The following is a 55,773-nucleotide window of genomic DNA, read 5'->3' on the forward strand; positions in this document are numbered from 1 at the left end:
CAGGTTCGGGATGTAGCCCAGCTCCTGCATCGCCGCCTCGACCCGTTTCCGGGTGTGGGGTTTGACGAGGCCCGGCAGGCGGACGACGCGGCTGACCGTGATGGGGGAGACACCGGCCAGCGCCGCCACCTGGGTCAGGGTCGGCGCGGCGGGGCGCGGCGATTCGGGGCGGCGGTCGGACGGCATCGGACGCCCAGCCTAGTTCATTTTCGCGGCAAGTGGCCGGGGAGGGCGCTGATTCCATTTGCGCCCGGCGTATGACAGCGCAATCATGACAGCGCTATCATTTGTCGGCGAGCCTCGGAAACAGGGTTTCCGGGCTGGGGAGAGGGAGGAACGCGAATGATCTCGGATGACCTAGTGCGGGCCTATAAGCGGGACGGCGTGATCGTCGTGCCCGAGGTGCTCGGATCGGAGACCCTGTCGCAGATGCGCCAAGTGGTGGCCGAGCTGGTCGCCGCGTCATCGGCGACCACCACCCACACCGATGTCTACGACCTGGAGCCCGGCCACACGCCGGAAAACCCACGCGTGCGCCGGATCAAGACGCCGCACAGGGTGCACCGCCTCTTCGACGACATCGTGCGCAGCGAGGCGGTGCTCTCCATCCTCAGGCGGCTGATCGGGCCCGACCTCCGGCTGCACGGCTCCAAGCTCAACATGAAGTCGGCGCATTACGGCTCGCCGGTGGAATGGCACCAGGACTGGGCCTTCTACCCGCACACCAATGACGACGTGCTGGCGATCGGCGTGCTGCTGGACGACACGGATCTCTCCAACGGGCCGATGCTGGTGACGCCCGGCACCCATGTCGGGCCGCTCTGGAGCCATCATGGGGAGGATGGCCGCTTCGCCGGGCTGATCGACCCCGACCTCATCCGCGCCGAGATCGACCGTGCCGTGCCCTGCATGGGGCCTGCCGGCAGCATGTCCTTCCACCATGTGCGGGCGCTGCACGGCTCTGCGCTCAACACCTCCGACCGCCCGCGCAACCTGCTGCTCTATGAGGTGGCGGCGAGCGACGCCTGGCCGCTGATGGGCGTGAAGGATTTCGACGAATTCGACAGCCGCCTGCTGTCCGGCCCGTCCGTGGTGGCGCCGCGCATGGCGGCGGTTCCGGTGCGGATCCCGCTGCCGCCGCCCGCCCGCCAGGGTTCGATCTACGAGACCCAGTCGGCAGCGAAGAAATCCTACTTCACCAAGGCCGCCTGACACCCCGAACCAGCCGCGCCTCGACGCGCGGCTGGCCCGACCAAGAACGAAGAAATGGGAGGAATGAATGACTGGTCCCGCAACCGGTAGCGCCGGACGCGCGCCGCTCCGCGTGATCGCGGCCGCCTGCATCGGCTCCGCGCTCGAATGGTACGACTTCTTCCTCTTCGGCACCGCCGCCGCCCTGGTGTTCGGCGAGCTCTTCTTCCCGCGCAGCGATCCCTTGGTCGGCACCCTGCTGGCCTTCCTGACCTTCGGCGTCGGCTTCGTGGTGCGCCCGCTCGGCGGCATCCTGTTCGGCATTATGGGGGATCGCTACGGCCGCAAGCCGGTGCTGGTCATCACGCTGCTGATGATCGGCATCGGCACCACGCTGATCGGCGTGCTGCCGACCTATGCGACCGCCGGCTACTGGGCGCCGGTGATGCTGGTGGCGCTCCGCGTCGTGCAGGGGCTCGGCGCCGGCGCGGAATACGGCGGCGCGGTGATCTACCTCGTGGAGAACGCGCCCGCCAAGCATCGCGGCTTCTGGGGCGGCTTCGCGCCACTCGGCGTTTCCGTCGGCAACCTGCTCGCGGCCGGCGCCTTTGCGCTCGTCACCATGCTGCCGCGGGAAGAGATGATGGCCTGGGGCTGGCGGATCCCCTTCCTGGCGAGCTTCCTGCTGATCCTGGTCGGCCTCTATGTGCGGCTGAAGCTGACGGAGACGCCGGTGTTCACCCAGGCCGTCATCGAGCGCGGCAAGGTGGAGAGCAACCCGGCGATGTCGGCGCTTCGCAAGCACCCGCGGAACTTCCTGGTCGTGCTCGGTGCCCGCATGGCGGAGAACGGGCTCGGCTACCTCTTCCCGGTGTTCGGGCTCAGCTACGTCACCATCACGCTCGGGGTGCCGAGGGCGGATGCGCTCAGCGCCCTGATGCTGGCCTTCGTGGTCGAGCTCTTCACGATCCTCGGCTTCGCGGCGCTGTCGGACCGCATCGGCCGGCGTCCCGTCTACATGTTCGGCGCGCTCGCCGGCGTGGCGCTGGCCTTTCCCTTCTTCTGGCTGGTCGGCACCAGGGAATGGATCTGGATCGCAGTGGCCTTCATCCTGGCCCGCGCGGTCGTCACCGCGGCGATGTTCGGCCCGCAGGCCGCCTATTTCGCGGAGCTGTTCCCGCCGCAGCGGCGCTTCGCGGGCTTCGCCTTCGCCCGCGAGCTGGGCTCGCTGCTGGCCGGCGGTCCCGCGCCGTTCCTGGCGACGGCGCTGGTCGCCTGGGCATCGGGCAGTTGGTGGCCGGTCGCCTGCTACGCGGCGCTGCTCTCCGCCATCACCGCGATAGCGGTCTGGTACGGGCCGGAGACCTATGAGGAGAGCATCACGACCGACAACACCGTCCCGGCCGAGGCGCCCAACGCCCTCCCGGCGCGGAGTTGATCGCATGGCGCAGCGGCTGCTCATCCTGCAATCGCTCTGGGCCATGGAGCGGCGGCTGGCGGACCAGCCGGAATGGCCGCTGCTGACGCAGCTCACGATGATCCGCGATGCCGGCTTCGACGGGGCGGGGGTCCGCTTCGTCGATCCGGGTTTCGCGACGGAGGCCACCGGCTTCCTGCGCGACCACGGCCTGACCTGGCAGGCGCAGTGCTATCCAAGGACGGTCGATGACCTGAAGCCGGTGCTGGACCTCGTGGCCCGGCTTGGCGCCGACCACGTCAACCTTCAGCCGGACGTGCGGCCGCACCGGCTGGAAGAATGCATCCCCTTCCTGGAAGGCTGGCGGCGCCTCGCTGACCAGGCAGGGGTTCCGGTCCATGTCGAAACGCATCGCGACCGCATGACGACGGACCTGTTCTTCACGTTGCGGCTGCTGGACTGTTTCCCGGACCTGCGCCTGACGGCCGACCTCTCCCACTACTTGCTCGGCCGGGAATTCGCCTGGCCGGTGGACGACGCCAACCACGCGCTGATCCACCGCATCCTGGACCATGCCTGGGGCATCCATGGCCGCATCGCCAGCCGGGAGCAGATCCAGGTCTCGCTCCGCTTCCCGCAGCACCAGGGCTGGGTCGGCCTGTTCATGGGCTGGTGGGACCATGCCATCCGGTCCTGGCGCCGGCGGGCCGGGCCGGACGCGGTGCTGACCTTCCTCTGCGAGCTCGGGCCGCCGCCCTACGCGATCACCGGGCCGGACGGCGCCGAGCTTTCGGACCGTTGGCAGGAGGCGCTGCTGATGAAGGACACGGTCCGGGAGCTGTGGCGCCGGATCGAGGCGGAGGACGGCCGGCTGACGTGAATCGCCGGCCGGCGCAAGCCGGGCCTTCGGGGACTTGCCGGGAATATCCGGCGATGCGCTCGGCGCCCAGGCTCCTCGCCCGTTCCTGAGCGACCAAGAGCGGGCTAATGCTGCTCTTTGGTGCTTTTCATCGACAACTCCGGGATACGTCGCATCGACCAGCGCTGTTCTGGCTGCAATCCTGCATGCCGAAGTGATAGACTGCGGCTATTCGATCGGGAACTGCCGGTCCACTTTGATAGGACGGAGGTAACACCACTTTGCACCTGCGCCGGGACTTGGGCGATCAGCGAGGGCGGCAATTCGCGGCACTTCCCCTGCGGGGGAAGGGCAAGGATCTGGAGGTCATGCTCGTCACCAGCCGGGACACCGGCCGATGGGTGCTGCCCAAGGGTTGGGCGGAGGAAGGCCTCACCGGCTCCAAGCTGGCCGCGAAGGAAGCCTTCGAGGAGGCCGGCCTCGTCGGCACCGTCGCCGCGGTTCCGATCGGCGCCTACGGGTATGAGAAGCGCCTGTCGGGGGACCGGACCAGGCCCTGCGAAGTCGCGGTCTTCACCATGCGGGTGGCGCGCGAGCTCGAGGATTGGCCGGAGCGCCACCAGCGCCGGCGCCAGTGGTTCAGGCTTTCGGAGGCAGCCCAGCTCGTCCAGGAGCAGGACCTCGCGGATCTGCTGCAACGGCTCGCCGCGCGATCGGCCGCTTGATCCGGATCAGCGCCGCCGCAGCGCAAGGCTGGCACCCGTGAGCAGCGCAGCGGCCCCGCCCCACAGCACCAGGGCTGGCAGCAGCGGCAGCAGCACACCGGCCAGCAACGGCCCGGTGCCGGCGCCGATGTCGCGCCAGGTCGCCTGGCGGGCGAGCGCCGGCACCCGCGCGGGACCTGGGTTCTCCTCGGCCGCCACGGGACCGGGCAGGGGCTGCAGCAGCGCGCGGATCAGCACGGTCGCGACCGCCGCCGGCCAGAGCAGCAGCCCGCCCCAGCCGAGCAGCGCCAGGCCTCCGGCGGCAGCGATCGACAGCCCGACCAGCAGCGGCTTCGCGCCGACGCGATGCGCCAGCGCCCCGCCCGCCGGCGAGAGCAGGATCTCCGCGGCATAGCGCAGCGCCAGCGCGGCGCCGGCGGCGAGGCCCGCGCCGGTCGGCAAGGCCTCGGCCGCGAGCAGGGACAGGCCAATGACGAAGAGCCCGTCGAGCGTCAGCCCGAAGCAGAAAGACCAGACATCGAGCGCCGCCGGCAGGGCGAAGCGCGGGCCGGAGGCCAGCTTGCCCTCGGGCTCGCTCGGCAGGCGCAGCGCCGCCGGGATCGCCAGGAGGGCGATCACGCCGAGGACCATGAAGACCGGCCGTGGTCCCGCGACCTCGGCCAGCGCCGCGCCGGCCAGCAGCCCGACCATCGGCCCCACCGCGACGATCGATCGCGCCCGCCCGCTGCGCCGGGCCGCACCCTCGGGCAGCGCCGTGGGCAGGGCCTGGTTCGCGATGTTCATGGCGGCGAAGGCAAGCCCCCAGAGCAGCCGTGCGATCAGCAGCGCCCAGACACCGGAGAGCGTCGCATAGCCGAGCGTCGCCAGGGCGGCGGCGATGGCGGCGAAGCAGCAGGCGGTGCGCGGTCCGCGCCGTGTGTAGAGGCCGGCGACCTGGCCGTAGCCGAGGATTCGCACCAGCCGGTTCGCAGCCAGGAGGATCCCCGCCTCCGCCAGGGTGACGCCGAATTCGGCGGCATGCAGCGGCAGGAGCAGATAGAGCACCGTATCGCCCGGCAAGGTCAGGGCGAGGGTGAGGGCGGCGGAGCGTGAATGCCGATCGGCCTCGGCGGCGGTCGGCCCGCTCACGTGCGCATTCCTGGCAAGCTGGCCCCGTGCGAGTGAAGAGTAATAAGAGCGATGTAACGAAGAATGGGCATGGGCGTCGCCGCCCTGCCTCTCCCGCCTGATGGCCAGACTGTCAAGGCACTGTCATGGAAATGGCATGGTATTGTAAAATAACGCGCTGATTGATCGGCGACGAATACGCGACTTGCTGGCCATCCGCGCCGCCGGTCAGGCATCCGCCCGCCGGGTGGCGTCCGGACGGCGTGGCATTGCCGCCGCGGTCGCTGGGAGGGGCAGCCTCCGATTGCGCGAACTGCGCAGCTTCCCCTGACATCCTGCCGGCACGCTTGCTTCGACCCCGTGCCAAGGCGTCTCTGCATATTGACAGCGCCGCCGGGGCGGATCATGAGGCGATGCGGCATGCGCATTTAGCGCAGATTTTATTCAGAAATGCGCGAATTGCGCATTGGCGGCGGAGGACCCATGCAAATCCCGATTAAGCGCGCCATCGAGCGGGTTCCTGGCGGCATGATGGTCGTGCCCCTGGCGCTCGGGGCGCTGATCGCGACCTTCGCGCCGGACACCCCGAAATTCTTCGGCTCCTTCACCGGCGCCCTGTTCAGCTCCGGCGCCCTTACGATCCTGGCGGTGTTCTACGTCTGTATGGGCGCCAGCATCGACTTCAAGGCGACCCCCTACATCCTGAAGAAGGGCGGTACGCTGTTCGGCGTGAAGATCGGCGTCGCCGTCATCCTCGGCGTCGTCTTCGGGCAGTTCCTGGGCGAGGCGCCGGTCACCGCCGGCGTCTTCACCGGCCTCTCCACGCTCGCCGTCGTCGCCGCGATGAATGACACCAATGGCGGCCTCTACATGGCGCTGATGGGCCAATACGGGGAGCCGCGCGACGTCGGCGCCTATACCGTCATGACCCTGGAATCCGGCCCCTTCCTGACCATGGTCACGCTCGGCGTCGCCGGTCTCTCGGCCTTCCCCTGGCCGACACTCGTCGGTTCCGTCCTGCCGCTCCTGGTCGGCATGCTGATCGGCAATCTCGACCGCGACATGCGGGACTTCCTGAGCCGCGCCATCCCGGTGATGATCCCCTTCTTCGCCTTCGCGCTGGGCAGCGGGCTCGATCTCGGCAAGGTCTGGCAGGCGGGGCTGCTCGGCCTTGGCCTCGGCCTCGCCGTGGTGGTGGTCACGGGCATCCCGCTCTTCCTCGCCGACCGCGCGATCGGCGGCACCGGCGTTGCGGGCGTCGCCGCCGCCTCCACCGCGGGGAACGCCGCGGCCGTGCCGGCGATCGTCGCCGCCGCCAACCCGGCCTATGCCGAGGCGGCCGCGCATGCGACCATTCTGGTCGCCGCGGCTGTCATCGTGACCACGGTGCTGGTGCCGCCGCTGACCGCCTGGACGGCGCGCCGCGTCGGCGTGCAGGCACCGCCGCCGCCCGCGGCGCATTGAGGCGCACGCCGATGTCGCCGCGCTGGCTGATCCTCGCCGACGACTTGACCGGCGCCGCCGATTGCGCGATCGCCTTCGCGCGGCGCGGCCTCTCCGCCTCCGTCGGCTGGAGCGATGCTGCCATCGGCGAGGATCCGGTGTGCGCCATCGACGCCGACAGCCGGCGGCTGTCGCCGGCCGATGCGGCGGCGCGGCATCGCGCCCTGCTGGAAGCGCATCACGGCCCGGGCGTCGGGCTGATCAAGAAGATCGATTCGACGCTCCGCGGCCAGCCGGCCGCGGAGCTGGCCGCGACCATCGCGCTCCTGAAGGCTGAGGGCCGTGGCGCCATGGCGATCGTGGCGCCCGCCTTCCCGGCGACCGGACGCACCACCGAAGCCGGCCGTGTCCGGCTGAACGGCGCGGCCCTGGAAGCGACGCCGCTCTGGGCGCGCGACCACAGCTATCCGGATGCCGACCTCGCCAGGATCCTGGGCGATGCGGGCCTCCGCACCCGGCTCCTGGATCTGCGGGCGGTGCGGCGCGGGCGGGAGGACCTCTCCGAGGCGCTGCGCGCGGCAGTGGCGGAGGGGATCGACGCGGCGATCTGCGATGCCGTCGCGCCGGAGGATCTGGCCGCGATCGCGGAGGCCAGCCTGCCATTGGCGGGGCGCGTGTTCTGGACCGGCTCCGGCGGGATCGCCGTCGCCCTGGCCGGCGCGGGCGCCAAGGCCGAAGTCGCGGCACCCGCGCTCGATCTGCCGCGCCGCGCAGGTGGCATGCTGGTCGTGGTCGGCAGCGTCGCGGAGGCGTCGCGCACCGCCGCTTCCCGCCTCGTGGCGACGGGGGCCGCGCGGCCCTTCAGCGTCCCGGTGGCGACCCTGCTGGCCGGGCCTGCGGATGCGGCGTGGCAGGCCGCCGCGACTGGCATCGTCGCCGCCCTCGATGCCGGGCAGACCGCGCTGGTCGAGATCGCCGCCGATCCGGCGGCCGATCTGTCGCGCGGTGCCACGCTCGCCGAGCGGCTCGCGGCGCTGCTGACGCCGGCGGCCCCGCGCACGCGCGGCCTCTTCGTCACCGGCGGCGAGACCGCCTGCGCGCTGCTGACCCATCTCGGCGTGCATGGCATCCGGCTGCTGGACGAGCTGGAGCCGGGCGTGCCGCTCGGGGTGACGCTCGGCGCGCATGCCATCCCGGTGATGACCAAGGCCGGCGCCTTCGGCGATGCCGAGACCATCGGGCGGAGCCTCGCCCGCCTGCATTCCCTTCTCGAACGGTGAGGACAGACCATGACCGAGGCCACTGACAGCCGCCCGATCGTCGCGATCACCATGGGCGACGCCTCCGGCATCGGCCCCGAGATCATCATGAAGGCGCTGGCCCGCGCTGACGTCTACGCGATGTGTCGCCCGCTGGTGATCGGCGATGCGATCCGGCTCCGCGAAGCCGGCGCGATCGCCAAGGCGGGGCTGGAGGTCGCGGCGCTGCTCGGGCCGGAGGGCGCACGCTATGGCCAGGGCACGGTCGACTGCATCGATCTCGGCCTGATCCCGGCGGGCCATCCCTTCGGCCAGCTCTCCCCGCTCTCCGGCGAGGCCGCCTACCGCTATATCGAGCGCGCGACGCGGCTCGTCCAGGCCGGCGCCGCGGACGCGATCTGCACCGCACCGCTCAGCAAGGAGGCGCTGCACGCCGCTGGCCACAAATATCCCGGCCATACCGAGCTGCTCGCGCATCTGACCGGCACGCCGGAAGTGTCGATGATGCTGGTGGCGCCGAAGCTCCGCGTCATCCACGTCACCACCCATATCGGCCTGATCGACGCCATCCGGAAGATCGAGCCCGGGCTGGTGGAGCGCGTCATCGCGCGCGGCCGCGACACGCTGCAAAAATCCGGCATCGCGGAGCCGCGCATCGGCGTCTGCGGCATCAACCCGCATGCCGGCGAGAACGGCCTCTTTGGCCAAGGCGAGGAGGAGGAGAAGATCATCCCCGCTGTCGCCGCCTGCCGGGCGAAGGGCTGGAAGGTCGATGGCCCGTTGCCGGCTGACACGCTGTTCTTCCGCGCAGCGCGCGGCGATTTCGACCTGGTGGTCGCGATGTATCACGACCAGGGCCATGGGCCGGTGAAGGTGATGGGGCTGGAGGCCGGGGTGAACATCACCATCGGCCTGCCGGTGGTGCGTACCTCCGTCGATCACGGCACGGCCTTCGACATCGCGGGGAAGGGCATCGCCGACGAAGGCAGCCTGGTGGAGGCGCTGCGCCAGGCGGTCGATCTCGCACCCAAGCGGGGCTGATCCCGCGGTTCCTCCCGGAAGGGCAATCGTCTAGGCTGCGGCAACCATGCGCCAGAGCACGACGCGCCGCGACCAGATCCTGGATGCGCTCGCCGGCGGCGAAGCGGATGTGGATCGCCTCGCCGAGCGCTTCGGCGTCTCCGCCTCTACCATCCGGCGCGACCTGCAGCGCCTGTCGGAGCGGCGTGCCATCGCGCGCACCTATGGCGGCGCGATCCTGGCCCCGGGCGCCGAGGAGCAGAGCCTGCGCAAGCGGGAAGGGCTGCACCGCGAGGCCAAGGACGCGATCGCCGAGGCGGCGCTCGCGCTGGTGCGGGACGGCGAGACGCTGATCCTCGATGGCGGCTCGACGGTGCAGGCCTTCGGCCGGCGGCTGCGCGGGCGGCGCCATCGCATCATCACCAACAACCTCACGCTGATCCCGCTGCTGGCGGATGCGCCGGAGATCGAGCTTATCGTGCTGGGCGGCGCGGTGCGGCCGATCAGCATGGGCACCACCGGCCCGCTTGCGGAGGCGGCGCTGCGCCGCATGACCGCCGACCGCATCTTCGCCAGCGCCGATGGCGTGGTGGCCGGGCGCGGCCTTTGCGAGGCGACGCTCGAGCAGGTCTCGCTCAAATCCCTGATGATGGCGCAGGCGGCGGAGACCGTGGTGCTCGCGGATGCATCGAAGCTTGGGCGGGCCGGCCAGCCCTGCTGGGCGCCCCTGCCTGCCGCCTGGACGCTGATCACCGACGCGAGTGCCGCCTGCTGCGCGCCTTTCACCGAGGCGGGCGCGCGGGTGATCCAGGCGGTGCCGGAGCTTCCCGACTGAGGAGAAGGCGATGCTGTTCGACAGGATCATGGAGGCCCATGCCGCGATCCGGCCGCAGGTGCCGGTGACGCCGCTCGAGCACAGCGCCGGACTTTCGGCCGAGCTCGGCTGCGACCTGCGGCTCAAATGCGAACATCTGCAGCCGACCGGCTCCTTCAAGCTGCGCGGCGCCACCAACAAGCTCCGCCTGCTCGGCACGGAAGCGCGGCACACCGGCGTGATCGCCGCCTCGACCGGCAATCACGGCCAGGCGGTGGCGCATGCGGGTGCGCTCGCCGGCGTGCCGGTCCTGGTCCATGTCGCGGCCGGGACGGCCAGGCCGAAGATGGCGGCGATCCGGGCCCTCGGCGCGGAGCTGGTCGTGGTCGACGGCTCGCCGATCGCGGCGGAGCTGCGGGCGCGCCGCTACGCGAGGGAGCAGGGCGTGCCCTATATCTCGCCCTACAACGACCTCGATGTGGTGGCGGGCCAGGGCACGCTCGGCGTGGAGCTCGCCGAGCAGGCCCCGGACCTCGATGCGGTCTTCGTCGCGGTCGGCGGCGGCGGGCTGATCGGCGGCACCGGCACGGCGCTCCGGGGGCTGCGGCCGGCGACGCGCGTCGTCGGCGTCTGGCCGGAGAACTCGCCCTGCATGCTGCGGGCGATCGAGGCCGGCCGCATCCTCGATGTGGAGGAGCGCCCGACTCTTTCGGACGGCACCGCCGGCGCGGTCGAGCCGGGGGCCGTGACCTTCCCGATCTGCCGCTCGGTGATCCACGAGACGGTGACGGTCACCGAAGCCGAAATCGCGGACGCCATGCGCCGGCTCGCCGCGGCGGAGCACTGGATTGTCGAAGGCGCCGCCGGGGTCGCGCTGGCGGGGCTGGTGAAGACGGCCGCCGCCTGGCGGGGACGCAGGGTCGCGGTCGTGCTCTGCGGCCGGAACATCGCCCTCGACACCTTCCTGGCGGCGGTTCGTCCCACCCGGACCCGGCGGGCCGCGCGCGCGGCCTGAAATTTGCTCGGCTCCGGCCCTGAGAGACCTTTTGGGAAGGCGGCGGCGGAGGAATGGCGAGGGATTTTTCGTCCCTGGGGTGCTGGCTGACGCAGCCGATGCTGGTGGCATCGGCGAGGAAGCTGGCACCCCAGGGGCGGAAAAGACCCGCCAGACCGACCCGCAGCCTTTCCCAAAAGGTCTCTGAGCCGCGCCGCGCCCGAACCCGTGGCGCCAGGGATCGGGAGACACGGACATGATGAGCCTGTTCAGCATTCCGAACATGGTGGGCGCGCATCTCGGTGCCTGGCGCCATCCGGAGGCCTATGCCAACCCGGTGATGAACCTCGACTACAACATCGAGACCGCCAAGCTCGCGGAGCGCGGCAAGTTCGACGGGCTGTTCCTCGCCGACGGCAATGCGGTCAGGGACATGGACAAGCCGGCGCTCTTCGCCGCCAATTCGCCGGTGGCGCGCCCCGCGGTCTATGACCCGGTCATCCTGCTGACCGCGCTGGCGATGTCGACCAGCCGCATCGGCGTGGTCTCGACCGCGACCGCGAGCTTCGACCAGCCCTATTTCATCGCCCGCCGCTTCGCCTCGCTCGACCATGTCAGCAAGGGGCGCGCCGGGTGGAACCTGGTAACCAATTCCTATGCGGGCGATGCGCTGAACTTCAACCGCAGCGAGCCGGTCAGCCGCGAGGAACGCTACGAGCGCGCCGAGGAATTCATCGAGGTGGTGAAGGGCCTCTGGGACAGTTGGGCGGATGATGCCTTCGTGCAGGACAAGGCGACGGGGCAGTTCCTCGACCCGGACCGCGTGCATGTGCTGAACCACCAGGGCAAGCATTTCCAGGTGCAGGGGCCGCTCAACGTCACGCGCTCGCCGCAGGGAAGGCCAGTGGTGTTCATGGCCGGGCAGTCGGAACGCGGCAAGGAACTCGCGGCACGCCACGCGGACGCGATGTTCGGCGCCGGGGATTCGCGGGAATCGATGCAGGCCGACTATGCGAACATCAAGGCGCGCATGGCGAAGTATGGCCGGCATCCGGATGAGCTGAAATTCATCCCCGGCGTCAGCATCTTCGTCGGCCGGACCTCCGCCGAGGCCGATGAACTCTATGAGGAGCTGAACGCGCTGATCTCGCCGACGCTCGGCGTCCACTACCTCTCGAAGATCGTCACCTGGGACCTGAGCGGCTATCCGATCGATGGCCCCTTGCCGGACGAGATCCCGGAGACGGTGGTGGGCGGCAGCAGCACCCGGACCTTCACCATCCGGATGGCGCGGGAGAAGAAGCTCTCGATCCGCCAGACCTACCAGCAGGTGGTGCCGGCCTTCGGCAGCCCGGTGATCAAGGGCAGCCCGGCGGAGGTCGCGGACCAGATGGCGGATTGGTACCGGAGCAAGGTCTGCGACGGCTTCATGGTCTCGATGCCGATCATGCCGCGCGGCCTGCGCGACTTCGTCGGCCTGGTGGTGCCGGAGCTGCAGCGCCGTGGCGTGTTCCGGACGGAGTATGAGGGTACGACGCTGCGCGAGCATATGGGCTTGGCCAAGCCGGCCAGCGCTTACTTCCCGGCGCGGAGCCTGGCTGCCGACTGATCGTGATTCAGGCCGCCCGACCCAAGGCGGGTGGCAGGGCGGCGAGTGTCTCGACGGGCAGGTGGCAGGCGATGCGGTGGCCCTGCGCGCTGGTACGCACCGGCGGCGGCAGGCTGTCGCAGATCGCGCCGATCCGGTGCGGGCAGCGCGGCGCAAAGCGGCAGCCGGTGCTCGAGGGCGCGGTGGAGGCATCGCCCATCAGCCGCACCCGGACCCGGGTCTTCGCACCCACCAGCGGCACGGCGGAGAGCAGCGCCTCGGTATAGGGGTGGTAGGGCGGTGCCAGCACCTGCGCGGCGCTGCCCTGTTCCACGATGGCGCCGCGATACATCACTGCGATGCGGGTCGCGACATGCGCGATCACACCGATGTCGTGCGAGATGAAGAGATAGGCGAGGCCCAGCCGTTCCCGCAGGTCGGAGAGCAGGTTCAGCACCGCCGCCTGCACCGAGACGTCGAGCGCCGAGACCGCCTCGTCGCAGACCAGGAAATCCGGCCGGCTGGCGAGCGCGCGGGCGATGCCGATGCGCTGCTTCTCGCCGCCCGACATCTGGTGCGGGTAACGGCTGCCATAGGAGGCGGGCAGGCGGACCAGCTCCAGCAACCGGTCCACCTCCCGGTCGGCCTCGGCGCCATCAGCCAGGCCGAAGCGGATCAGCGGCCAGCGCAGCGCCTCCCGCACCCGCTGGCGCGGGTTGAGGGAGGAATCCGGGTTCTGGAACACGATCTGGGCCCGCCTGCGGAACTCGACCCCCGGCACCGCCGGCACCACTTGGCCATCGAGGCTGAGGCGGCCGGCATTCGCTTCCAGCAGGCGCAGCACCAGCCGGCCGAGCGTCGACTTGCCGCAGCCGGATTCGCCGACCAGCCCCAGCACCTCCCCGCGCGCGACATGGAGGGAGACGTCGTCGACCGCCACCACCTCGGTCGCGCGGCGCAGCCGGGGCAGGCCGCCCGAGAAGGTGAGGGAGAAGGCACTGCCGAGGCGGAAGCTCTTCGACATCTCCATGGCGATGAGCAGCGGCGCGCCGGTGGCCTCCTTCCGTGCTGCGGCCATCGGCTCCGGTTGCGGCAGGGGCGCGGCGGCCACGGCATCGGCGCGATGGCAGCGCACCTGGCACCCGGCCTTGTCGTCGAGCGCCTGCGGTGCCGTGCAGGCCTCCTCCGCGAAGGCGCAGCGGGCGCGGAAATTGCAGCCGGGGTCGGGGCGGGTGAGGTCGGGCAGCCCGCCCGGGATCGGCGTCAGCCGCGCGAGCCGTCCCTGATCGGCCCGTGGCAGCGCCGCCAGCAACCCGCGGGTGTAGGGGTGGCGCGGCGTCTGCAGGATCTCCGACGCGCGGCCCTGCTCCACCACGCGCCCGGCATAGAGCACCGTGAGGTCGTCGCAGAGCCGGTCGACGATGCCGAGATTATGGCTGACCAGCAGCATCGCGACATTGCGGGTCCGCCTGAGACCGTCGAGCAGATCGAGGATCTGCGCCTCCACCGTCACGTCGAGCGCGGTGGTGGGCTCGTCCAGCAGCAGCAGCTCCGGCTCGCAGGCGAGCGCGGTCGCGATCACCGCGCGTTGCTTCATCCCGCCCGAGAGCTGGTGCGGATAGGACCGCGCCACCGCTTCCGCGCGCGCGATGCCAACCTCGTTCAGCAGCGCGACCGCGCGCGCCAGCGCCGCGCGCTCGGCGAGGCCGCGATGATGGATCAGCGGCTCGGCGACCTGGTAGCCGATGGTGAGCGTCGGGTTCAGCACGGCGCTCGGGTCCTGGAACACCATGCCGATACGCCGCCCGCGCAGCGCCGCCGCCGTCTTGCGCAGATCCTGGCCGTCGAACTGCGCCAATGCGCTGGAGAGCTCCGCGCCTTTGCCGAGCAGTCCGAGCAGCGCCAGCACCAGGGAGGATTTGCCGGAGCCGCTCTCGCCCACCAGCCCCATGGCGCGCCCGCGCGGCAGCGCGAGCGAGACCTTGTCCAGCGCCTGCACCTTCCCGCGTGCCGTCGCGTAGCGCAGCGACAGGTCGCGGATCTCGAGCAGCGGCGTTTTCGCGTCAGCCATGTCCGCGCCCTTGCAGCCGGGGGTCGAGCAGGTCGCGCAACCCTTCCCCAACGATATTCACCATGACCAGCAGCAGGCAGAGGCAGAGGCCGGGTGCGAGGCCGATCCAGGGCGCTTCCTCGATGAAGGGGCGGCTCTCCGCGATCATCAGCCCCCATTCGCTCGCCGGTGGCTGCGGCCCGAGCCCGAGGAAGGAGAGGGCGGAGCCGAGCAGGATGGCGAAGGTGATGCGGAGCGAGGTCTCGACGATGATCGGCGGCCAGGCATTGGGCAGGATCTCCCGCCAGAGGATGCGCACCGCGCCGTCGCCGCGGGCGCGCGCGGCATCGACGAAATCCTCGGCCAGCAGGCTGAGCGAGACGGCGCGGGCCAGGCGCGTCATGATCGGCACATAGACGACGCCGACCGCGATGATGGTCTTGAACAGCCCGGGATCGGCGGTCGCGAGGATCAGGAGCCCGAGCAGCACCGGCGGGATCGAGATCAGGAGGTCGACGCCGCGCATGATGAGCTCCTCCACCCAGCCGCGGTGGAAAGCCGCCAGCATGCCGAGCGGCACGCCGATGAGCAGGCTGATGCCGGTGGCGCCGAAGCCCATCAGCAAGGAGTAATGCGCGCCCGCGAGCACGCGGGAGAAGACGTCGCGGCCGAACTCGTCGGTGCCGAACCAGTGCGCGGCCGATGGCGCCTGCAGCCGCTCCCGCACCGCGAAGGCGTCCGTCGCATAGGGCGTGATCCAGGGCCCGAGCGCCGCCAGGACGACGATCAGGAGGACCACGACGCTGCCGATGGTCAGCGTGCGCGGCAGATGCCGCCGCCCAAGCACCACGCCGCTCACGTCGCGGCCCCGCCATAGCGGATGCGCGGATTGAGCACGGCGTAGAGGATGTCGGCGGCGAGGTTGGCCAGCGCATAGACGCAGGTCACCACGATCATGCCGCCCATCATCAGCGGCAGGTCCTGGTTGTCGATGGCGTAGACCAGCATGCGGCCGAGGCCGGGATAGGCGAAGACCGTCTCCACCACCACGATGCCGCCGATCAGCAGGCCGACATCGACGGCGAGCACGGTGATCGCCGGCAGCAGCGCGTTGGGCAGGGCGTGGCGATACAGCACGATCCGCTCCGCCAGCCCCTTCGCGCGCGCCGCCAGCACATACTGGCTGTCGAGCGCTTCCAGCATCGAGGAGCGCACCATGCGCGAGACATGCGCGATGAGGCCGAGCACCAGCGTTGCGACCGGCAGCACCAGATGCCGTCCCCAGCCCAGCAGCCCGCCCTCGGCCAGCGGCGTGTAGCCGGTCGCCGGCAGCCAACCGAGCCAGGCCGCGAAGAGCAGGATCGCCAGGATGCACCAGAAGAATTCCGGCACCGCGATGAAGAAATACTGGGCCAGGGTCAGCGCATGGTCGCTGGGCGAGCCCTTGTTCACGGCGGAATGGATGCCGAGTGCGATGCCGATCGTGGCCACCAGCACGATGCTGATCCCGGCCAGGATCGCCGAGCGCCCGAGCGCTTCGAGGATGATCGGCCCCGCCGGCCGCTCCATGGTCAGCGACAGGCCGAAATCGCCGCGCAGCAAGCCGCTGAACCAGCGCCAGTATTGCGTGGCGAGCGGGTCGTTGAGGCCGAGCCGCGCCTCCAGCAGCCGGATCGCGTCATCGGTCGCGAATTCGCCGAGGATCATGTGCGCGACGCTGCCGGGCAGCAGGTGCACGATGCAGAAGACCAGCACCGTCATCGCCCAGACCACGGCGACGACGGAGAGCATCCGCCGCAGGATATAGGCGGTCACGCAGCCTCAGCTCGCGACGGCGGCGTTGCGCAGGTCGAACCACCGCATTGGATGCGTGGCGATGTCGCGCACCGTGGTGCGATAGCCGCAGGCAAAGTTCATCGTATAGGCGAAGAAGCTCGCGGGGTTCTCGGCCAGGACGCGCTGCATCGCCTGGTAGTGGGTACGCTGCTGCGCCACGTCGCCGGTCAGGCGCGCGGCTTCCAGCGCCGCGTCCACGCGCGGCTCGTTATAGTGCCAGAGGCGGGTGTTCCAGCTTCCGCGCGAATGCAGGAAGGGATAGAGCGCGGTATCGACGGTGGGACGGGCGAAGAAGCCGTCGATATAGATCGGCGCCTTGCCGGAGACCTCCGCGGAATAACGCGCATAGGGCACGCGCTGCACTTCGAACTCGAATCCGGCGGGACGGCCGAGCTGCTGCAAGGCGACGCCGAGCCGCTCACGCAGCGGCCGGCCCACCGGGACCACGATCGGCACCCGGATGCCGCGGGCGTGGCCGGCCTGGGCCAGCAGGCGGCGCGCGCCGGCGACATCGGCGCGCGCCGGGATCGGCACGTCGCCGGCGAAGAAGGGGTGGGTGGGCGGGATCGGGCTCAAGGTCGGCGCGCCTTCGCCGAACAGCACCAGCTCGACGATATCGGCCTTGGGCACCGCGAGGTGCAGGGCCTGGCGCACCCGGATGTCGCTGAAGGGGCCGGTCTGGTTGTTGAGGATCGCGCCATCCCAGGTGGAGGTGGCGATGCTCTCGACCCTGACCGCGCGGTTGTCGCGCAGCGCCCGGACATTCTCAGGCCCGAGGTCCCAGACCACGTCGACATCGCCTGCCTGCAGCGCCGCGACACGCACCGCCATCTCCGGCATGATGCGGATCTCGATCCCATCGAGGCGCGGCTTGCCCGGCTCGAAGTAATCCGGGTTCCGCGCCAGCAGCATGCGGTCGCCGGGGGTGTAGCTGCGGAACATGAAGGGGCCGGTGCCGACCGGTTGCGTCGCCTGGGTGCCGAAGGCCTCCCGCGGCACGATCTTCGCCTGGCGGTCCGACAGGATGTCGGCGAAGCCGCCATAGGGGTAGGAGAGGTTGAACACGACGGTATAGGCGTCGGGCGCGTCCATCCCGGCGATCATGTCGTAGTTGCTGCGCGCGGCCGAGGCGGTCTCGGGATCCATGATGCGGCGGAAATTCGCGATGACGTCGGCCGCCTCCATCTCCCGCCCACCGTGGAACTTCACGCCGCGCCGCAGGCGGAAGGTCCAGGTCTTCAGATCCTCGGAATAGCTCCAGGACTCCGCCAGATCGGGTTCGATCTGCATGTCCTCGCGCATGCGGGTCAGGCCGTTGAAGACCAGGACATCGTAGATGTACTCCTCGCCCGTCGTCGTCTTATGGACGTCGAGCATGCGCAGGTTGCTGCCCACGACGATGCGCAGCACCCCGCCGCCGGCCTGGGCGCTGGCCGGCCGCGACAGGCTGGCCGCCGCGACGATAGCCGGAAGGGCGAGGATGTCGCGTCGCATGAGAGGCATCGTGGATCTCCGCATATCCGGATGGCGCGTGCCGGCCAGGGCAGTGGTGCGGGCGACTCTCTGCATGCAGGGCGCGCGGATCGAGGATTTTATGGGCCACCTTGCGTGAATTCGGGGGCTCCCAATCCGCCACTGCCCAAACCGGCGGCAGGGATCGCCGATGTTGCGGAAGGCCGTGGCGGAACGGGGACCGATGCCGGGTGCAAGCGCGCCATCGCCCGCGCGGCACGGCCATTGCTTGATCCGGAGGTCCCGGACCGCGGCAGCCCGCGCAGGAGAATGTGGTGGCGCCTTCGCGCAAGATGCATCTCGTCGCCTATCTGAAGACCGCACCGACCGCGAGCTATGCGCCGGGATGGCGCCATCCCGGCGCGTCGCTGCACGACATCTGGTCGCCCGAGCGCTACGAGAACCTCGCCCGGCTGCTGGAACATGCCCGCTTCGATGCCGGCTTCTTCGCCGATGGCCTCGGCGTGCCGGACACCTACAAGAAGAGCTTCGCGGATTATCTCGGGCGCGGCGGCCAGGTGAGCCTGCTGGACCCGATGACGGTGCTGCCCTTGATGGCGCGGGTGACGACGCATCTCGGCCTGGCGCCGACCATGTCCACGAGTTTCAACGGGCCTTATCAGCTCGCCCGCAGCCTGGGCTCCCTCGACCTGCTGAGCGGCGGCCGTGCCGCCTGGAACGTCGTCACCTCGGCGACGGAGTTCGAGGCGCGCAACTGCGGGATGGAAGGCCTGCCCCCCAAGGACGAGCGTTACGACCGCGCCGATGAGGTGTTGGAGGCCTGTTTCGCGCTTTGGGACGGCTGGGATGCGGATGCGGTGGTGCTGGATCGGGAGCGCGGCGTCTTTGTGGACGCCACCAAGGTGCGCTACGCGGATTACGTGGGCCGCTATGTCCGGGTGCGGGGGCCGCTCTCCATTCCGCGCAGCCCGCAGGGGCGGCCGGTGATCCTGCAGGCCGGCTCCTCCCCGCGCGGCCGCGCCTTCTCGGCCCGCTGGGCGGAGATGATCTTCTGCTCCCATGCGACCAAGGAGGATGCGCTCGTCTATGCCGCGGACATCCGCCGGCGGCTCGAGGCGCAGGGCCGCGCGCCGGAGGATTGCAAGATCCTGCCGTCGCTGTCCGTGGTGATCGCCGAGACGGAATCGATCGCCAGGGAGAAGGCCGCCTTCCTGGATTCATTGATGGACCCGGAGTTGGTGCTGGCCTCCAGCTCCGAGCTGCTCGGCGTCGATCTCAGCACCATCGAGACGGCGGAGCAGGCGGAGGCTGCTGCCGGCAATCATGGCATCGCGGGGTCGCGGGACCGCATGAGCCAGGTCGCGAAGCAGCAGGGCATCACCTTCGCGCAGGCGGTCCGCAAGCCGCGCGGCCTCATCGCCGGCACGCCGGCGATGATCGCCGACCTGATGGAGGATTGGTTCACCTCCGGCGCCTGCGACGGCTTCGTGCTGCCACCGACCGTCTTCCCCGCAACCTATGAGGAGGTCGGGCGCATGCTGGTGCCGGAACTGCAGCGACGCGGGTTGTTTCGCACGGAGTATGCGGGCCGCACCTTGCGGGAGAACCTGGCCAACCCTGGTTAATGCCGGCCGGTGCGGCTGACGTTGAACAGCAGGATGCCAGTGCAGCCGGCAAGCAAGGCGGGACCGGCGATCGCGGCCGACAGCCATGGCGCCAATGTCATGGCGACGCCGATGACGGCGCAGCACAGCAGCAGCGCGAGCGCCAGCGCCCCGTCATCCACGAAGAGCCCGAGCAATTCGGACCCGACCGCGCGCAGCATGCGCATCAGCGGACTCCCTCCACCTGTCGTGATGGCGCCGCCAGCCGGATGCCGAGCAGGGCTGCCGCCAGCAGCACCGCCGCGATGCCGAGCAATGCGAGATCATGGCCCGGCCAGTCGATGCCGAGGCCTTCGCCGGTCCAGTAGATGCCGAAGGCCGAGATCAGCACACCGACGCTGAACTTCAGCGTGTTCTCCGGCACGCGTGCGAGCGGCTTGCGGACCGCGACCGCGGCGATGGCGACGAGGATCGCGGCCGCCAATGCGCCGCCTGCCGCCGCGGGGATCAGCGCCGGGCTGCCGGCTGCCACCGCCAGCACCAGGAAAGCGACCTCCACGCCTTCGAGCAGCACCGCCTTGAAGGCGGTGACTGTTGCGACGGGATCGAGGCCGCAGCGCGCCGTCGCCCGCGCGAGCCCGAGATTCGCCGTCTCGCTGCGGAATACCTTCTCCTCGTCGTGCAGCGGGATGACGCCGGCACCGCGCAGGATCGCCTTGCGCAGCCAGCGCATGCCGAAGAGCAGCAGCAACAGGCCCACGAAGAGCTGCAGCGCCTGTTCCGGAAGCCGCGACAGGGCTGGGCCGAGCGCCAGCACGAGCAGGACCAGCACGGCCAGCGCCAGGCCGGTGCCGGTGAGGGCGGCGCGCCAGCCGCGCACGGTACCGACCGCCAGCACGATGGTGGCCGCTTCCACGCATTCCACGAGGGAGGCGAAGAAAGCCGCGCCGATGATGGGCGCGAGTTCGATCCAGGTCATGCTGCGATATCCCTCCTGTCAGCCGATATCCTGGCGGCCGCCCGCAATGGCGGCGCGCAGATCGTTTAGGTGGTCGAGCGACGCGAGCGCGCGCTCGCCATCCAGCGCGGCAAGGCCCATGACCAGCGCCTCCAGCGCGGCCAAGGTCGCGCCATGCAGCGCGACGCGCCGGGCGCGGCCGCGGCGCGCCGGAATCACCACATCGGCATGGCGGGCGAGCGCGCGATCAAGGCTGTCGGTCACCAGGACCAGCGGCAGGGCCAGGCGCCGCGCCTCGCCGAAGACGGTGGCGACCTCGCGATAGGCGCGGCCATAGGCCAGCACCAGCAGCGCGTCGCCGGCGCCGAGATCCAGCAACTGGTCCGCTAGCGCGATGCCGCTGGCGTTCAGCGTGCGGGTGGCGCGGCCGGCGCGGCCGAGCAGGGTCGTGACATAGCGGGCCAGGGCGGCGGAGGGGCCGATCCCGAAGACCAGGATGCGGCGCGCGGGATGCAGGGCCAGGGCGGCGGCGCGCAGACTGGCCTGGGCCTCGGGCGCGGCGATCGCCTCTATCGCTTCGCGTTGCGCCTCGATCGCGATGGCAATGGCGCGCCCTGCTTCCTCGCCGGCTTCGGCCAGGCTGCGGCGCATCGCCTCGGCGGGCGTCGCCGGGTTCGCAGCCAGCGTGGCGGCCAGCATGCGCTTGAGCTCGGGCAGGCCGCCGAAGCCCATGGCCTGCACGGCCCGCACCACGGTGGCGTCGGAGGTGCCGATGCGGGATGCGAGATCGGCGGCGGAGCTGGCGAGGGTGAGGGCGCGATTCTCGGTTATGAAGCGCGCGACGCGTCGGGCCGCCGGCGGCAGCGCCGCCTGCGTCCGGGCGAGATGGGCGCCGAAGGCGTCTTCGGCGATCGCCGGGCTATCGGGGTCGGCGGGTGGCATCGGCTCCTCCGGTCGAGGAGACGTATGCTACATGCTCATAGATTTGGTAGTGAATATTACTTAACCCCGCAGCCGGCGCCGCGGGAGCGGCGCCGGCCGGCTGTCCCTCCTCAGCGTGCGGCGCGCAGACGCGCCGTCGCCTCCGCATCGGGCTCGCCGGCGGCGGTGAGCGCGACGCCGTACTGCGCCCTGGCCTGCTCCGGGGCGATCAGGCCGAAGCGCACGTCGCGCGCGACCTGCGCCGGGTCGCGCGCGAAGGGATCGCCATAGCCGCCGCCGCCCGGCATTTCGACGATCAGCCGGTCGCCGGCGGGGATGACCTGGAAGCCCTTCACCTTCATGGCACCGCCGGAGCCGAGGCTGAGGCTGCCCGTCGCGCCGGGCGCGCCGCCATGCCGGCCGCGCGCGGGATATTCGCCGCGTTCGAACCGCGCCTGGATGCCGAAGGCCGTGCCTTCGCGGTTGGCGATCTCCATGCGCTGGCCGAGCCCGCCGCGCTGCCGGCCGGCGCCGCCCGAGCCCTGGCGCAACTCCTTCCTCCAGACGACGAGCGGTGTGATCGCCTCGGTGATCTCGACCGGCACGTTGCGCACGCCCGACGGGAAGGGTGTCGCCGAAAGCCCATCCTGCTTCGGCCGCGCGCCGGCGCCGCCGGAATGGAAGGTGGTCACGTTGAAGCTGCGGATCGCGCTGCCCTCGGTGCCGGTCAGCCCATGGCCGGCGAGCAGGCTCAGGTTCCAGAGGCTCGAGGTGCCCTCGGCCGGCACCAGATCCGGGATCGCCTGATCGAGGCAGCCATAGACCACGTCCGGCAGCATGTGGCCGATGACCGATCGCGCATAGACTGCGGCCGGATGCGGCGCATTGACGATGGTGTTCTCCGGCGCGGTGACGATGACGGCGTCGAGCGTGCCGGTGTTGTTCGGGATCCAGGGCGCCAGCGCTGCCTTCACGCCAAAGGAGGTATAGGCTTCCGTGTAGCAGATCGGGCAGTTGATGGCGTAGCGCGACAGGCCGGAGGTGCCGGTGAAATCGACCAGCACGCGATCGCCGGCAATGGTCAGCGTCGCGGCGAGCGTCACCGGCGCCTCGAAGCCGTCGATCGTCATGCTTGCGCTCCAGCGTCCCTGCGGCAGCTTCGCGATGACATCGGCCATGGCGCGGCGGCTGCGGGCGATGACCTGCTCGCCGAGCTCCTGGAGGTCGGTCAGGTGATACTCGCGCATCATCTCGACCAGGCGGACGCCGCCCTTCTCGTTGCAGGCGATCAGCGCGTAGATGTCGCCCACCACCTGCACCGGCTCACGCACATTGGCGCGCACCATGCCGATCAGGTCCTCGTTCATCCGGCCTTCGCGCACCAGGTACATCAGCGGGATGTAGAGGCCTTCGTGGTAGATCTGCCGGCCCTCGGCGCTGACGCCGAGGCCGCCGATATCGACCACATGCGTCGTGCTGGCGAACAGCGCGACCGCCTGGCCATCAAGGAAGATCGGCGTCACCACCGTCAGGTCGAAGAGGTGGCCGGTGCCCTTCCAGGGGTCGTTGGTGATCAGGACGTCGCCGTCCTTCAGCGTCTCGGCCGGGAAGTCGTTCAGGAAATGGACGACCGCGCGGGCCATGGAGTTGATGTGGCCGGGCGTGCCGGTGACTGCCTGGGCCAGCATCCGACCCTGCATGTCGAAGACGCCGGCCGAGATGTCGCCGGCCTCGCGCGCCGCGGTGCTGAAGGCGGTGCGGACCAGGGTCTGCGCCTGCTCCTCCACCACCGAGAGGAGGCGGTTCCAGAGGATCTGGATCTCGATCTCGCCGAGGGTGTTGCTCATCGGGCGGTCCTCTCGATCAGGATATGGCCGGCGGCGTTCGGCCCGGCCTGGAAGCCCAGCGGGACGAGGGTGGAGGTCTCGGCCTCCACGATCACCGCCGGGCCCTGGATGCGGGCACCGGCGGGCAGTGCGGCGCGCTCGTAGATCGCGGCCTCCAGCGCGGTCCCGGTGCCGGGGTCGATCAGGCTGCGCCGGCCGGAGGGCGCGGGCGCCGCGGCCGGTGGCGGGTCCGGGATGCGGGCCGGCAGCGGCTTGGCTTCCGCCAGCGACAGCGTCCAGGTCAGCGCCTCGATCTCGAGCTTCGGGATCGTGCGGCCATAGAGCGCGTGGTAGGTCGCCTCGAAGGCAGCGCGGAACACCGCGACGTCACCGGCGCCATAGACACCATCCGGCAGGATGACCGGCACCTCATGCCCCTGGCCGCGATAGCGCATGAAGCCGGTGCGCACCTCCTGCAGCGCGACATCAGGGGCGCCGAGCCGGACCACCGCCTCCGCCTCCTCGCGCATCGCGGCGAAGAGGTCGTTGACCAGCCCGGCGTCGAAGGCGTTGAGGCTGACGAGGCGCGTGCGCACCACCTCATAGCCGATCGGCGCACCGAGGAAGCCATGCGCGGAACCGACGCCGGCGCCGACCGGCACCAGCACCCGATCGATGCCGAGCTTCTGCGCCATGCGCGCGGCGTGCAGGGGTGCCGCGCCACCGAAGGCGATCATGGTGCGGCCGGCCGTCTCCTTGCCGTTCTCCACCGCATGGACGCGGGCGGCGTTGGCCATGGTCTCGGTGACGATCTCGGTGATGCCGAGCGCGGCCTGCTCCAACGACATCGCGAGCGGGTTGGCGACCGTCTCGGCGCAGGCGGTGGCGGAAGCCTCCGGGAAGAGGCTGATCTGGCCGCCGGCGAAGTGCGCCGGATCGATCCAGTGCAGCAGCAGGTCGGCGTCCGTCACTGTCGGCAAGGTGCCGCCGCGGCCATAGCAGGCGGGCCCGGGCATGGAGCCGGCGCTGTCGGGCCCGACGGTGATGCGGGACAGCCCGTCGACGCGGGCGATCGATCCGCCGCCGGCGCCGATCTCCACCATGTCGATCACCGGGATGCGCACCGGGATGCCGCTGCCCTTCACGAAGCGGGCGGCGCGCGCGATCTCGAAATGCCGCGCCTGCTGCGGCTTCATGTCGTCGATCAGGGTGATCTTCGCGGTGGTGCCGCCCATGTCGAAGGCGAGCGCCCGGTCGATGCCGCTTTCGGCTGCGATGAGCTGCGCCAGGATGGCGCCGCCCGCCGGCCCGCTCTCGACCAGGCGGATCGGGAAGCGGCGCGCAGTCTCGACCGTGGTGACGCCGCCCGAGGACATGATCAGCAGCAGTGGCGCGCGGGAGCCGAGGGCGCTGAGCCCTTCCTCCAGCCGCCGCAGATAGCTCTCCATCAGCGGCAGCACATAGGCGTTGGCGACGGTGGTCGAGGTGCGGTCATATTCGCGGATCTCGGGGCAGACCTCGCTCGAGATCGCGATGACCTCGGCCGGCAGGTAGCGGGAGAGGATCTCCTTGGCGCGGATCTCATGCGCGGCATTCTGGTAGGAATGCAGGAAGGAGATGGCCAGCGCCTCGATGTCGCCGGACGCGACTTGCTTGCCGATCGCGTCGAGCGCTTCCTCCCGCATCGGCAGCAGCACGGTCCCGTCAGCGGCCATGCGTTCCGGCACCTCGAGCCGCCAGGGGCGGGAGACCAGCGGCTCCGGCCGTTCCATATAGAGATCGTATTGCTCGAAGCGGTGCTCGTAGGCGATCTCGAGCGAATCGCGGAAGCCTTCGGTGGTCACCAGCGCGGTGCGCGCGCCCTTGCGCTCGATCAGCGCATTGGTGGCCAGCGTGGTGCCATGGATGACGAGAGCGAGGTCGGCGGCGGTGAGGCCGGCCTGGGCGAGGATGAGGTTGGTGCCCTCCAGCACCGCGCGTTCCGGCGCGCCATGCGTGGTCAGGACCTTGGTCGAGAACGCGCGTTCCGGAAGTTGCAACACGACGTCGGTGAAGGTGCCGCCGATATCGACGGCGAGGCGTGCGGTCTGGGTCATCGGGTCCTGTGGTGCGGGTGTCGGGTCATGGAAGCGGGTGGGTCAATCGGCTTTGATGTCGGCGGCGCGCACGACGGTGGTCCAGGTCGCGGTCTCCGCGCGGACGAAGGCGGCGAATTCGGCCGGCGGCAGCGGGCCGGGCTCGAAGCCGAGGCGGGCGAGCGGCTCGATCACCGCCGGCAGCGCCAGGAGCTTCGCGATTTCGGCGTGCAACCGCGCCAGGATCGGTGCCGGCGTGCCGGGCGGGGCGACGATGCCGTACCAATTGGCGATGTCGAAATCCGCGACCAGGCTGCCGACCGGGGGCACCTGCGGCGCCTGCGCCCAGCGGGCCATGCTGCTGATGGCGAGCAGCCGCAACTGGTCCTGCTGCACCATCGGCCAGGCAGAGGTGTCGCTGAAGAAGATGTCGACATTGCCGGCGATGAGATCGGTCAGCGCCGGCGCGGTGCCGCGATAGGGCACGTGGGTCATGCGCACGCCGAGCCGGAGGTTGAGCAACTCACCCGCCAAATGCGTGCCGGTGCCGACGCCGCCGGAGGCGAAGCGGATGGCGTCCGGCTGCCGCTTCAGGAGGTCGATGAAGCCGGCGAGGTCCTGGGCGGCCAGACCCTTGCGGCAGACCAGCAGCAGGGGGCTCAGCACCACGCGGGTGACGAAGCCGAGTGCCAGCGCATCATAGGGGGTGGGGCGCACCACGGGCCCCACAGTCATGTTGCCCGGGCTGACGATGGCGATCGTGTAGCCATCGGGGGGTGATTTCGCCATGGCGTCGACGCCGATCGCGCCGCCGGCGCCGGCCCGGTTCTCCACCACCACGGTCTGGCCGAGCGCGGCGCCGAGATGCTCGGCGACGATGCGGCCGGTGGCGTCGACACCACCGCCCGGGGAGAAGGGGACGATCAGGCGGATCGGTCGGCTCGGATAGGCCTGCCCCTGGGCGAGGGCAGCGCGCCCCATGGCTCCGGTCGCCAGGAGGGAGAGGCCAAGCTGGCGCCGCGAGAAGGGAAGGGGCATGCGTGATCTCCTTGGTCAGAACAGCCACCAGATGCCCGTGCCCGGTGTTCCCTTCCTGCTCCCGTCCGTGGCTCTCCGATCCCGGCGAGCCGGTCCGGATGGATTATGCGCTCATAGGTTGATAGTCGACCTCGACGCTCCATGCGATCATGCGCCAGGCAGCAGCGAAGACAAGGGACCCGGCGGCGATTTACGCGCCCTTTGCGCAGTGCCTGCTGGAGCATGATGCGCTCGCAAGCGCTCGCGAATCATGCTCCAGCCCTTTGTTTGATCGCGTGATTCAGACTTTTCGGCGAGTCCGCCTCAAGTCATCACGCTCTAGGCGATGGCACCGGCAAGGGTCGCTGGTGGAACGAGGGAATTGGATTTGAGAGGCCTACTTCTGCTGCTGCTGCAGGCCATCCTGTATTTCGCCGTGATGGCCGGGCTGCTCCGGCTGCGGCGACGCCTCGGGATCGGCGTCTTCGTCTGCGCCCTCGGCGTCATGCATTTCCTCGAGACCTATCTCGCGGCGGTCTTCTTCATCGAGCTTCCCTTCGGCCTGATCTCGCCGGGATCGACGGTGCTGTTCAGCGGCAAGCTCGCGATGATCCTGCTCCTCTATCTGCTGGAAGACGGGGAGACGGTGCGCCAGCCGATCTATGGCCTGCTGATCGGCAACATGCTGATGGTGGGCCTGGTGCTGCTGCTCCGGCTCTACGATCCGCCGGCGACGCTCACGGGCTACAACCCGGACCTGGCGCTGATCGACCATGTCGGCGTGCTCATGATCTGGGGCACGACGCTGCTCTTCATCGACAGCATCGCCATCATCGTGCTGTTCGATGCGATCGTGCGACGGCTTCGCGGCCAAGTCGTGCTGTCGGCGCTGCTGAGCCTCGCCGCCATCCTCACCTTCGACCAGATCCTGTTCTTCGTCGGGCTGCAACTGGTCGCGGGAACGCCGGCCTCGGCGCTGTTCGGTGGCTGGATCGCGAAGATGGGCGCTGCCGTAGCCTTCACCGCGATGACCGCGATCTATCTGCGCTGGGGGGAACAGCGGCCGGCATCGCCCGAAACCGGGGGCGTCGCCGACGTCTTCAGCAAGCTGACCTACCGCTACCGCTACGAGGAACTGCTGAACCGGAGCCGCACGGATGCGCTGACCGGGGCGTGGAACCGTCAGCAGCTCGATGTCGCGGGGCCCCAGCACCTGGCTCAGGCAGCGGCGCGGGGCAGGGCCTTCGGCCTGGCGATCATCGATATCGACCACTTCAAGCAGTTGAACGATTCGCTCGGCCATCAGGCGGGCGACGCGGCGCTGGTGGGCGCGGTCGTGGCGATGAAGTCCTCCATCCGCCCCGGCGACCAGATCTTCCGCTATGGCGGGGATGAGTTCGTGGTGATCTGCGGCGGCGTGCCGGCGGAGGACTTCCTGGCCTATGCCGAGCGGCTCCGGGCCGCGGTCGCCCAGGCCGATGGCGGCGCGCTGACCGCCAGCATCGGCATCGCGACTTTTCCGGGCGATGGGGCGGATTTCGGCGAGCTGATCCGGGCGGCGGATGCCCGCCTCTACGCGGCGAAACGCGATGGCCGCAACCGGGTGGCCAGCGGGACCATGTAGCGGCCGGCCGGTCGGCTGGCGCATCCCGCGGACGGCTGACACACTCCGTCGCCCGCGACAGCGCGGGCCTGGAAAAGACGGGGACGGTCCATGGACATCATGCCCGGATTCACGCTCACCGATATCGAGACCAGCGGCGCGCGCATCCGCCTGCGACACGGCGGCAATGGGCCGCCGCTGCTCCTGCTGCACGGCAATCCGCTGACCCATGTCGCCTGGCATAAGGTCGCACCAAGGCTGGCGGAGCGGTTCCATGTCGTCGCCGCCGACCTGCGCGGCTATGGCGACAGCTCGGCGCCGCCGGAGGGGCCCGGTTCCGTCAACTACTCCTTCCGCGCCATGGCGCTCGATCAGGTCGAGGTCATGAAGGCGCTGGGCTATGACCGCTTCCACGTCGCGGGCCATGACCGCGGCGGCCGCACCACCCACCGCATGTGCCTCGACCATCCGGAGGCGGTGATCAAGGCCGCGATCATTGATATCGTGCCGACGCTCGACATGTGGGCGGCGATGGACAAGCAGGGCGCCATCGGCAGTTGGCACTGGCCCTTCATGGCGCAACCCGCGGATTTCCCGGAGCGCATGCTGGGCGGCGTCCCGGCCGATTGGTACATGCGCAAGAAGCTGCTGAAGCAGACCGCCGACCTGGACTACATCCCACCGGCGATCTGGGATGAATATGTCCGCTGCTTCAACGAGAAGACGATCCGCGGCTCCTGCGCCGACTACCGCGCGACCGCGACCATCGATTGCGAGCTCGACACCCAGGATCTCGGCCGGAAGATCGAGATGCCGATCCTGTTGCTGTGGGGGAAGAACAGCGGCGTCGGCAAGCGCTTCGCCGATCCGCTCGGCCTCTGGCGGCAGCGCGCGGCGGATGTCCGCGGCGAGGCGCTGCCGAGCGGCCACTACGTGAACGAGGAAGCGCCGGAGCAGGTGCTCGACTGGTTCTTGCGCTTTTTCGGCTGAGCGTGATGACTTGAGGCCGTTGGCCGAAAAGTCTGAATCACGCGATCAAATTCGGTAGGAGCGTGATGACTTGAGGCCATCGGCCGAAAAGTCTGAATCACGCGATCAAACTAGGGCGCCGGACGCCGCCGGCCCCAGAGGAAGCGGCGGGCGGCGGCCAGGCGGAGCGTGAGCCCGCCGCCTGGGCCACCGAACCGGCCGCGGACCCGGCGCGCGAGCGCGGCCACCATCTCCCGCCCGCGGCGCAGCGTCGTGCGCGCCGCCTGCCAGGCGGGGAAGGCCTCGAGATAGGCATGCGCCCGCGCCAGCAGGCGCGTGACGATGCCATGCAGCCAGGCGAAGCTCGGCAGCTCCAGCAGCCGCGGCTCGGCCAGCGCGTAGAGCCGCGCGGAGATCGCGGTGCCGAGCAGCTTGGCGCCGATCGCCAGTGCCAGCCCGGCAAGGACCTGATGATGGGCGATCAGCCAGAGCGCCGCGATCTTGAGCGGAAACAGCAGCGCGATCGGGATCAGGAACAGCGCGAAGACCAGCCGCGCATCGAGCCGCCGGACCAGGTCCTCCAGCGTCGCGACGAAGGGGATGCGCGCGATCAGCGCGCCGATCGCGCGCGCCCAGCGCCAGACCGTCTCCTCCCAGAGGACGACGGCGAAGGCGAGGATCAGCAGGACCGATTTCAGCGCGAGGCGCAGCGTGCGGCGGAGGGGCATGGGCGGGAATATAGGGTTTCGGCGACGCGATGCCGAGGCGCAACGGTCCTGCGGCTCGCCTCCGGTCATGGTCCGCTTCGGGGCCGCCGGGGCAGCAGGCTTCTGATCCGGCGAGCAGATTCACGCCTCCGGGCGAATTCCGCCCTTCGGCGATCTGCTCTAGCATGGGCGGGAACGACTGGCAGCGAGGGGATCGACGGGGCGATGCTGGATCAGACGGGCGGGAATGGCGCATCCGACACCGATGTGCTGGTGATCGGCGGCGGACCCGCGGGCTCGACCGCGGCGGCGCTCCTCGCCAAGGCCGGGCGCCGCGTCACTCTGCTGGAGAAGGAGGCGCATCCCCGCTTCCACATCGGCGAGAGCCTGCTGCCCCGCAACCTCGATATCCTGGAACGGCTCGGCGTGCTGGAGGCGGTGCGCGGCATCGGCGTGCACAAGCCGGGCGCGGAATTCGTCTCCGACCGCACCGGCCGCAGCTTCGCCTTTCCCTTCGCGCAGGCCCTGAACCGGTCGCGCACCCATGCCTGGCAGGTGAAGCGCGCCGATTTCGATGCGCTGCTCTTCGCCAATGCCCGCCGCCTCGGCGCCGAGACCCTGGAGCAGACGCGCGTCACCGATGTTCGCTTCGGCGCAGCCGGCGAACGGGCCGAGGTCGCGGCGCGCGGCCCGGCCGGGGAGGCGCTGGCCTTCCGGCCGCGCTACGTGCTGGACGCCTCCGGCCGCGACACCTTCCTGGCCGGGCGGATGCGGGTGAAGGTCTCCAACAAGTACAACAACACGGCCGCGATCTATGCGCATTTCCAGGGCGTGGAGCGGCGGAGCGGCGAGCTCGACGGCTATATCAGCATCCATCTCGCCGAGGATGGCTGGTTCTGGCTGATCCCGCTGCCGGGCGACGTGATGAGCATCGGCTTCGTCGGCAACCAGTCGGCCTGGAAGGGACGCCAGGGGACGCCGCAGGAGCTGTTCCTGGCGCGCATCGCGTCGAGCCCGACTGTCGCGGCGCGTGCGCGCGGGGCGACGATGATGTCGGAGGTCTACAGCACCGGAAACTACAGCTATCGCGCGGCGCAGGGGCATGGCGACGGCTTCCTGATGATCGGCGATGCCTATGGCTTCGTCGATCCGATGTTCTCGACCGGCGTGCTGATGGCGATGACGGCGGGTGAGCTCGGCGCGGAAGCGGCGGATGCCTGGCTGGACAACCCGGCGCGCGGGCAGCGCCTGGCGGCGCGCACCAACCGGGAGCTGGCGCGCGCGATGGACCGCATCAGTTGGCTGATCTACCGGATCAACGACCCGGTCATGCGTTCGCTTTTCATGGCGCCGCGCAACACGCTGCTGATGCGCGACGGCATCATCAACATGCTGGCCGGCAACCTGCGCGGCGACCTGCGCGCGACGCTGCCGATCCTCTCCTTCAAGGCGGTCTTCCATTTGCTGTCGGCGCTGCATCGCCGCGGCCTCGGGCCACCGATGCCGGAGGCGCTGCCGGAAGGCGCGCGCGGAGTCTAGGACGCGCCGAGGGGGCAGGCTTGCGCTTCCCGTTCCTGTCATGAATCTGTCATGATCGCCGCCTGCGTCGCTGCGCCGTAGCGGGCGACGATTGGGAGGAACGACAGACCATGATCCGCTCGACGCTCGCCGCCGCCTGTCTCGCCGCGATCGCCGCCTGGGCGCCGGAAGCGGTGGCCCAGGCCCCCGCCTGCGGGCATCGCGGCGCGCTGGACGAGGCCTATTGCGACGAGGATCGCGACATGGTCGCCGATGCGCCGAGCGATCCGGCACGCCAGCGCGACCCCTCTACCCTGGTCTTCGCCTATACCCCGGTCGAGGATCCGGCCCTCTATGCCAGCCAGTTCCGGCCCTTCACGGACCATCTGACGCGCTGCACGGGCAAGCGCACCGTCTATTTCCAGGTGACCGCCAACGCCGCCCAGGTCGAGGCGATGCGCAGCGGCCGCCTTCATATCGCGGGCTTCTCGACCGGCCCCACCGCCTTCGCGGTCAACCTCGCGGGCGCGGTGCCCTTCGCGGTCAAGGGTGGCGAGCAGGGCTATGAGAGCTATCGCGTCGCCATGATCGTGCGCGCCGACAGCCCCTTCCAGTCGCTGACCGACCTGCGCGGGCGGCGCGTGGCGCACACCTCGGCGACATCCAATTCCGGCAACCTGGCGCCGCGCGCCTTCTTCCCAGGCCTGGGGCTGACGCCGGACACCGATTACCGGGTGATCTTCTCGGGCGGGCACGACCGCAGCGTGATGGGTGTGAATGCCGGCGACTATGACGCGGCGCCGGTCGCCTCCGACGTCTACAACCGCATGATCGGGCGCGGCCAGGTGCGGCGGGAGACCTTCCGCACCATCTGGGAGAGCGCGCCGTTCCCGACCTCCTCCTTCGCGCTGGCGCATGACCTGCGGCCGGAGCTCGCGGCGCGCATCCGGCAATGCTTCTTCGACTTCCGCTTCCCGGACGCGATGCGCCGCGACCTCGGCGGCAATGACCGCTTCTGGCCGGCGACCTACCTGCGCGACTGGGAGCCGGTGCGCCAGGTCGCGGATGCGGTGAACGCGCCCTACAACCGCGCCGCCTTCGACGCGGAAGCGGCCCGCGAGCGGGCGGCCGAGGAGCGGCGCCGTCAGCAGGCGCCGCAGCAGCCCGGCCGCGCCCCGTGATGCTGGCGCCGTCGCCCCCGCTCTCGATCCGGGGCCTGTTCAAGGAATACGTCCCCGGCAAGCCGGTGCTGCGCGGGCTCGACCTCGATGTCGAGGCGGAGGGGATCACCGCGATCATCGGCCCTTCCGGCACCGGCAAGTCGACCTTGCTCCGCTGCATCAACCGGCTGGTCGAGCCGACCTCGGGCGAGATCCGGCTGCATGGGGAGAACCTGGCGGCGCTGCGCGGCCGGGCGCTGAGGCTCGCGCGGCGCCGGATCGGCATGGTGTTCCAGGAATACAACCTCGTGGAACGCCTGTCGGTGATGGAGAACGTGCTCTGCGGGCGGCTCGGGCATGTGGCGCTGTGGCGGGTATTCCTGCGGCGCTACCCGCAGGCCGATATCGATCGCGCCTTCGCGCTGCTCGATGCCGTCGGCCTGCCGGAGCATGCGACGCGGCGCGCCGATGCACTCTCGGGCGGGCAGCGCCAGCGCGTCGGCATCGCCCGCGCGCTGATGCAGCGGCCGGACCTGCTGCTCGCCGATGAGCCGACCTCCTCCCTCGACCCGCGCACCGCAGTCGAGGTGCTGGAGCTGCTGGCGCGGCTGACCGGGGAGGTCGGCGTGCCGGTGCTGCTCAATATCCATAATGTCGAGCTCGCCCGCCGCTTCGCGCGCCGGGTGATCGGGCTCTCGGAAGGGGCCGTCATTTATGACGGCCCGCCGGACGGGCTGCGCGACGCGCATCTCCGCGCCATCTACGGCGGCGAGGATTGGCTGTGAGCGCCGCCGCGCGCCGCGCCTTCGCGCCGAACTGGGCGGCCCGCGCCGGCTTCGCCGCACTCGCGCTCTACGTCGTCTATGCGACGGCGCAGCTCGATCTGACCTGGGCTCGGCTGTCGATCGGCTTCGGCGAGGCGGGGCGCCTGTTCGCGCGCATGCTGCCGCCCAACTTCGCCCGCTGGGAGCTGCTGGCGGAAGGCATGCTGGAGAGCCTGCAGATCGCCGTGCTCTCGACCGCGCTCGGCATCCTGCTGTCGCTGCCGCTCGGGCTGCTGGCGGCACGCAACATCGCGCCCTGGTTCGTCGCGGTGCCGGTGCGCGGCTTCATCGCCGTGTGCCGGTCGCTGCACTACGTGATCGTCGCGATCCTCTTCGTGAAGGCGCTGGGCTTCGGGGCGCTGGCGGGCGTCGCGGCGCTGACGGTCGCCTCCATGGGCTTCATCGCCAAGCTCTTCGCCGAGGCGGTGGAGGAGATCTCGATGAAGCCGGTCGAGGCGGCGCGGGCGGCGGGCGGCGGCACGCTCGCGGTGCTGATCCATGCGGTGCTGCCGCAGGTCGCGTCGCGCTTCACCGGCTTCTGCCTCTATCAGCTCGATTCCAACCTCAGGAACTCGACGCTGGTCGGCATCGTCGGCGCGGGCGGCATCGGCGGCACGCTGTTCGCGGCCTTCAAGCGCTTCGACTACGATTTCGTCTCGGCGATTCTGATCGCGATCATCGCCCTGATCTTCCTGGCCGAGCTGCTGTCCGGCCGCATCCGGGCAGCGATGCGGTGAGCATGGCGGTCCGCGATCCCGCGGCGCCGCTCCGGCGCGAATGGCACCGTTTCACGCCGGCCGAGCGGCTGGCGCGCTGGGCGCTCGGGCTCGTCTGCGTCGCGGCCCTGGTCTGGGCGGTCCGGGCGATCGACATCATCCCGGAATTCCTGGCCGACGCACCGGAACAGATGGCCGACCTGCTGGTGCGCATGTGGCCGCCCGACCTCGCGCATTACTACCCGGCAGTGCATGTGGCGCTGATCGAGACGCTGCATATCGCGACCCTCGGCACCATCCTGAGCTTCTTTCTGGCGGTGCCGGTGGCGCTGATGGCGGCGCGCAACATCTGCCGCGTGAAGGCGCTGAACCTGCTGGCCCAGCTCATCCTGGTGTCCTCCCGCTCGGTCAATTCCCTGGTCTGGGCGCTGATCTTCGTCGCGGTCTTCGGGCCCGGACCGGCGGCGGGCACCATGGCGATCGCCTGCCGGTCGGTGGGCTTCGTCGGCAAGCTGCTGGCCGAGGCGCTGGAGGAGACGGCGCCGGGGCCCCAGGAGGCGCTGCGCGCCGCCGGCGCGCCCTGGGGGCACATCATGGCGAAGGGCATCTGGCCGCAGGTGCAGCCGGCCTTCTGGGGCATCGCGCTGTTCCGCTGGGACATCAACGTGCGGGAAAGCGCGGTCCTCGGCCTGGTGGGCGCAGGCGGGATCGGCGTGGTGCTGGACGACGCCATCAATTTCTTCCAGTGGGAGCGGGTGGCGACGGTGTTGCTGGCAGTGCTGGCCGTCGTGGTGGTGGCGGAGGTCGTCGTCACCCGCATCCGCGCGCGGCTGATTTGAACGGGCGGGCGGTAGCGTAACAGCTCAATATTCCGCTTGGCAGCACGGGGTCGCGGCTCTCTTATACGGGGGACGCAGGAGGAAACACTCGCATGACACCCCTCGACCCGGCGCGGCCGAAGCCGTTGCCGACGCCGGAGACCCGGCATTTCTGGGACGGCACCAAGGCCGGCAAGCTGTTGCTGCAGCGCTGCGGCGACACCGGCCAGGCCTATTTCCCGCCGCGCCCCTTCAGCCCCTTCACCGGCACCCGCAATGTCGAGGTCTTCGAGGCGAGCGGCCGCGCGACCTTGCTCAGCTACGTCATCCATCACCGCCCGGCGCCCGGCTTCACGCCGCCCTACGCCATCGCGGTGGTGAAGCTCGCAGAAGGGCCGCAGATGATGACCAACATCATCGACTGCCCGCAGACGCCGGAGGCGCTGGTCCTCGACATGCCGCTCGAGGTCGCCTTCGTGCCGCTCGACGACGCGATCACCCTGCCGTTGTTCCGTCCGGCGGAGGCACGCTGATGTACAAGCCAGGATCCGTCGCCGTCGTCGGCGCCGCCGAGACCACCCGCCTCGGCGTCATCCCCGAGCTCTCCGAGATCGGCCTGCACGCCGATGCCGCGCTGAACGCGCTGGCCGATGCCGGGCTGAAGCCCACCGACATCGATGGCCTCGCCTGTGTCGGGCAGATGCGGCCGCAGATGGTGGCGCACTACCTCGGCATCACGCCGCGCTGGGTGGACGGCACCGGGGTCGGCGGCTGCTCCTTCATGCTGCATGTCCGCCATGCCGCGGCGGCGATCGCGGCCGGCTACTGCAACACCGTGCTGATCACCCATGGCGAGAGCGGCAAGTCCCGCGTCGCGCCGATCGCGCGCGCGCCGGAGCCGGGCAGCCTCGCCGGCCAGTTCGAGGTGCCCTTCGGCCCGGTCGGTCCGCCGACGCTCTTCCCGATCCCCGTGCTGCGCTACATGAAGACCTACGGCGTCACGCATGAGCAGATGGCGATGGTCGCCGTCGTGCAGCGCGAATGGGCGGCGAAGAACCCGCGCGCAGCTTTCCGCGATCCGATCACCGTGGATGACGTCCTGAACAGCCGGATGATCGCCTATCCGTTCCGGCTGCTGCAATGCTGCCTGGTGACGGATGGCGGCGGCGCGCTGATCCTGACCAGCGCCGACCGCGCCAAGGACTTCCCGACCAGGCCCGCCTATATCCTGGGCTCGGGCGAGAGCGTCGAGACCACCATGGTCAGCCAGATGGCGGACTTCACCTCCTCCCGCGCCTTCCGGGTGGCAGGGCCGGAGGCGTTCCGGATGGCGGGCATCAAGCATGCCGATGTCGATCACCTCATGATCTACGACGCCTTCGCGCATCTGCCGATGTACGGGCTCGAGGATCTCGGCTTCGTGGGACGGGGCGAGGCGAAGGACTTCATCTGGGAGCGCAACACCGCCCCGGGCGGCAAGCTGCCGATGAACACCAATGGCGGCGGCCTCTCCTATACCCATACCGGCATGTACGGGATGTTCGCGCTCCAGGAGAGCGTGCGGCAGGTGCGCGGCACCGCGCCGGCGCAGGCGGGTGACGTGAAGATCGCGGTCAGCCATGGCGTCGGCGGCATGTTCTCGGCCAGCGGCACCATCGTCTTCGGCCGCGACCGGCCGTAGCGACGGGCGGCGCTGCGGATCAGGGCGGATCCCGCTCAGGTGGAAGCATCTGAGCGGGGGCTTCCGGGCAGGTGGTCAGGCGCCGTCGCGCTGGCGCGCTCGGGCCGCCCCAGCGCGCCGTCTCGCGCCCTCTCCATATCCCGGACCGGCGGCAGGCCGAACATCCGGCCATACTCCCGGGTGAATTGGGGCACGCTCTCATAGCCGACGGCGAAGGCTGCCCGGCTTGCCGGCACACCCTCGGACATCATCAGGCGGCGTGCCTCGATCAGGCGCAGCTGCTTTTGGAACTGCAGCGGCGAGAGGGAGGTCACGGCGCGGAAGTGCCGGTGGAAGGAGGAGGGGCTCATCCCGGCCACCGCCGCCAGGCGCTCGACCGGCAGCGGCCCTGCAAACTCGGCTCGCAGCACGGCGACCGCACGCGCCACACGCTGCGCCTGCCCCTCCGGCCAGCCAAGGCGCCGAATGGCCGCCCCATGGCGGCCAGCCAGAAGCCAGTAGTGCAGCTCGCGCAGCCGCAGCGCATGCAGCACCGGCTCCAGCGTCGGGCGCTCCAGCAGCCGCATCAGCCGCAGCGCCGCGTCGGCGACCTCGGCGTCGGTGCGTTCGACCCGCACTGGCGCGCCTTCAGCGACGAGACCGGCCTGCATCTGCAGGACGAGGTCCGCGACGATGGCCGGATCCAGCTCCAGGACGAGCGAGAGGTAGGGCGCGGCGACGGTAGCGCGCGTGATCTGGCTCACGGTGGGCACATCCGCTGAGATGAGAAGGGTATCGCCGGCACCGAAGGTGAGGCTGTGCGGACCCATCGTGACCTGCTTGCCCCCTTGCAGGACAAGACAGATCAACGGCCGGGAGATCTCGTGGATCAGGCCGCTGGGCGAGGTCGCGCGGACCGTCCCGAGGCCCGGGATCGGGGTCTGTGCGAGACCAGCCGCATTGGCATGGAACTCGGTGTAACGGCTGATGGCGTCGAGCAAGCTGTCTGTCATGGCGTTTCCATATCTGGTCGCCGCACATCTGATGGCACTGCCCTGGTCGGATTAGGCAAGAAACGGCGCGATCCCGGCAAGGACGGAGGGCCCTGCGCCCCAAGATCGGAACGGTCACGCCACAGGAGCCAGGACATGACCAAGATCGCTCTCGTCACCGGTGCCAGCCGCGGCCTCGGCCGCAATGCCGCGCTCAACATCGCCCGCCGCGGCGGCGACCTCATCCTCACCTATCAGAGCCGCGGCGCAGACGCCGAGGCCGTTGCCGCCGAGATCGCGGCCATGGGCCGCAAGGCGGTCGCGCTGCAGCTCGACACCGGCGGGGTCGCCGGCTTCCCGTCCTTCGCCGAAGGTCTGCGGAGGGTGCTGCGCGAGACCTGGCATCGCGAGACCTTCGATCATCTCGTGAACAATGCCGGTCACGGCGATCATGCCCTGATCGCCGACACCAGCGAAGCGCAGTTCGACAGGCTGGTCGATGTCCACTTCAAGGGCGTCTTCTTCCTCACCCAGGCGCTGCTGCCGCTGATCGCGGATGGCGGCCGCATCGTGAATCTGTCTTCCGGCCTGACCCGGGTGTCCGCCCCCGGCTGGGCCGCCTATGCGGCCGTGAAGGGCGCGGTCGAGGTGCTCAGCATCTATATGGCAAAGGAGCTGGGCGGGCGCGGCATCGCGGTCAACACGGTGGCGCCGGGCGCGATCGAGACGGATTTCTTCGGCGGCGCCGTCCGCGACACGCCGGCGTTCAACACATTCTTCGCCGAGATGACGGCGCTCGGCCGCGTCGGCGTGCCGGACGATATCGGGCCGATGATCGCGAGCCTGCTGTCGGAAGAGAATCGCTGGGTCAATGCGCAGCGGATCGAAGTCTCCGGCGGCCAAGGCATCTGAGCGGGGCAGGCTAACCGATCAGCGGCCCGACCCGCTTCGCGAGCTCGACGAGCTTCGGGCCGAATTCCCGCTCCAGGCGCTGGACCGCACCGGCTTCATAGCTGGTGCAGTTCATCGCCAGGATGCGCGTACCGTCGCGGGACCTGATCGGCACCCCGACCGCGCGAACGCCGCGCGCCCATTCGCCATCGACCAGGCAGAAGCCGCGTGCCCGCACCTGGGCGATGCCATCCTCCACCCGCGCCCTGAGGGCCGGCCAATCATTGCGGTAGCGCTGCTCGAAGCGGGCATAGGCTTCCGCCCGCGCCGTCTCCGACAGCGCCGCCAGCCAGGCGCGGCCGAGCGAGGAGCGCACCATCTCCACCCGGCTGCCGATCTCGAGGCGCATATCCTCGGGCGGCGCCGTGACCGCGCGCTCGACATACATCATCGCGAGCCCATCCGGGGCGGCCAGCGCCACCTGCCCGTGCGCGATCTCCGCAAGCTCCCGCATCGCGTTGCGCACCGCCAGACGTTCCGGCCGTGCGCCCAGCACCGGGTGCCCAAGCGCCAACAGCGGCGGCGCCGGCTCATACTTGCCGGTGCGCGTGACCTGGGTGAGGTAGCCGAGCTCGGTCAGCGTATAGGTGAGGCGGGAGACAGTGGGCTTCGGCAGCCCGGTCAACGCTGCGAGGTCGCTGTTGCCGAGCGCGCCGCGCCCCGGCACGAAGGCACGCAGCAGTTCCAGCCCGCGCGCCAACGCCCAGACGAATTTGCGGTCGCGCGCATAGGCGGCACCGACATCGCCGAGGTCGCGCAGCAGCGGCACCGCGGAGCGCGAGCGCGTCTTGCCCTGGTCGGCCTTCGCGGGCCGCCCGCGCGGACGCGGCGTGATCGGCATGCCTCCCTGTCTCCCCGTTTCGCTTGCCGGTAAAATGCGCAGCCCGGCGCGATATGGCAAGGGGCGGTCTCGCCTGTAGCCCAACTCGGCGTTAGCCTGCTCCAATGTCTACTAGGCTGCCCCCTTTGGCCGATCTGCAGGCCTTCGCGCATGTGGGCGAAACCCGCAGCCTGACGCGCGCCGCCGCGCTTCTCAACGTCACGCAGCCGGCGGTCAGCAAGCGGATCCGCGCGCTCGAGGCCTGGGTCGGGAAGCCGCTGGTCGAACGCCGCGCCAACCGCATCGCGCTGACCGAGGCGGGCGCCGCCTATGCCGCCGCCATCACCCAGGGCTTCGCGGTGCTGCAGGGGGCCACGGATGCGCTGATGCGGCCGCCGAGCGGGCCGCTCCGGGTCCGCGCCTATACGACCTGGGCGCTGCGCTGGCTGATCCCGCGCCTGCCGCAATACTACCTGCTGCAATCGGACCATGCGGTGGAGGTGACGACCTCCCTGCTGCCGGTCGATTTCTCGACCGACGCGGTGGACGCAGCGGTGCGGATGGCGCCCGGCAATGCGCCGCTGCCCGGCGCGACGCGGCTCTGGCGGCATGCGATCATGCCTTATGCGGCGCCCACCATCGCGGCCGCCGCGCGGGCGCGGCTCGGGGAGGCGACGCTGCTCGCGAGCCTGGCGCGGCCGCGCGATTGGGCGAGCTGGGCGGCGGCGCGCGGCGTCGCGTTGCCGGATCGCGTGGTCTCCTTCGAGAGCACCAGCCTCGCGATCCAGGCCGCGATCCAGGGTATGGGCGTGGTCATCGCCTCCCCGATGCTGGTCGAGGAGGATGTGCGGGAAGGGCGCCTCGCGCCGCTCGGCGATACGCCCCTGCAGACCGAGGATTACTACTGGCTGCTGATGCCGCCCGGCCGGGTGCGGCCGGAAGCGGTGATGTTCTGTGGCTGGCTGCTGCGTGAGATCAGCCTTCTGGAAGCGGGCTGAGCCAAACTCCTGGTTGGCCTACCCTGAGGCTTTCCCGCAGCGACAAGGGGCGCCTTCTGCGGCAGTTTCGCGTCGCTGCGCCGGTTGGAACCGGGCGGCAGGGAGGAAATACGGTGACCGAGCCTGGCGCCCCGCCGCTGTTCCGTACCCGGATCACGGAGCTCTTCGGCATCCGCCACCCCATTCTGGCGGGCGGGCTGATGTGGCTCTCGGATGCGCCCTATGTGGCCGCCGTCGTGAATGCCGGCGGCATGGGCTTCATCACCTCGCGCTCCTCCGCGACGCTGCCGGAATTCGAGGCACAGCTCGCGCGCTGCCGGGCGCTGACCGACGGCCGCTCCTTCGGCGTGAACCTCTCCACCTCCCGCCACACCACGGTGCCGCTGATGACCTATCTGGCGGCGGCGCTGGATCATGGCGTGCGCTTCTTCGAAACGGCGGGCCGGGCGCCCGCCGATGACCTGATTGCCGCGATCCGCAATGCCGGCGGCGTCGTCATCCACAAGGTGCCGCTGCTGCGCCACGCGATGACGGCTGAGCGCCTCGGCGTCGACGCCGTCGCGCTGGTCGGCATGGAATGCGGTGGGCACCCCGGTGCCAACACGGACATGCCGGCGATGCTCGGCGGCGCCATCGCGGCCGGGCGGCTCCGCATTCCCTATGCCATCGGCGGCGGCATCGGCACCGGCCGGCAGTTGCTGGCCGCACTCGCGCTCGGCGCCGATGCCGCTGTCATCGGCACCCGCTTCCTGGCCGCAGCCGAGGTCACGGCGCATGATGCCTACAAGCAGCGCGTCGTCGCCGCGGGCGAGGATGACAACCTGGTCGCCTTCGCCGGCAATACGCCGATGGGCGGCGCCTGGCGCGTGATGGCGAACGGCACGGCGCGGGAGATCCGGCGCCGCCAGGCGGAAGGCCTGGACGGCTTCGATGCCTATGCCGACCTGCTGAAGGGCACGCTGTCGCGCGACGCCTGCTACCGCGACGGCGACACGGAAAGCGGCATGCTCTCCATGGGCGCCGCTGCCTGCTTCATCGATCGCGTCGAGCCCATGGCAGCGATCATCGAGACCATCATCGCCGAGGCGGCGGCTTGCCGCGCGCGGCTCGACAGGCTGATGCCGGAAATGGCAGCGGCCATCGCATGACGAGGAACGGAAGAAACGCCATGCCACCCGACACACCCCTTGCGCGGCCTGCCATCGGCGATGTCTGGCCGATGCGCGACAAGGTCGCCTTCGCCGGCATCGGCACCACGCGCTATGGCAACTTCCCGGAGACCGACAGCTACGGCCTCGGCTGCGAGGCGCTGAACGCGGCGCTCGACGATGCCGGGCTGAAGCCCTCGGATATCGACGGCCTCATCGTCAACCGCATTCCGACCTATGAGCGCTTCGCGGAGATGATGGGGATCAATCCCCAATTCTGCCTGCTGACCGAAGCGCCGGGCCGCTTCTCCGGCGTGTCGCTGGCGCTCGCCGCGCAGGCGATCGCGAGCGGCGCCGCCAAGACCGTGGCGTTGGTCTACGGCAACAATGGCCGCTCGGTGCGCATGATGTATGGCGGCGGCGACAGCCAGTGGAGCCCCTGGGGCATGACCAGCCCGGGCGCCATCCACGCCATGATGTGGCAGCGCCACATGCACCAGTTCGGCACGACCCATGCCGATCTCGGCCATGTCTCCAAGGCCTTCCGCGACCATGCCTGCCTCTACCCGGATGCGGTGATGCATGGCCGTCCCATCACGCTCGAGGATCATGCCAATGCGCGGCCGATCTGCGAGCCGCTGAAGCTGCTCGATTATTGCCTGATCAATGACGGCGCCGTCGCCTGGATCATGACATCAGCCGAGCGTGCCCGCGACATGAAGCGGCCGCCGGTGCTGCTCTCCGGCTATGCGCGGCAGGACGCCTTCCACTACGGCAGCGCGCCGCCGGACGATTTCTGGCACCCGACGCTCTCCGCCACGCGCAGCGTCTATGACCGTGCCGGCATCGGGCAGGAGGATATCCAGGGCCTCGGCATCTACGACAATTTCTCACCGACGGTGCTGTTCAGCCTGGAAGGCCTCGGCTTCTGCAAGCAGGGTGAGGGCGGCGAGTTCGTGCGCGGCGGCACGCTCAGCCTCGGGCAGGGGCGCTGGCCGACCAACACCTCCGGCGGGCATCTCTCGGACAGCTACATGCAGGGCTGGGGGATCATCGCCGAATGCGTGCGGCAGCTCCGCGACGATTGCGGCGCGCGCCAGATCCCGGATGTGCAGGCCATGCAATACATCTGCGCCACCAACATCGCCCAGAGCCTGATCCTCAGGAGGGACGCATGAGCCTCGCAACCCGCCCGAAGCCCCAGCTCGACAACTGGAACCGCGCCTTCTGGGAAGCCTGCGGCCGCGGTGAACTCACGCTCCAACGCTGCAAGGCGACGGGGAAGTGCTTCTTCCCGCCGGCGCCGGTCTCGCCCTTCACCGGGCGCCCCGAATGGGAATGGATCACCGCCTCCGGCCGCGGCGAGCTCTGGTCCTACGTGGTGTTCCACCAGAACTACTTCGCGGGGATGAAGGACGAGCTGCCCTATCCGGTCGTGATGGTGAAGCTGGATGAGGGTCCCTTCCTGCTGACCAATCTGGACGGCATGTCGGCAGCGGATGCGAAGATCGGCATGCGCCTCGCCGTCCGCTTCCCGGGCGGGCCGGAAGGCTTCTCCCTGCCGCAATTCGGGCCGGAAGGAGCGGCGGCATGAGCAGCCCGATCGAGATCACCCCGCATGATGGCTGGGCGGAGCTGCGCATCGACCGCGAGGACAAGCGCAACGCCATGAACCGCGCCAGCCGCGACGGGCTGATGCGGGCCTTCGAGGATCTCAGGAGCAAGGCCCGCGCGATCGTGCTGACCGGCACCGGCGCCAGCTTCTGCGCGGGGATGGACCTGAAGGAGCGCGAGGAGGACCGCAAGGCCGGGATCGAGGGCGCTGGCGATGAGTGGATCGCCGTCAACATGGCGATCCGCGCGCACCCGGCGATCTTCATCGCGGCCGTGAACGGGCTGGCGCTCGGCGGCGGCGCCACGCTGATCAATGTCTGTGACCTCGCGGTCGCCAGCACCAAGGCGAGCATCGGCTGCCCGGAGATGGGGTTCTCGACCTACCCCGGCATGGCCGGTCCCGCGATCCAGCTCTCCGGCGTGACCCGCAAGCAGGCGGCCTGGCTGGTGCTGACCACCAACCGCATCGACGGCGCGACCGCCGAGCGCTGGGGCATGGTCAATGAATGCGTGGAGCCCGATCGCCTGCTGCCGCGCGCGCGGGAGCTGGCGCGACAGGTTGCACAATTCGACGCCGTGGCGCTGGCCGAGAGCAAGAAGGCGCTCGACCGCATCCCGGGCTTCATCACCGACTGGCAGGAGGCGATGGATCACGGCCAGATGGTGAACCTGATGATCCGTTCGAAGACCAGCGCGCAGGCCGAAGGCAATGCGCGCTTCGCGGCCGGCATCAAGAACCCCGGCCAGGGCTGAGCGTCCGATGACCGAAGGGGCCCGACGTATACGTCGGACGGCCCGGAGGTCTGAATCGGCCGCTCGACTGACCCAAGCGTCCGATGACCGAAGGGCCGAACGGCCCGGAGGTCTGAATCGGCCGCTCGACTAACAAGTGCGGCAGCCCGACCAACGGGCGCCCGAGGAGCGATGTCCATGCGTAGAACCAATCCCGGTGTCCTCGGGCGCCGGAACCTGCTGGCCATGCCGGCGCTGCTCCTGGCAGCAGGTGCTGCACAGGCGGATGCCTGGCCGACGCGGCCGCTGCGCATGGTCGTGCCCTATACGCCCGGCGGCGGCACCGACAATCTCGGCCGTCTGGTCGCCCGGCAATTGGCGGAGAAGCTGCGCCAGTCGGTAGTGATCGAGAACCGCGGCGGCGCCGGCGGCAACATCGGCGCCACCGTGGCGGCGCAGGCGAGTGATGGCCACACCTTGCTCTTCACCGGCAACGGCATCGCGATCAGCGACCTGCTGTTCCGCAACCCCGGCTTCGACTGGCGGCGGGACTTCATCCATGTCGCGCGCTTCGCCAGCACGACCATGCTGCTGGTGGTGAACCCTGCGGTGCCGGCGCAGAACCTCGCCGAGTTCATCGCCTATGCCCGCGCCAACCGGGACAAGCTGAACCACGGCACGCCGGGTGCCGGCACCTCCCAGCACCTCGCTGCCGAACTCTTCGACGACATGGCCGGCACCCGCATCATCCATGTGCCTTATCGCGGCACCGGTCCCTCCGTCGCCGGCCTGCTGGCCGGCGAGGTGGAGGTGATGTTCGCGAGCGTCAGCGCGGTCGAGAGCTTTGTCCGGGAAGGCAAGGTCCGGGCGCTCGCCACCACCGCTGCCCGCCGCGCCCGCGCCTGGCCTGACTTGCCGGCGATCGCGGAGGCGCTGCCCGGCTATGCGGCGGAACTTTGGTACACCATGGCCGTGCCGGCGCGGACGCCCGAGGCGAATGCGACGATCCTCGAGAATGCCGCGCGCGACGTGATGGCCGACCAGGCCTTCGGGCAATTGCTCATGGAGCGCGGCTTCGAGCCGGATTTCCTCGGCAGCCGGGCCCTGACCTCGGCGCTGGAAGCGGACGCCGCGCTCTGGGGACCGGCCTTGCGGCGCATCGGCATCAGGCCGGAGTGAGAATCCCATGACCGCACCCTTCGCCGGCAAGCGCGTGCTGGACCTCTCGGGCTTCGCGCCGCAGCGGCCGCATGCGCTGGCGATCGCGATGGCCGGCAAGCTCGCGGCGCAGTTCGGCGCCACCGTGATCCGGCCGCTGCCGCCTGGAGGTGACAGCCTCGCCGCGTTGCCGCCATTGCTGCCCGACGGATCGAGCGCCCTGGCGCGCTTCCTGCTCGCCGGCCGCACCGGTGGCGATACCGGCGGCGCCTTCGACGCGGCGATCGGGGATGCGGCGGCGGTGATGGCCGCCGATGCCGCGCTCCGCGTGCGCATCAGCGTCTTCGGACCCGGCGAGGATCCGCCGATGAGCGAGCTCGGCCTGCTCGCCCTCTCCGGGATCCTCGCGGCCGTGCATCCGGAGGGCGAGGCGCCGCATCGGCTTGGCGGGCACCAGGCGGCCTATGCGGCAGGGCTTGCCGGCTTCACGGCGATGGCGGCCGGGCTGCGCGCGGGGATGCGCGATATCGCCGACATCTCCCTCTTCGACACCGCCTGCTGGCTGAACTGGAAGGCGGCGGCGACGGTGGTGCTGCTCGGCGCCGCGGCTGCGGCGAAGGACAAGGAAGGCCGCGGCGGCTGGCACACCATGCGCGCCAAGGACGGGCATGTGGCGCTGGTCTATATGGCGAAGGACTGGCCGCCGCTCCGTGACCTGATCGGCGATCCCAGCCTGGCGGAGCCGCGCTTCGCGACCCAGCGCGCGCGCGGCGAGAACATGGCCGCGCTGAACGCCGTCATGGCGCCCTGGTTCGCCGCGCGCACCCGTGCCGAGATCACCGCCGCCGCCCAGGCCAAGCGCATCCCGATCGGGCCGGTGCTGAGCCCGCGCGAATTGCTGGCCGATCGCCAGCATGCTGCACGCGGCTTCATCGGCCCCGAGGGCACGCCGCGCCTGCCGATCCGGATCGACGGCGCAGCGCCGCAATGGATGGAGACCGGCCATGCCGCATGAGGTCCCGCGATCCCCGGAAGGCCCGGGCGGCGCCGAGCCTCGGCACGCGGATGCGTCGCGGCGCGGCGGGCCGCTCGCCGGCATCCGCGTCGTCGATCTCGGCTGGCTGACCGCCGGCGCCGCGAGCTCGGCGTTGCTGCTCGACCTCGGCGCCGATGTGGTGAAGGTGGAAGGGCCGGGCGCGCTCGACCCCTTCCGCGACTGGAGCGGCGCCGATGCAGCCAGCGACTGGTGGAACCGCTCGCCCTTCTACAACTTCACCAATCGCGGCAAGCGCTCGCTCTGCCTCGACCTCAAGGATCCGCGCGGCCTCGCGGCGCTGATGCGCGTGCTGGAGGGCGCCGACGTGCTGGTGGAGAACTACCGGCGCGGCGTGCTGGCGAGCTTCGGCCTGGCGCCGGAGATGCTGCGGAAGCGCTTCCCGCGCCTGATCATCGCCAGCATCTCCTCCCAGGGGGAGGATGGGCCGGAGCGGGACATGGTCTCCTTCGGCTCGACTTTGGAAGCGACCGGCGGCCTCGCCGCCCTGACCGGCCCTGCCGAAGGCGATCCGCAGATCACCGGGCGCAACATCAACTACCCGGACCAGGTGGTCTGCCTCTTTGCGACTGGCGCCATCGTCGCGGCGCTGGCGCAGCGCGATGCGACCGGGCAGGGCGGGCATATCGACCTGTCGCAGCGCGAGCTCACCAGCTTCCTGCTGGGGGAAGAGCTGATCGCGGCGGCGGCCGGCGTGCCGACGCCGCGCCAGGGCAATGCCGATCCGGCAGCACCCGGCGAAGCCGTGCTGCCGGATGGCGAGGGTTGGCGGGCGGTCTGGGATGGCGGTGAGGCGCCGGTCAGGGATGGCGCGGCGCTCGCCGCCTCCCCGGAATTCGCGGCCGGCACCGCGATCCTGCGTGCGCCGGACGGACAGCCGGCCAAGGGCACGCCCTTCCGCTTCGGCACCTGGCCCGCCGGCATCGCGCGCGGCCCCTCCGGCCTCGGCGAGGACAACCGCGCGGTGCTGGCGGAAGCCGGCCTCACGCCGGAGGAAATCGCAGTGTTGGAAGCGGCAGGCGTGGTCGCGACGAAACCGCGGAGGGCACCGGCGCAATAGCCTGAGACCACCTATAAATCCGGGAGGAACGACAATGCAGAGAAGGCACTTCCTGGGCAGCGCCCTGGCCGCCGGCCTGGCGCAGCCGGCGCTCGCCAATCCGAACTGGCCGGACCGGCCGGTGCGCTTCATCATTCCCTTCCCGCCCGGTGGCGGCACCGATATCTGCGGCCGCCTGATCGGCCAGCGCTTCTCCGAGATATTCCGCCAGCCCTTCGTCGTCGACAACCGCGGCGGCGCCGGCAGCATGATTGGTACCAGGGCGGCAGGGCAGGCGCCGCCCGACGGCTACACCTTGCTGTTCAACGGCACCCTCTCGGTCATCCGCGACGGCTTCGATCCGCGGACCGTCATCCAGCATGTCGCGCGCGTCGCCATCACCCACAACATCCTCGTGGTGAATGAGCGCGTTCCCGCCTCGACGGTGCCGGAATTCATCGACTATGCGCGGGCGCGGCCGGGGCGGCTGAACCACGGCACAGCGGGCCCGCTGACCTCGCAGCATCTCGCCGCGGTCATGTTCGACCTGATGGCCGGCACCAAGATCGAAAACGTGCATTACCGCGGCACCGGGCCCTCCGTCGCCGGCATCCTGACGGATGAAGTGCAGCTCATGTTCGGCTCCATGAGCGCGGTGCTGCCGCTGATCCAGGAAGGCAAGGTGAAGGCTCTGGCGACCGCTTCGGCCCGCCGTTCCCGGCTATTGCCCAATCTGCCGACGGTCGGTGAGTTCGTCCCCGGCTATGCGGCCGAGCTGACCTATTCCGTCAGCACGCCGCATGGCGTGGCGCCGTCCATTCTCCGCCGGATCGAGGAAGGCGCGCGCCAGGCGGTGGCCGATGGCCCGGCGCTGGAAGGCCTGCTGAGCCGCGGCTTCGAGCCGGCCTATGAGACCGGCGACAGCCTGAACCAGGCGATCGATGCCGACATGCGGCGCTGGGCGGATGTCTTGCAGCGCGCCGGCATTAGATTGGAGGATTTGTGAGGAGATAGTGGCCTGTGGGTCTGCCGTTCTATTTCGCGCGCAGCGGGATCTCCCGGATAGCGAAGGCGGCGAGGGTCGCCGTGGCCATGATGCCCGCGGAGACCCAATAGACATGCGCGAAGGCGGCTGCCAGCGCCGCCGCCATGCCGCGCACCTGGTCGGGCGGCATGGAAGCGCGCAGGTGCGGCTGGAACAGCGCCAGGCCATTGCCGAAGCCGGCATCGCCGAGCCGGCCGACCAGCAGCGCGATCAGCGCCGCGGTGCCGAAGGCGCCGCCCATCAGGCGGAAGAACATCATGCAGGACAGGCCGATGCCGGCATCGCGCGGATCCAGCGCGTTCTGCAAGGCCACGGTCATCGGTGACATCTGCCCGCCGAAGGACAGGCCGAGCAGCAGGGTCAGCCCCAGATCCACCGGCAGCGAATGGCCGAGGCCGAGCATCGCCAGCAGTGCGCAGGCGAGCGTCGCCATGGCGCAGCCGGCGATCGGGAAGATGCGGGTGCGCCCGGTGATGGTGATGATCTGCCCCGCGACGAAGGACCCGGCGACGGTGCCGACCGTCATCGCGATCAGCCGCACCCCGGCCTCGCCGGGCGGCAGGCCCAGCAGCAACTGGTAGTGCAGCGGGATGATCAGGATCAGCGCGAGCATCACGATGGAGGTGAGCAGCGTCACCAAGCTGCCCAATGCGAAGACGCTGTTGGCGAAGAGGCGGATCGGCAGCATCGGCTCCGGCGCCCGCTGCTCCCAGAGGATCAGCGCGACGAGGAAGCCGATGCCGATGCCGAAGCCCGCCAGGCTGTCCGGCGAGGTCCAGGACCCCGTGCGCTGCACGGCGCTGATGCCGAGCAGCAGCGGCGTCGTGGAGGCGAGGATCAGTGCCGCCCCCAGCCAGTCGATCACCGGCTTGCCCTTCGGCAGCGGCAGGCGGCGGAGCTGGTGCCAGGTCATGCCGAAGGCGAGCGCGCCCAGCGGCAGGTTGATCCAGAAGATGTAATGCCAGGACAGGCTGTCGCTCAGCACGCCGCCGAGCACGGGGCCGACGACATTGGCGGTGGCGAAGGTGACGGAAAGGTAACCCTGGTACTTGCCGCGCTCGCGCGGCGGCAGGATGTCGCTGACGACAGCGATGGCGACCGAGCGCAGCCCGCCGCCGCCCAAGCCCTGCACGACACGCGCCGCGATCAGCCAGGGCATGCTCTGCGACAGGGCAGCCAGGATCGAGCCGGCGACGAAGATGCAGACGCAGACCAGCAGCACCGGCCGCCTGCCATAGAGGTCGCTGAGCCGCCCATAGATCGGCGTCGTGACCGTGGAGGCGATGAGATAGGCGGTGACCACCCAGGCCATCTCGTCCCAGCCGCCGAGGTCCTGCGCGACGGCCGGGAGCGCGGTCGCGATGATGGTCTGGTCGAGGGTCGCCAGGAACATCGCCAGCGCGACGCCGAGCATGATCGTGCGGATCTGTGCATGGGTGAACTGCGGCGGTGGCGCGGTGTCGGTGATCATGCCGCATTCTGGGCCGGGTCGCCCGGCGAGGCGAGGGGGGCTGGGGTTGCGGCGCGTATCGGACAGCGCTCAGATGCGGGTATGAGCGACACGACCTTGACCACCGAACGCCCGATCGCCGAGCCGAAGCTCGCCGCCACCGTCCTGCTGCTGCGGGACGGCGCCGCGGGTCCCGAAGTCTTCATGGTGGTGCGCCATGGCGACATCGCCTTCGCCGGCGGCGCCCTGGTCTTCCCGGGCGGCCGGCTGGATCCCGCCGACCGGGTGCTGGCGGAGGCGCATGGGCTGGAGGGCGATGCCGGCGCGCTCCGCTTCGCGGCGTTGCGTGAAACTTTCGAGGAGAGCGCCATCCTGCTGACGCGGGAGGCGGCGCCGGCCGATGTCGCGCTGCGCCGCGGCTGGCAATCCGCGGTCTGCGCCGAGACGATCGGCTTCGGCACCCTGCTGGCGGAGCAGGGGCTGTCGCCCGCGCCGGAAGCATTGGTGCATTTCGCGCATTGGATCACGCCGCCATCCCGCCCCAAGCGCTTCGACACGCATTTCTTCCTCGCTGTCGCGCCGGCCGCGCAGGAAGCGGCGCATGACGGGGGGGAGGCGGTGGATTCGCTCTGGATCTCGCCGCGGGTCGCGCTCACCGAGGCCGATGCCGGCCGGCACAAGCTCGTGGTCGCGACGCGGCTGAATCTGATGCGCCTCGCGCGCTTCGACAGCGTCGCGGCGATCCTGGCGCATGCCGCCGCGACCCCGGTGGTGACGATCCGGCCGCGCTCGACGGAGACGCCGGAAGGGCGGCTGATGCACTTCCCGATCGAGGCCGGCTACGGGCTCGAGACCTATCTCTCGAACGATCCGGCTGCGATGTAGGTGACGCGTCTAAGCCCGGATGTTCGCCCGCTGGATGATCGCCACCAGCTTGGCGACCGACTGGTCGAAGCTGCGCCTGGTGCTGGCCGGATCCATCGGTTCCGCGGGGACGAAGCCCTGCTCCTCCAGCAGGTCGCGCAGCTCGGGGTCGCGGAGTGCTGCGACGGCGGCCTGGTTGAGCCGCGCCACCCGGTCGGCGGCGGTCGCGGAAGGCACGAAGAGCACGTTCATGCTGACGCATTCATAGCCGGCGAGGCCCGCTTCGCTGATCGTGGGAATGCCGGGCAGGGCGCGCAGATGCTGCAGCCCGGTCAGCGCGATGGCGCGCAGCCGCCCGGCCTGGATCCCCGGAATCGCCGGCGGGATGGTGCAGAAGCTCATGTCGACGCGGCCGGCCATGACGTCGTTCAGCCCGGGCGCGGTGCCGTTGTAGGGGATGTGCAAGGTCTCGGTGCCGGCCATCGCATTGAACATCTCGGCCGCGAGATGCCCGGCGCCGCCGACGCCGAAGGATGCGTAGGTGAGCGCACCCGGGCGCGCCTTCGCGTGGTCGATGAGCTCCCGCACCGTGCGCACCGGGAGGTCCGGCCGCACCACCAGCAGATAGGGGATCAGCGTCAGCACCGCGACGGCGGTCAGGTCGCGCTCGGCGTCATAGGGCGTCTGCGTGCCCATATGCGACATCAGCGCCATCTGGGTGCCGCCGGAGAGCACGGTGTAGCCGTCGGGATCCGCGCGCGCGACATACTGCGTGGCGAGCATGGTCGAGGCGCCGGGGCGGTTCTCCACCACCGTGGTCTGGCCGATGTGCTGGGAGAAGCGGACGCCGAAGGCGCGCGCCATCAGGTCGACGGAGCCGCCCGGCGTATAGGGCACCACGAGCTTGAGCGGGCGGTTCGGGAAGGGGCCGCCGGACTGGGCCGAGGCGGTGCCGGCCAAGCCGGTTCCCAACGCGCCGGCAAGGCCGGCGAGGGCGCGTCTGCTGATCATTCCTGTCTCCTCCTGGCCCGCGCGCCGTTCGCCGACGCTGCGGTGGCGCGTCTTGAATATTCGCTATGCAAATACTCTATTAGCTTTTAGTCTGCCCCGCTTCCGGCTATGGGATCAACCGCCTTTGTCCGCCGTCGGGGTGCTCTTGGCCGCCGTCCCGGTCGCAACTGTCGCACCCGCTGCCCAGGTGGCATGCTGCGACCCAGAAACACGAGGGAACACTTCCATGTCCGACCTTCCGAAACACGTCCATGTCCAGGAAGAAGGGCCCCGCGAGGGCTTCCAGATCGAGCCCGGCCCGATCTCGACCGCCGACAAGATCCGCCTGATCGAAGCGCTGGCCGAAACCGGCCTCAAGCATATCCAGGTCTGCTCCTTCGTCAGCCCGAAGGTGGTGCCCGGCTGGGCCGATGCCGAAGCGGTGGTCGAAGGCTTCAAGGCCAAGCCCGGCGTCCACTACACCGCGCTCTGGTTCAACGAGAATGGGTTGAACCGCGCGCTCGCCTTCCGCGACAAGCTCACGATCGGCGGCTCGATCTCGCTGACCGCGTCCGAGGCCTTCACCAAGAAGAACCTCAACCGCACCCATGCCGAGAACCTGACGGCGATGAAGAAGAACGCGACCGCGCATATCGCGGCCGGCGTCGCGGTGAAGCGCCTCGGCGTGATGGCCGCCTTCGGCTGCAACTACCAGGGCGACATCACGCCGGCGCAGGTGGTCAGCACCATCGAGGACGGCCTGAAGATCGCCGCCGAGGTGGGGGCTGACATCACCGATTTCTCGCTGGCCGACACCATGGGCTGGGCGATCCCGCCGCGCATCGAGCGCACGATCGCCGAAGTGCGCAGCCGCTGGCCGGAGAAGCGCATCACGCTGCACCTGCACGACACGCGCGGCCTCGCGGTCGCCAATGCGCATGCCGCGATCAAGATGGGCATCGACCGCTTCGATGCGACGGTCGGCGGCCTCGGTGGCTGCCCCTTCGCGGGCCAGAAGGGTGCCGCCGGCAACATCTGCTCGGAGGAGCTGGTGCTGCTCTGCCAGGAGATGGGCATCGAGACCGGCGTCGATCTCGACGCGCTGATCGAGGTCGGCCGCATGGCGGAAGAGATCGTGGGGCACCAGCTCCCGAGCGAACTCATCCACGCCGGCAGCCTGGATGCCTTCAGGCGGAAGGCCGCCTGAACTCACGATGGGCGGCCCGCATGGGCCGACCCTCCCGTGGCCCTTGATCTGGCCTCCTGCTCGGCATATGTCACCGGCATATGCCAGTGGAGGCAAAGCCGTGCCCCAAGCCCGCCATGTCCGGCTGTTCCGCAACGGTCGCAATCAGGCGATCCGCATTCCGGTCGAATTCGAATTGCCCGGCGACGAGGCGATCCTGCGGCAGGACGGCGATCGGCTGATCATCGAGCCGTTGCGCAAGCGCGGCCTGGTGGCGCTGCTCGCTTCCTGGGAGCCGCTGGCCGAGGATTTTCCTGAGATCGACGACGCGCCGCCTCGGCCGGAACGCGTGCTTTGAGCTACCCCTACCTGCTGGACACCAACATCCTCTCAGACCTTATTCGAAACCCGGCCGGAAAAGCTGCGCAGCGGCTGCGTACTGTCGGCGAGGACGCCGTCTGCACCAGCATCATCGTTGCCGCCGAGCTGCGCTATGGCGCAGCGAAACGCGGATCGGCGCAGCTTCTGAAAAGGGTGGACGATGTGCTGGCCGAGATTCCGGTGCTGCCCTTCGACGTACCGGCCGACACGGAATACGGTGGCATCCGCGCCGGGCTGGAAGCCGAAGGTCGGTTGATCGGCGGCAACGATTTGCTGATCGCCGCCCATGCCCTGGCGCTCGGGGCGGCGATCGTCACCGCCAATGATCGGGAATTCCGGCGCGTTCCCGGCCTCCTGGTGGAGAACTGGCTCGCATCGTGACGTCGCTCCGAGCGTAGCCGGGTTCGTCACGCCACCCTTGGCCGTAGCTGCTGCGGGCTGAGCCCGTGCCGCAGCATCTTCGCCAGCTCGACCAGGCGCGGGCCGACCTCGGCGCGGAGCTTCGCCGGGCTCAAGGTGACGGCGGCGGAGCCGCAATTGACCGCGTAGGGGACGGAGCCGTCCGGTGCCACCACCGGCACCGCGCAGGTGTTGTAGCCCTTGTGCAGCACGCCGGTGTTGATGATCCAGCCATGGCTGCCGTACTCGGCCAGCGCACGCGCGAATTCGCGCTTGGCGGCGGCCCAGCGCTCGGCATCCTTGGCCTCGATCTCGGCGATCGCCGCCGCGCGCTCCTCCTCGCTCACGCCGACCAGCCAGGCCCAGCCGAGTGCGGAGGTCGAGAGCGGCACGCGCGAGCCGATGCGCAAATTCATCAGCAGCCGGTTGTCGCTCTCGCAGCGCTGCAGCACCACCATGTCGAGCCCGTCGCGCACCGCAAGCGCCCCGGCGCCCTCGAAACTGTTCGCGAGATCCTGCAGATGCGGCCGCGCCAGCTCGGCGATGCCGAGCCCGGCGATGGCACTGTGGCCGAGGCGGAGCGCCGGCAGGCCGGGGCGCAGCTTCTCGCCGGGCACCGTCACCAGCACGCCGAGCTTCAGCATGGTATGGCAGAGCCGCCAGACGGTCGGCTGCGGCAGCTTCGCGCGCTTCGCCAGCTCCGATCCGCTGAGCTCCGGCTGCTCCGCCGTGAAGCATTCCAGCAGCTTAAGGCCGCGCGCCAGGGCGGTGACGAATTGCCGGTCCTTCTTCTCGGTGGGCGGCTTCGCGACGGCTGAGTTTGACGGCGGGATCGTGGTGTCGGCTTTGGTTCGGGCCAAGGATGGCTCCTGGTGGGATGCAGGGGTGGTTTACGGCCGCGGCGTCGCCGCCTAGCATGGCCGGCGAACGAGTAGATAACTCGCATAGCGAAATCAAGCAACCCCGCTGCGCAGTGGGGCGGAGGAAAGCCAGCGCGCATGACGGAGACACCCAGGCTCTTCACACCCATGACGATCCGGGGGCTCACGCTGCGCAACCGCATCGTGCTGTCGCCGATGCTCACCTACGCCGCCGAGGCCGGTCATGTCACGGACTGGCATCTGATGCATCTCGGGAAATTCGCTGTCGGCGGTTGCGGGCTGGTGTTCATGGAATCGACCAAGGTCGATCCGCGCGGCTGCACCACGCCGCGCGACTGCGGGCTGTGGAAGGACGACTTCATCCCCGGCCTCGCGCGCATCACCCGCTTCGTGCACGCCCAGGGCGCGCCGATCGGACTGCAGCTCGGCCATTCCGGGCGCAAGGCGCGCAACTCACTGCCCTGGGAAGGGCGGGCGCCGCTCGCCAGCCATCCGGGCGTCGACCATGGCGAGGAGTGGGAGCTGGTGGGGCCGAGCGCCGTCGCCTCCAGCCCCGCCGCCGCGGTGCCGCGCGCACTCACCATCCCCGAGATCCAGGACATGGTCGTCGCTTGGGGCGCCGCCGCCGATCGCGCTGATCGCGCCGGCTTCGACGTGCTGGAGGTGCATGGCGCGCATGGCTACCTGCTGCACCAGTTCCTCTCCGCCGGCGCCAACCAACGCACCGACCGCTATGGCGGCAGCCTCGAGAACCGCCAGCGCTTCGCGGTCGAGGTGGTGGAGGAGGTGCGGCGGCACTGGCCGGCGGAGAAGCCGCTGTTTTTCCGCGTCTCCGCCATCGACGAGGATGGCGGCACCATCGAGGAGACGGTCTCGCTCTGCCGCGTGCTGCGGGAGAAGGGCGTCGACGTGATCGATTGCAGCACCGGCGGCATGACGCCGCGATCGATCGTCGATTCCGGCAAGGTGCACGGCTATGGCTACCAGGTGCCGCATGCCGAGCGCATCCGCGCCGAGGCGGCGATCGCCACCATGGCGGTCGGGCTGATCATTCATGCCGACCAGGCCGAGGCGATCCTGCGGCAGGGCCGCGCCGACCTGGTCGCGATCGGGCGGGAGATGCTGCACAACCCGAACTGGGCGCTGGATGCCGCCGACAAGCTCGGCCTCGCCGCGCCCTATGCGACGCTGCCCGACGCTTACGGCTATTGGCTGGAAAAGCGCGCCAAGGCCGGCTTCGGCGGCCGCCCGTCCACCTGGCAATCGGGCATTGGCCCCGGCACCGAGGAAGCCCGATGACGATCATGAAGCCCCACGACATCCGGGTGGTGCATGAAGGCGCCAACCTCGTGGGCGAGAGCCCGATGTGGCACCCGGTGGAGCAGCGCCTCTATTGGGTCGACACCCGCCGCCCGGCGTTGCACCGGCTGGAGGCGGATGGCGGCGTCCGCACCTGGGTGATGCCGAACAACATCGGCTCCTACGTGTTCCGCAGGGCCGGCGGCCTGGTCGCCGGGCTGAAGCAGGGTTTTTCCAGCATCGACCTCGAGACCGGCACGGTGACCAAGATCCTCGATCCGGAGCCGGACCTGCCGGAGAACCGGCTGAACGATGGCCGCTGCGACCGGCGCGGCCGCTACTGGTGCGGCTCCCGCGATCCCGGCGACCATAACCCCGGCGGCTCCCTCTATCGTCTGGACGGCGCGTTCCGCTGCGAGAGAATGGACAGCGGCTTCATCGTCGCGAACGGCATGGCTTTCAGCCCGGACGACCGCACCCTGATCTTCGGCGACAGCCGCGGCGAGACGATGTGGCGCTACGATTTCGACCTCGACAGCGGCCGCATCTCCAACAAGCGCGTCTATCTCTCGACCGCCGGCTTGCCCTGGCGCATCGATGGCGCGACCTTCGACGCCGAA

54 protein-coding genes (2 of these 54 only partly in view) are annotated in these 55,773 nt (G+C 70.1%); 36 read left to right on the top strand and 18 right to left on the bottom strand.

Translation table 11 applies throughout. The features are described from left to right. Positions 1-186 carry the 5' end (the start) of a LacI family DNA-binding transcriptional regulator gene (locus GXW71_RS02415; RefSeq protein ID WP_211850793.1) on the bottom strand. The gene continues 819 nt to the left of window position 1, outside the view, so 186 of the gene's 1,005 nt are visible here — the first part of the coding sequence; the start codon lies at positions 184-186; its stop codon lies beyond the left edge, outside the window. A gap of 156 nt (positions 187-342) precedes the next feature. On the opposite strand from GXW71_RS02415, the gene GXW71_RS02420 reads away from it, so the two are divergent. The 4 genes from GXW71_RS02420 to GXW71_RS02435 all read left to right on the top strand — a co-directional run bounded on the left by GXW71_RS02420 (position 343) and on the right by GXW71_RS02435 (position 4,192). After that, on the top strand, positions 343-1,212 hold the full coding sequence (locus tag GXW71_RS02420) for a phytanoyl-CoA dioxygenase family protein (RefSeq protein ID WP_211850794.1): 870 nt from the start codon (positions 343-345) through the stop codon (positions 1,210-1,212). A gap of 67 nt (positions 1,213-1,279) precedes the next feature. After that, on the top strand, positions 1,280-2,629 hold the full coding sequence (locus tag GXW71_RS02425; protein WP_211850795.1) for an MFS transporter: 1,350 nt from the start codon (positions 1,280-1,282) through the stop codon (positions 2,627-2,629). A 4-nt stretch (positions 2,630-2,633) separates the two neighbouring features. Then, entirely contained in the window at positions 2,634-3,488 is an 855-nt protein-coding gene (locus tag GXW71_RS02430) for a sugar phosphate isomerase/epimerase family protein (RefSeq protein WP_211850796.1), read from the top strand. Positions 3,489-3,766: 278 nt separating this feature from the next. After that, positions 3,767-4,192 carry an NUDIX hydrolase gene (locus GXW71_RS02435; RefSeq protein WP_281417249.1) on the top strand — a complete coding sequence of 142 codons (426 nt, stop codon included), beginning with the start codon at positions 3,767-3,769 and terminating at the stop codon, positions 4,190-4,192. Positions 4,193-4,198: 6 nt separating this feature from the next. On the opposite strand, the gene GXW71_RS02440 is transcribed toward GXW71_RS02435, so the two are convergent. Next, complete coding sequence (locus GXW71_RS02440) at positions 4,199-5,320, bottom strand: MFS transporter (protein WP_211850797.1); 1,122 nt, start codon at positions 5,318-5,320, stop codon at positions 4,199-4,201. A 462-nt stretch (positions 5,321-5,782) separates the two neighbouring features. Between GXW71_RS02440 and GXW71_RS02445 the strand changes: the two genes are divergently transcribed. From GXW71_RS02445 to GXW71_RS02470, 6 genes are all read left to right on the top strand, one after another. After that, positions 5,783-6,763, top strand: a complete 981-nt coding sequence (locus GXW71_RS02445) for a 2-keto-3-deoxygluconate permease (RefSeq protein ID WP_246526213.1) — start codon at positions 5,783-5,785, stop codon at positions 6,761-6,763. 11 nt (positions 6,764-6,774) lie between these two features. Then, positions 6,775-8,022 carry a four-carbon acid sugar kinase family protein gene (locus tag GXW71_RS02450; protein WP_211850798.1) on the top strand — a complete coding sequence of 416 codons (1,248 nt, stop codon included), beginning with the start codon at positions 6,775-6,777 and terminating at the stop codon, positions 8,020-8,022. Between the two features lie 9 nt (positions 8,023-8,031). Further along, a complete protein-coding gene (gene pdxA, locus GXW71_RS02455) occupies positions 8,032-9,042 on the top strand; it encodes a 4-hydroxythreonine-4-phosphate dehydrogenase PdxA (protein WP_211850799.1) in 1,011 nt (336 codons plus the stop codon). Positions 9,043-9,088: 46 nt separating this feature from the next. Continuing rightward, entirely contained in the window at positions 9,089-9,856 is a 768-nt protein-coding gene (locus tag GXW71_RS02460) for a DeoR/GlpR family DNA-binding transcription regulator (RefSeq protein WP_211850800.1), read from the top strand. Between the two features lie 10 nt (positions 9,857-9,866). Beyond that, complete coding sequence (locus tag GXW71_RS02465; protein ID WP_211850801.1) at positions 9,867-10,850, top strand: threonine/serine dehydratase; 984 nt, start codon at positions 9,867-9,869, stop codon at positions 10,848-10,850. 235 nt (positions 10,851-11,085) lie between these two features. Continuing rightward, a complete protein-coding gene (locus GXW71_RS02470; RefSeq protein WP_211850802.1) occupies positions 11,086-12,438 on the top strand; it encodes an LLM class flavin-dependent oxidoreductase in 1,353 nt (450 codons plus the stop codon). A 7-nt stretch (positions 12,439-12,445) separates the two neighbouring features. Here GXW71_RS02470 and GXW71_RS02475 read toward each other — a convergent pair whose 3' ends face one another. From GXW71_RS02475 to GXW71_RS02490, 4 genes are read right to left on the bottom strand one after another with little or no spacing between them, the layout of a single operon-like run. Beyond that, positions 12,446-14,488, bottom strand: a complete 2,043-nt coding sequence (locus GXW71_RS02475; protein WP_211850803.1) for a dipeptide ABC transporter ATP-binding protein — start codon at positions 14,486-14,488, stop codon at positions 12,446-12,448. Further along, the gene (locus GXW71_RS34655; RefSeq protein ID WP_211850804.1) at positions 14,481-15,326 is read right to left on the bottom strand and encodes an ABC transporter permease; all 846 of its coding nucleotides are present in this window, start codon (positions 15,324-15,326) and stop codon (positions 14,481-14,483) included. The genes GXW71_RS02475 and GXW71_RS34655 overlap by 8 nt, the downstream gene beginning before the upstream one ends. Beyond that, positions 15,323-16,282, bottom strand: coding sequence for an ABC transporter permease (locus GXW71_RS02485; protein WP_367615798.1), 960 nt, complete (start codon positions 16,280-16,282; stop codon positions 15,323-15,325). Before GXW71_RS02485 ends, GXW71_RS34655 begins: the two co-directional genes overlap by 4 nt. Positions 16,283-16,288: 6 nt before the next feature. Then, the gene (locus tag GXW71_RS02490) at positions 16,289-17,806 is read right to left on the bottom strand and encodes an ABC transporter substrate-binding protein (RefSeq protein ID WP_211850805.1); all 1,518 of its coding nucleotides are present in this window, start codon (positions 17,804-17,806) and stop codon (positions 16,289-16,291) included. A gap of 284 nt (positions 17,807-18,090) precedes the next feature. Here GXW71_RS02490 and GXW71_RS02495 point away from each other — a divergent pair, with 284 nt between their 5' ends. Then, positions 18,091-19,401 (top strand): NtaA/DmoA family FMN-dependent monooxygenase, encoded by a 1,311-nt coding sequence (locus tag GXW71_RS02495; protein WP_367615797.1) that lies wholly within the window; start codon positions 18,091-18,093, stop codon positions 19,399-19,401. Here GXW71_RS02495 and GXW71_RS02500 read toward each other — a convergent pair. The 6 genes from GXW71_RS02500 to GXW71_RS02525 all read right to left on the bottom strand — a co-directional run bounded on the left by GXW71_RS02500 (position 19,398) and on the right by GXW71_RS02525 (position 26,198). After that, on the bottom strand, positions 19,398-19,607 hold the full coding sequence (locus tag GXW71_RS02500) for a hypothetical protein (protein WP_211850806.1): 210 nt from the start codon (positions 19,605-19,607) through the stop codon (positions 19,398-19,400). The genes GXW71_RS02495 and GXW71_RS02500 overlap by 4 nt on opposite strands. Then, complete coding sequence (locus GXW71_RS02505; RefSeq protein ID WP_211850807.1) at positions 19,607-20,359, bottom strand: TMEM165/GDT1 family protein; 753 nt, start codon at positions 20,357-20,359, stop codon at positions 19,607-19,609. The genes GXW71_RS02500 and GXW71_RS02505 overlap by 1 nt, the downstream gene beginning before the upstream one ends. A gap of 18 nt (positions 20,360-20,377) precedes the next feature. Continuing rightward, positions 20,378-21,280 (bottom strand): MurR/RpiR family transcriptional regulator, encoded by a 903-nt coding sequence (locus GXW71_RS02510; RefSeq protein ID WP_211850808.1) that lies wholly within the window; start codon positions 21,278-21,280, stop codon positions 20,378-20,380. Between the two features lie 110 nt (positions 21,281-21,390). After that, positions 21,391-23,106, bottom strand: a complete 1,716-nt coding sequence (locus GXW71_RS02515; RefSeq protein ID WP_211850809.1) for a hydantoinase B/oxoprolinase family protein — start codon at positions 23,104-23,106, stop codon at positions 21,391-21,393. Next, positions 23,103-25,181 carry a hydantoinase/oxoprolinase family protein gene (locus tag GXW71_RS02520; protein ID WP_211850810.1) on the bottom strand — a complete coding sequence of 693 codons (2,079 nt, stop codon included), beginning with the start codon at positions 25,179-25,181 and terminating at the stop codon, positions 23,103-23,105. Before GXW71_RS02520 ends, GXW71_RS02515 begins: the two co-directional genes overlap by 4 nt. Before the next feature lie 42 nt (positions 25,182-25,223). Beyond that, positions 25,224-26,198, bottom strand: a complete 975-nt coding sequence (locus GXW71_RS02525; protein ID WP_211850811.1) for a Bug family tripartite tricarboxylate transporter substrate binding protein — start codon at positions 26,196-26,198, stop codon at positions 25,224-25,226. 367 nt (positions 26,199-26,565) lie between these two features. On the opposite strand from GXW71_RS02525, the gene GXW71_RS02530 reads away from it, so the two are divergent. Continuing rightward, positions 26,566-27,801, top strand: coding sequence for a GGDEF domain-containing protein (locus GXW71_RS02530; RefSeq protein ID WP_211850812.1), 1,236 nt, complete (start codon positions 26,566-26,568; stop codon positions 27,799-27,801). A gap of 90 nt (positions 27,802-27,891) precedes the next feature. Beyond that, positions 27,892-28,770 (top strand): alpha/beta fold hydrolase, encoded by an 879-nt coding sequence (locus tag GXW71_RS02535; RefSeq protein ID WP_211850813.1) that lies wholly within the window; start codon positions 27,892-27,894, stop codon positions 28,768-28,770. Between the two features lie 110 nt (positions 28,771-28,880). Here GXW71_RS02535 and GXW71_RS02540 read toward each other — a convergent pair whose 3' ends face one another. After that, on the bottom strand, positions 28,881-29,477 hold the full coding sequence (locus tag GXW71_RS02540) for a hypothetical protein (RefSeq protein ID WP_211850814.1): 597 nt from the start codon (positions 29,475-29,477) through the stop codon (positions 28,881-28,883). 204 nt (positions 29,478-29,681) lie between these two features. Here GXW71_RS02540 and GXW71_RS02545 point away from each other — a divergent pair, with 204 nt between their 5' ends. The 7 genes from GXW71_RS02545 (at position 29,682) to GXW71_RS02575 (ending at position 36,173) form a co-directional block, all read left to right on the top strand. After that, positions 29,682-30,995 (top strand): NAD(P)/FAD-dependent oxidoreductase, encoded by a 1,314-nt coding sequence (locus tag GXW71_RS02545; RefSeq protein WP_211850815.1) that lies wholly within the window; start codon positions 29,682-29,684, stop codon positions 30,993-30,995. Between the two features lie 110 nt (positions 30,996-31,105). Continuing rightward, positions 31,106-32,155: a phosphate/phosphite/phosphonate ABC transporter substrate-binding protein gene (phnD, locus tag GXW71_RS02550; protein WP_211850816.1), complete on the top strand. Its 1,050-nt coding sequence runs from the start codon at positions 31,106-31,108 to the stop codon at positions 32,153-32,155. After that, positions 32,155-32,919 (top strand): phosphonate ABC transporter ATP-binding protein, encoded by a 765-nt coding sequence (phnC, locus tag GXW71_RS02555; RefSeq protein WP_211850876.1) that lies wholly within the window; start codon positions 32,155-32,157, stop codon positions 32,917-32,919. Before phnD ends, phnC begins: the two co-directional genes overlap by 1 nt. Continuing rightward, positions 32,916-33,695, top strand: coding sequence for a phosphonate ABC transporter, permease protein PhnE (gene phnE / locus GXW71_RS02560; protein ID WP_211850817.1), 780 nt, complete (start codon positions 32,916-32,918; stop codon positions 33,693-33,695). Before phnC ends, phnE (GXW71_RS02560) begins: the two co-directional genes overlap by 4 nt. Before the next feature lie 2 nt (positions 33,696-33,697). Then, entirely contained in the window at positions 33,698-34,513 is an 816-nt protein-coding gene (gene phnE, locus GXW71_RS02565) for a phosphonate ABC transporter, permease protein PhnE (protein ID WP_211850818.1), read from the top strand. Between the two features lie 92 nt (positions 34,514-34,605). After that, on the top strand, positions 34,606-35,025 hold the full coding sequence (locus tag GXW71_RS02570; protein WP_211850819.1) for a Zn-ribbon domain-containing OB-fold protein: 420 nt from the start codon (positions 34,606-34,608) through the stop codon (positions 35,023-35,025). Next, positions 35,025-36,173: a thiolase C-terminal domain-containing protein gene (locus GXW71_RS02575; protein ID WP_211850820.1), complete on the top strand. Its 1,149-nt coding sequence runs from the start codon at positions 35,025-35,027 to the stop codon at positions 36,171-36,173. The genes GXW71_RS02570 and GXW71_RS02575 overlap by 1 nt, the downstream gene beginning before the upstream one ends. A gap of 35 nt (positions 36,174-36,208) precedes the next feature. Here GXW71_RS02575 and GXW71_RS02580 read toward each other — a convergent pair whose 3' ends face one another. After that, on the bottom strand, positions 36,209-37,165 hold the full coding sequence (locus tag GXW71_RS02580) for an AraC family transcriptional regulator (protein WP_211850821.1): 957 nt from the start codon (positions 37,163-37,165) through the stop codon (positions 36,209-36,211). A gap of 135 nt (positions 37,166-37,300) precedes the next feature. Between GXW71_RS02580 and GXW71_RS02585 the strand changes: the two genes are divergently transcribed. Continuing rightward, complete coding sequence (locus GXW71_RS02585) at positions 37,301-38,056, top strand: SDR family oxidoreductase (protein WP_211850822.1); 756 nt, start codon at positions 37,301-37,303, stop codon at positions 38,054-38,056. A gap of 10 nt (positions 38,057-38,066) precedes the next feature. Here the strand turns inward: GXW71_RS02585 and GXW71_RS02590 are convergent, their stop codons facing one another. After that, entirely contained in the window at positions 38,067-38,936 is an 870-nt protein-coding gene (locus tag GXW71_RS02590) for an IclR family transcriptional regulator (protein ID WP_211850823.1), read from the bottom strand. Positions 38,937-39,061: 125 nt separating this feature from the next. Here GXW71_RS02590 and GXW71_RS02595 point away from each other — a divergent pair, with 125 nt between their 5' ends. The 9 genes from GXW71_RS02595 (at position 39,062) to GXW71_RS02635 (ending at position 47,664) form a co-directional block, all read left to right on the top strand. After that, positions 39,062-39,913: a LysR family transcriptional regulator gene (locus GXW71_RS02595; RefSeq protein ID WP_211850824.1), complete on the top strand. Its 852-nt coding sequence runs from the start codon at positions 39,062-39,064 to the stop codon at positions 39,911-39,913. 113 nt (positions 39,914-40,026) lie between these two features. Further along, positions 40,027-41,061 (top strand): NAD(P)H-dependent flavin oxidoreductase, encoded by a 1,035-nt coding sequence (locus GXW71_RS02600; protein ID WP_211850825.1) that lies wholly within the window; start codon positions 40,027-40,029, stop codon positions 41,059-41,061. Positions 41,062-41,081: 20 nt separating this feature from the next. Then, the gene (locus GXW71_RS02605; RefSeq protein ID WP_211850826.1) at positions 41,082-42,239 is read left to right on the top strand and encodes a thiolase C-terminal domain-containing protein; all 1,158 of its coding nucleotides are present in this window, start codon (positions 41,082-41,084) and stop codon (positions 42,237-42,239) included. Further along, positions 42,236-42,655 carry a Zn-ribbon domain-containing OB-fold protein gene (locus GXW71_RS02610; protein ID WP_211850827.1) on the top strand — a complete coding sequence of 140 codons (420 nt, stop codon included), beginning with the start codon at positions 42,236-42,238 and terminating at the stop codon, positions 42,653-42,655. The genes GXW71_RS02605 and GXW71_RS02610 overlap by 4 nt, the downstream gene beginning before the upstream one ends. After that, entirely contained in the window at positions 42,652-43,428 is a 777-nt protein-coding gene (locus GXW71_RS02615) for an enoyl-CoA hydratase/isomerase family protein (protein ID WP_211850828.1), read from the top strand. The genes GXW71_RS02610 and GXW71_RS02615 overlap by 4 nt, the downstream gene beginning before the upstream one ends. A gap of 177 nt (positions 43,429-43,605) precedes the next feature. Then, positions 43,606-44,586 carry a Bug family tripartite tricarboxylate transporter substrate binding protein gene (locus GXW71_RS02620; protein ID WP_211850829.1) on the top strand — a complete coding sequence of 327 codons (981 nt, stop codon included), beginning with the start codon at positions 43,606-43,608 and terminating at the stop codon, positions 44,584-44,586. Positions 44,587-44,593: 7 nt separating this feature from the next. Continuing rightward, positions 44,594-45,580, top strand: a complete 987-nt coding sequence (locus GXW71_RS02625) for a CoA transferase (RefSeq protein WP_211850830.1) — start codon at positions 44,594-44,596, stop codon at positions 45,578-45,580. After that, positions 45,570-46,679 carry a CaiB/BaiF CoA transferase family protein gene (locus GXW71_RS02630; RefSeq protein ID WP_211850831.1) on the top strand — a complete coding sequence of 370 codons (1,110 nt, stop codon included), beginning with the start codon at positions 45,570-45,572 and terminating at the stop codon, positions 46,677-46,679. The genes GXW71_RS02625 and GXW71_RS02630 overlap by 11 nt, the downstream gene beginning before the upstream one ends. A gap of 34 nt (positions 46,680-46,713) precedes the next feature. After that, a complete protein-coding gene (locus tag GXW71_RS02635) occupies positions 46,714-47,664 on the top strand; it encodes a Bug family tripartite tricarboxylate transporter substrate binding protein (RefSeq protein ID WP_211850832.1) in 951 nt (316 codons plus the stop codon). 28 nt (positions 47,665-47,692) lie between these two features. Here the strand turns inward: GXW71_RS02635 and GXW71_RS02640 are convergent, their stop codons facing one another. Beyond that, positions 47,693-49,174 carry an MDR family MFS transporter gene (locus GXW71_RS02640; RefSeq protein ID WP_211850833.1) on the bottom strand — a complete coding sequence of 494 codons (1,482 nt, stop codon included), beginning with the start codon at positions 49,172-49,174 and terminating at the stop codon, positions 47,693-47,695. Between the two features lie 81 nt (positions 49,175-49,255). On the opposite strand from GXW71_RS02640, the gene GXW71_RS02645 reads away from it, so the two are divergent. After that, complete coding sequence (locus tag GXW71_RS02645) at positions 49,256-50,038, top strand: NUDIX hydrolase (RefSeq protein ID WP_211850834.1); 783 nt, start codon at positions 49,256-49,258, stop codon at positions 50,036-50,038. Positions 50,039-50,047: 9 nt separating this feature from the next. On the opposite strand, the gene GXW71_RS02650 is transcribed toward GXW71_RS02645, so the two are convergent. Continuing rightward, positions 50,048-51,028 carry a tripartite tricarboxylate transporter substrate binding protein gene (locus tag GXW71_RS02650; RefSeq protein ID WP_211850835.1) on the bottom strand — a complete coding sequence of 327 codons (981 nt, stop codon included), beginning with the start codon at positions 51,026-51,028 and terminating at the stop codon, positions 50,048-50,050. A gap of 226 nt (positions 51,029-51,254) precedes the next feature. Here GXW71_RS02650 and GXW71_RS02655 point away from each other — a divergent pair, with 226 nt between their 5' ends. The 3 genes from GXW71_RS02655 (at position 51,255) to GXW71_RS02665 (ending at position 52,955) form a co-directional block, all read left to right on the top strand. After that, positions 51,255-52,214 (top strand): hydroxymethylglutaryl-CoA lyase, encoded by a 960-nt coding sequence (locus GXW71_RS02655; RefSeq protein ID WP_211850836.1) that lies wholly within the window; start codon positions 51,255-51,257, stop codon positions 52,212-52,214. Positions 52,215-52,314: 100 nt separating this feature from the next. Beyond that, complete coding sequence (locus GXW71_RS02660; protein WP_456315981.1) at positions 52,315-52,551, top strand: antitoxin; 237 nt, start codon at positions 52,315-52,317, stop codon at positions 52,549-52,551. After that, a complete protein-coding gene (locus GXW71_RS02665) occupies positions 52,548-52,955 on the top strand; it encodes a type II toxin-antitoxin system VapC family toxin (RefSeq protein ID WP_246526215.1) in 408 nt (135 codons plus the stop codon). The genes GXW71_RS02660 and GXW71_RS02665 overlap by 4 nt, the downstream gene beginning before the upstream one ends. A gap of 26 nt (positions 52,956-52,981) precedes the next feature. On the opposite strand, the gene GXW71_RS02670 is transcribed toward GXW71_RS02665, so the two are convergent. Next, on the bottom strand, positions 52,982-53,833 hold the full coding sequence (locus tag GXW71_RS02670) for an IclR family transcriptional regulator (protein WP_211850837.1): 852 nt from the start codon (positions 53,831-53,833) through the stop codon (positions 52,982-52,984). Between the two features lie 138 nt (positions 53,834-53,971). Between GXW71_RS02670 and GXW71_RS02675 the strand changes: the two genes are divergently transcribed. Beyond that, positions 53,972-55,153: an NADH:flavin oxidoreductase/NADH oxidase gene (locus tag GXW71_RS02675; RefSeq protein WP_211850838.1), complete on the top strand. Its 1,182-nt coding sequence runs from the start codon at positions 53,972-53,974 to the stop codon at positions 55,151-55,153. Further along, positions 55,150-55,773, top strand: partial view of an SMP-30/gluconolactonase/LRE family protein gene (locus tag GXW71_RS02680; protein ID WP_211850839.1) — the 5' portion only. 264 nt of this gene lie beyond the right edge of the window; only the first 624 of its 888 coding nucleotides appear in the window; the start codon lies at positions 55,150-55,152; its stop codon lies beyond the right edge, outside the window. Before GXW71_RS02675 ends, GXW71_RS02680 begins: the two co-directional genes overlap by 4 nt.

Origin of the sequence: Plastoroseomonas hellenica (assembly GCF_018129085.1) — a bacterium.
Lineage (GTDB): Bacteria > Pseudomonadota > Alphaproteobacteria > Acetobacterales > Acetobacteraceae > Plastoroseomonas > Plastoroseomonas hellenica.

Coding starts and splice junctions, on each gene's coding strand:
- GXW71_RS02420 (WP_211850794.1), top strand. CDS start 343: ATGATCTCGGATGACCTAGTGCGGGCCTATAAGCGGGACGGCGTGATC.
- GXW71_RS02425 (WP_211850795.1), top strand. CDS start 1,280: ATGACTGGTCCCGCAACCGGTAGCGCCGGACGCGCGCCGCTCCGCGTG.
- GXW71_RS02430 (WP_211850796.1), top strand. CDS start 2,634: ATGGCGCAGCGGCTGCTCATCCTGCAATCGCTCTGGGCCATGGAGCGG.
- GXW71_RS02445 (WP_246526213.1), top strand. CDS start 5,783: ATGCAAATCCCGATTAAGCGCGCCATCGAGCGGGTTCCTGGCGGCATG.
- GXW71_RS02450 (WP_211850798.1), top strand. CDS start 6,775: ATGTCGCCGCGCTGGCTGATCCTCGCCGACGACTTGACCGGCGCCGCC.
- pdxA (WP_211850799.1), top strand. CDS start 8,032: ATGACCGAGGCCACTGACAGCCGCCCGATCGTCGCGATCACCATGGGC.
- GXW71_RS02460 (WP_211850800.1), top strand. CDS start 9,089: ATGCGCCAGAGCACGACGCGCCGCGACCAGATCCTGGATGCGCTCGCC.
- GXW71_RS02465 (WP_211850801.1), top strand. CDS start 9,867: ATGCTGTTCGACAGGATCATGGAGGCCCATGCCGCGATCCGGCCGCAG.
- GXW71_RS02470 (WP_211850802.1), top strand. CDS start 11,086: ATGATGAGCCTGTTCAGCATTCCGAACATGGTGGGCGCGCATCTCGGT.
- GXW71_RS02475 (WP_211850803.1), bottom strand. CDS start 14,488: ATGGCTGACGCGAAAACGCCGCTGCTCGAGATCCGCGACCTGTCGCTG.
- GXW71_RS02490 (WP_211850805.1), bottom strand. CDS start 17,806: ATGCCTCTCATGCGACGCGACATCCTCGCCCTTCCGGCTATCGTCGCG.
- GXW71_RS02500 (WP_211850806.1), bottom strand. CDS start 19,607: ATGCGCATGCTGCGCGCGGTCGGGTCCGAATTGCTCGGGCTCTTCGTG.
- GXW71_RS02505 (WP_211850807.1), bottom strand. CDS start 20,359: ATGACCTGGATCGAACTCGCGCCCATCATCGGCGCGGCTTTCTTCGCC.
- GXW71_RS02510 (WP_211850808.1), bottom strand. CDS start 21,280: ATGCCACCCGCCGACCCCGATAGCCCGGCGATCGCCGAAGACGCCTTC.
- GXW71_RS02515 (WP_211850809.1), bottom strand. CDS start 23,106: ATGAGCAACACCCTCGGCGAGATCGAGATCCAGATCCTCTGGAACCGC.
- GXW71_RS02520 (WP_211850810.1), bottom strand. CDS start 25,181: ATGACCCAGACCGCACGCCTCGCCGTCGATATCGGCGGCACCTTCACC.
- GXW71_RS02525 (WP_211850811.1), bottom strand. CDS start 26,198: ATGCCCCTTCCCTTCTCGCGGCGCCAGCTTGGCCTCTCCCTCCTGGCG.
- GXW71_RS02535 (WP_211850813.1), top strand. CDS start 27,892: ATGGACATCATGCCCGGATTCACGCTCACCGATATCGAGACCAGCGGC.
- GXW71_RS02540 (WP_211850814.1), bottom strand. CDS start 29,477: ATGCCCCTCCGCCGCACGCTGCGCCTCGCGCTGAAATCGGTCCTGCTG.
- GXW71_RS02545 (WP_211850815.1), top strand. CDS start 29,682: ATGCTGGATCAGACGGGCGGGAATGGCGCATCCGACACCGATGTGCTG.
- phnD (WP_211850816.1), top strand. CDS start 31,106: ATGATCCGCTCGACGCTCGCCGCCGCCTGTCTCGCCGCGATCGCCGCC.
- phnC (WP_211850876.1), top strand. CDS start 32,155: ATGCTGGCGCCGTCGCCCCCGCTCTCGATCCGGGGCCTGTTCAAGGAA.
- phnE (WP_211850818.1), top strand. CDS start 33,698: ATGGCGGTCCGCGATCCCGCGGCGCCGCTCCGGCGCGAATGGCACCGT.
- GXW71_RS02570 (WP_211850819.1), top strand. CDS start 34,606: ATGACACCCCTCGACCCGGCGCGGCCGAAGCCGTTGCCGACGCCGGAG.
- GXW71_RS02575 (WP_211850820.1), top strand. CDS start 35,025: ATGTACAAGCCAGGATCCGTCGCCGTCGTCGGCGCCGCCGAGACCACC.
- GXW71_RS02580 (WP_211850821.1), bottom strand. CDS start 37,165: ATGACAGACAGCTTGCTCGACGCCATCAGCCGTTACACCGAGTTCCAT.
- GXW71_RS02585 (WP_211850822.1), top strand. CDS start 37,301: ATGACCAAGATCGCTCTCGTCACCGGTGCCAGCCGCGGCCTCGGCCGC.
- GXW71_RS02590 (WP_211850823.1), bottom strand. CDS start 38,936: ATGCCGATCACGCCGCGTCCGCGCGGGCGGCCCGCGAAGGCCGACCAG.
- GXW71_RS02605 (WP_211850826.1), top strand. CDS start 41,082: ATGCCACCCGACACACCCCTTGCGCGGCCTGCCATCGGCGATGTCTGG.
- GXW71_RS02610 (WP_211850827.1), top strand. CDS start 42,236: ATGAGCCTCGCAACCCGCCCGAAGCCCCAGCTCGACAACTGGAACCGC.
- GXW71_RS02615 (WP_211850828.1), top strand. CDS start 42,652: ATGAGCAGCCCGATCGAGATCACCCCGCATGATGGCTGGGCGGAGCTG.
- GXW71_RS02620 (WP_211850829.1), top strand. CDS start 43,606: ATGCGTAGAACCAATCCCGGTGTCCTCGGGCGCCGGAACCTGCTGGCC.
- GXW71_RS02625 (WP_211850830.1), top strand. CDS start 44,594: ATGACCGCACCCTTCGCCGGCAAGCGCGTGCTGGACCTCTCGGGCTTC.
- GXW71_RS02630 (WP_211850831.1), top strand. CDS start 45,570: ATGCCGCATGAGGTCCCGCGATCCCCGGAAGGCCCGGGCGGCGCCGAG.
- GXW71_RS02635 (WP_211850832.1), top strand. CDS start 46,714: ATGCAGAGAAGGCACTTCCTGGGCAGCGCCCTGGCCGCCGGCCTGGCG.
- GXW71_RS02640 (WP_211850833.1), bottom strand. CDS start 49,174: ATGATCACCGACACCGCGCCACCGCCGCAGTTCACCCATGCACAGATC.
- GXW71_RS02645 (WP_211850834.1), top strand. CDS start 49,256: ATGAGCGACACGACCTTGACCACCGAACGCCCGATCGCCGAGCCGAAG.
- GXW71_RS02650 (WP_211850835.1), bottom strand. CDS start 51,028: ATGATCAGCAGACGCGCCCTCGCCGGCCTTGCCGGCGCGTTGGGAACC.
- GXW71_RS02655 (WP_211850836.1), top strand. CDS start 51,255: ATGTCCGACCTTCCGAAACACGTCCATGTCCAGGAAGAAGGGCCCCGC.
- GXW71_RS02675 (WP_211850838.1), top strand. CDS start 53,972: ATGACGGAGACACCCAGGCTCTTCACACCCATGACGATCCGGGGGCTC.